The 56,467-nt window shown below is 72.1% G+C and carries 50 protein-coding genes and 3 pseudogenes (1 of these 53 cut by a window edge); 33 read left to right on the top strand and 20 right to left on the bottom strand.

Annotated features, from left to right (window positions below):
- Positions 1-360, top strand: a 360-nt coding sequence (locus tag AB0B33_RS44345; RefSeq protein WP_360783550.1) for a fasciclin domain-containing protein, incomplete at its 5' end; no start/stop codon positions are given.
- A 645-nt stretch (positions 361-1,005) separates the two neighbouring features.
- Here AB0B33_RS44345 and AB0B33_RS44350 read toward each other — a convergent pair.
- Positions 1,006-1,773 carry a DinB family protein gene (locus tag AB0B33_RS44350; protein WP_360783553.1) on the bottom strand — a complete coding sequence of 256 codons (768 nt, stop codon included), beginning with the start codon at positions 1,771-1,773 and terminating at the stop codon, positions 1,006-1,008.
- A gap of 698 nt (positions 1,774-2,471) precedes the next feature.
- Between AB0B33_RS44350 and AB0B33_RS44355 the strand changes: the two genes are divergently transcribed.
- Complete coding sequence (locus AB0B33_RS44355; protein WP_360783556.1) at positions 2,472-2,621, top strand: hypothetical protein; 150 nt, start codon at positions 2,472-2,474, stop codon at positions 2,619-2,621.
- 319 nt (positions 2,622-2,940) lie between these two features.
- On the opposite strand, the gene AB0B33_RS44360 is transcribed toward AB0B33_RS44355, so the two are convergent.
- Complete coding sequence (locus AB0B33_RS44360) at positions 2,941-3,891, bottom strand: LysR family transcriptional regulator (protein WP_360783559.1); 951 nt, start codon at positions 3,889-3,891, stop codon at positions 2,941-2,943.
- A 76-nt stretch (positions 3,892-3,967) separates the two neighbouring features.
- Here AB0B33_RS44360 and AB0B33_RS44365 point away from each other — a divergent pair, with 76 nt between their 5' ends.
- Positions 3,968-4,813: an alpha/beta fold hydrolase gene (locus AB0B33_RS44365; RefSeq protein ID WP_360783561.1), complete on the top strand. Its 846-nt coding sequence runs from the start codon at positions 3,968-3,970 to the stop codon at positions 4,811-4,813.
- The gene (locus tag AB0B33_RS44370; protein WP_360783564.1) at positions 4,810-6,186 is read left to right on the top strand and encodes an MFS transporter; all 1,377 of its coding nucleotides are present in this window, start codon (positions 4,810-4,812) and stop codon (positions 6,184-6,186) included. Before AB0B33_RS44365 ends, AB0B33_RS44370 begins: the two co-directional genes overlap by 4 nt.
- A gap of 77 nt (positions 6,187-6,263) precedes the next feature.
- On the opposite strand, the pseudogene AB0B33_RS44375 reads toward AB0B33_RS44370, so the two are convergent.
- Positions 6,264-6,542, bottom strand: a pseudogene (locus tag AB0B33_RS44375) (tannase/feruloyl esterase family alpha/beta hydrolase); the annotation flags it as partial.
- Positions 6,543-7,027: 485 nt separating this feature from the next.
- On the opposite strand from AB0B33_RS44375, the gene AB0B33_RS44380 reads away from it, so the two are divergent.
- The 3 genes from AB0B33_RS44380 (at position 7,028) to AB0B33_RS44390 (ending at position 9,813) form a co-directional block, all read left to right on the top strand.
- Positions 7,028-8,152, top strand: a complete 1,125-nt coding sequence (locus tag AB0B33_RS44380) for a hypothetical protein (protein WP_360783566.1) — start codon at positions 7,028-7,030, stop codon at positions 8,150-8,152.
- 120 nt (positions 8,153-8,272) lie between these two features.
- Positions 8,273-8,605, top strand: coding sequence for a metalloregulator ArsR/SmtB family transcription factor (locus AB0B33_RS44385; protein ID WP_360783569.1), 333 nt, complete (start codon positions 8,273-8,275; stop codon positions 8,603-8,605).
- Complete coding sequence (locus AB0B33_RS44390; RefSeq protein WP_360783572.1) at positions 8,602-9,813, top strand: GNAT family N-acetyltransferase; 1,212 nt, start codon at positions 8,602-8,604, stop codon at positions 9,811-9,813. The genes AB0B33_RS44385 and AB0B33_RS44390 overlap by 4 nt, the downstream gene beginning before the upstream one ends.
- 43 nt (positions 9,814-9,856) lie before the next feature.
- Here AB0B33_RS44390 and AB0B33_RS44395 read toward each other — a convergent pair whose 3' ends face one another.
- The 3 genes and pseudogenes from AB0B33_RS44395 to AB0B33_RS44405 all read right to left on the bottom strand — a co-directional run bounded on the left by AB0B33_RS44395 (position 9,857) and on the right by AB0B33_RS44405 (position 11,298).
- Positions 9,857-10,024 carry a hypothetical protein gene (locus tag AB0B33_RS44395; RefSeq protein ID WP_360783694.1) on the bottom strand — a complete coding sequence of 56 codons (168 nt, stop codon included), beginning with the start codon at positions 10,022-10,024 and terminating at the stop codon, positions 9,857-9,859.
- A gap of 307 nt (positions 10,025-10,331) precedes the next feature.
- Positions 10,332-10,439 (bottom strand): annotated as a pseudogene (locus AB0B33_RS44400) (ABC transporter ATP-binding protein); the annotation flags it as partial.
- Between the two features lie 244 nt (positions 10,440-10,683).
- A complete protein-coding gene (locus AB0B33_RS44405; RefSeq protein WP_360783575.1) occupies positions 10,684-11,298 on the bottom strand; it encodes a TetR family transcriptional regulator in 615 nt (204 codons plus the stop codon).
- Between the two features lie 21 nt (positions 11,299-11,319).
- On the opposite strand from AB0B33_RS44405, the gene AB0B33_RS44410 reads away from it, so the two are divergent.
- From AB0B33_RS44410 to AB0B33_RS44430, 5 genes are all read left to right on the top strand, one after another.
- Positions 11,320-11,691 (top strand): muconolactone Delta-isomerase family protein, encoded by a 372-nt coding sequence (locus tag AB0B33_RS44410; RefSeq protein WP_360783578.1) that lies wholly within the window; start codon positions 11,320-11,322, stop codon positions 11,689-11,691.
- A gap of 12 nt (positions 11,692-11,703) precedes the next feature.
- The gene (locus tag AB0B33_RS44415; protein WP_360783581.1) at positions 11,704-12,219 is read left to right on the top strand and encodes a cupin domain-containing protein; all 516 of its coding nucleotides are present in this window, start codon (positions 11,704-11,706) and stop codon (positions 12,217-12,219) included.
- 148 nt (positions 12,220-12,367) lie between these two features.
- Positions 12,368-12,727 carry a hypothetical protein gene (locus AB0B33_RS44420; protein ID WP_360783583.1) on the top strand — a complete coding sequence of 120 codons (360 nt, stop codon included), beginning with the start codon at positions 12,368-12,370 and terminating at the stop codon, positions 12,725-12,727.
- 106 nt (positions 12,728-12,833) lie between these two features.
- Complete coding sequence (locus AB0B33_RS44425) at positions 12,834-13,058, top strand: DUF6480 family protein (protein ID WP_247022402.1); 225 nt, start codon at positions 12,834-12,836, stop codon at positions 13,056-13,058.
- Positions 13,059-13,208: 150 nt separating this feature from the next.
- A complete protein-coding gene (locus AB0B33_RS44430; protein WP_360783586.1) occupies positions 13,209-13,511 on the top strand; it encodes a hypothetical protein in 303 nt (100 codons plus the stop codon).
- A 57-nt stretch (positions 13,512-13,568) separates the two neighbouring features.
- Here AB0B33_RS44430 and guaB read toward each other — a convergent pair whose 3' ends face one another.
- Complete coding sequence (guaB, locus tag AB0B33_RS44435) at positions 13,569-15,080, bottom strand: IMP dehydrogenase (RefSeq protein WP_360783691.1); 1,512 nt, start codon at positions 15,078-15,080, stop codon at positions 13,569-13,571.
- A 304-nt stretch (positions 15,081-15,384) separates the two neighbouring features.
- Here guaB and AB0B33_RS44440 point away from each other — a divergent pair, with 304 nt between their 5' ends.
- The 7 genes from AB0B33_RS44440 to AB0B33_RS44470 all read left to right on the top strand — a co-directional run bounded on the left by AB0B33_RS44440 (position 15,385) and on the right by AB0B33_RS44470 (position 29,141).
- Entirely contained in the window at positions 15,385-16,332 is a 948-nt protein-coding gene (locus AB0B33_RS44440) for a hypothetical protein (protein WP_360783588.1), read from the top strand.
- 73 nt (positions 16,333-16,405) lie between these two features.
- Positions 16,406-17,116 (top strand): DUF6875 domain-containing protein, encoded by a 711-nt coding sequence (locus AB0B33_RS44445; protein WP_360783591.1) that lies wholly within the window; start codon positions 16,406-16,408, stop codon positions 17,114-17,116.
- Positions 17,113-24,039, top strand: coding sequence for an amino acid adenylation domain-containing protein (locus tag AB0B33_RS44450; RefSeq protein WP_360783594.1), 6,927 nt, complete (start codon positions 17,113-17,115; stop codon positions 24,037-24,039). The genes AB0B33_RS44445 and AB0B33_RS44450 overlap by 4 nt, the downstream gene beginning before the upstream one ends.
- A complete protein-coding gene (locus AB0B33_RS44455; RefSeq protein WP_360783597.1) occupies positions 24,036-24,857 on the top strand; it encodes a hypothetical protein in 822 nt (273 codons plus the stop codon). Before AB0B33_RS44450 ends, AB0B33_RS44455 begins: the two co-directional genes overlap by 4 nt.
- Positions 24,854-26,092 carry an MFS transporter gene (locus AB0B33_RS44460; RefSeq protein ID WP_360783600.1) on the top strand — a complete coding sequence of 413 codons (1,239 nt, stop codon included), beginning with the start codon at positions 24,854-24,856 and terminating at the stop codon, positions 26,090-26,092. Before AB0B33_RS44455 ends, AB0B33_RS44460 begins: the two co-directional genes overlap by 4 nt.
- The gene (asnB, locus tag AB0B33_RS44465) at positions 26,089-27,921 is read left to right on the top strand and encodes an asparagine synthase (glutamine-hydrolyzing) (RefSeq protein WP_360783603.1); all 1,833 of its coding nucleotides are present in this window, start codon (positions 26,089-26,091) and stop codon (positions 27,919-27,921) included. Before AB0B33_RS44460 ends, asnB begins: the two co-directional genes overlap by 4 nt.
- A gap of 26 nt (positions 27,922-27,947) precedes the next feature.
- Entirely contained in the window at positions 27,948-29,141 is a 1,194-nt protein-coding gene (locus AB0B33_RS44470; protein ID WP_360783605.1) for a tryptophan 2,3-dioxygenase family protein, read from the top strand.
- 328 nt (positions 29,142-29,469) lie between these two features.
- On the opposite strand, the gene AB0B33_RS44475 is transcribed toward AB0B33_RS44470, so the two are convergent.
- The 4 genes from AB0B33_RS44475 to AB0B33_RS44490 all read right to left on the bottom strand — a co-directional run bounded on the left by AB0B33_RS44475 (position 29,470) and on the right by AB0B33_RS44490 (position 34,337).
- Positions 29,470-29,763 carry a DUF1330 domain-containing protein gene (locus AB0B33_RS44475; RefSeq protein WP_360783608.1) on the bottom strand — a complete coding sequence of 98 codons (294 nt, stop codon included), beginning with the start codon at positions 29,761-29,763 and terminating at the stop codon, positions 29,470-29,472.
- 24 nt (positions 29,764-29,787) lie between these two features.
- Positions 29,788-31,173, bottom strand: coding sequence for an MFS transporter (locus tag AB0B33_RS44480; RefSeq protein WP_360783611.1), 1,386 nt, complete (start codon positions 31,171-31,173; stop codon positions 29,788-29,790).
- A gap of 41 nt (positions 31,174-31,214) precedes the next feature.
- Positions 31,215-31,598, bottom strand: a complete 384-nt coding sequence (locus tag AB0B33_RS44485) for a MarR family transcriptional regulator (protein ID WP_360783614.1) — start codon at positions 31,596-31,598, stop codon at positions 31,215-31,217.
- Positions 31,599-31,730: 132 nt separating this feature from the next.
- Positions 31,731-34,337 (bottom strand): fibronectin type III domain-containing protein, encoded by a 2,607-nt coding sequence (locus tag AB0B33_RS44490; protein ID WP_360783617.1) that lies wholly within the window; start codon positions 34,335-34,337, stop codon positions 31,731-31,733.
- Between the two features lie 196 nt (positions 34,338-34,533).
- Between AB0B33_RS44490 and AB0B33_RS44495 the strand changes: the two genes are divergently transcribed.
- Positions 34,534-36,459: a hypothetical protein gene (locus AB0B33_RS44495; RefSeq protein ID WP_360783620.1), complete on the top strand. Its 1,926-nt coding sequence runs from the start codon at positions 34,534-34,536 to the stop codon at positions 36,457-36,459.
- A complete protein-coding gene (locus AB0B33_RS44500; RefSeq protein WP_360783622.1) occupies positions 36,456-38,117 on the top strand; it encodes a hypothetical protein in 1,662 nt (553 codons plus the stop codon). The genes AB0B33_RS44495 and AB0B33_RS44500 overlap by 4 nt, the downstream gene beginning before the upstream one ends.
- A gap of 91 nt (positions 38,118-38,208) precedes the next feature.
- Here the strand turns inward: AB0B33_RS44500 and AB0B33_RS44505 are convergent, their stop codons facing one another.
- Positions 38,209-38,640, bottom strand: coding sequence for a MarR family transcriptional regulator (locus AB0B33_RS44505; RefSeq protein WP_360783625.1), 432 nt, complete (start codon positions 38,638-38,640; stop codon positions 38,209-38,211).
- Between the two features lie 45 nt (positions 38,641-38,685).
- Here AB0B33_RS44505 and AB0B33_RS44510 point away from each other — a divergent pair, with 45 nt between their 5' ends.
- Positions 38,686-39,372: a class I SAM-dependent methyltransferase gene (locus AB0B33_RS44510; protein WP_247022420.1), complete on the top strand. Its 687-nt coding sequence runs from the start codon at positions 38,686-38,688 to the stop codon at positions 39,370-39,372.
- A gap of 280 nt (positions 39,373-39,652) precedes the next feature.
- Here the strand turns inward: AB0B33_RS44510 and AB0B33_RS44515 are convergent, their stop codons facing one another.
- Positions 39,653-40,195, bottom strand: coding sequence for a GNAT family N-acetyltransferase (locus AB0B33_RS44515; RefSeq protein WP_360783628.1), 543 nt, complete (start codon positions 40,193-40,195; stop codon positions 39,653-39,655).
- A gap of 106 nt (positions 40,196-40,301) precedes the next feature.
- On the opposite strand from AB0B33_RS44515, the gene AB0B33_RS44520 reads away from it, so the two are divergent.
- A complete protein-coding gene (locus AB0B33_RS44520) occupies positions 40,302-40,511 on the top strand; it encodes a hypothetical protein (RefSeq protein ID WP_360783631.1) in 210 nt (69 codons plus the stop codon).
- Positions 40,512-40,535: 24 nt separating this feature from the next.
- Here the strand turns inward: AB0B33_RS44520 and AB0B33_RS44525 are convergent, their stop codons facing one another.
- Entirely contained in the window at positions 40,536-41,432 is an 897-nt protein-coding gene (locus tag AB0B33_RS44525; protein ID WP_360783634.1) for an alpha/beta hydrolase, read from the bottom strand.
- 89 nt (positions 41,433-41,521) lie between these two features.
- On the opposite strand from AB0B33_RS44525, the gene AB0B33_RS44530 reads away from it, so the two are divergent.
- From AB0B33_RS44530 to AB0B33_RS44550, 5 genes are all read left to right on the top strand, one after another.
- Positions 41,522-42,112: a TetR/AcrR family transcriptional regulator gene (locus tag AB0B33_RS44530; RefSeq protein ID WP_360783637.1), complete on the top strand. Its 591-nt coding sequence runs from the start codon at positions 41,522-41,524 to the stop codon at positions 42,110-42,112.
- 237 nt (positions 42,113-42,349) lie between these two features.
- Positions 42,350-42,772 carry a hypothetical protein gene (locus AB0B33_RS44535; RefSeq protein WP_360783640.1) on the top strand — a complete coding sequence of 141 codons (423 nt, stop codon included), beginning with the start codon at positions 42,350-42,352 and terminating at the stop codon, positions 42,770-42,772.
- Between the two features lie 510 nt (positions 42,773-43,282).
- Entirely contained in the window at positions 43,283-43,858 is a 576-nt protein-coding gene (locus AB0B33_RS44540; RefSeq protein ID WP_360783643.1) for a TetR/AcrR family transcriptional regulator, read from the top strand.
- On the top strand, positions 43,855-44,286 hold the full coding sequence (locus AB0B33_RS44545; protein ID WP_360783646.1) for a DUF3237 family protein: 432 nt from the start codon (positions 43,855-43,857) through the stop codon (positions 44,284-44,286). Before AB0B33_RS44540 ends, AB0B33_RS44545 begins: the two co-directional genes overlap by 4 nt.
- Positions 44,283-45,191 carry an alpha/beta hydrolase gene (locus AB0B33_RS44550; protein ID WP_360783649.1) on the top strand — a complete coding sequence of 303 codons (909 nt, stop codon included), beginning with the start codon at positions 44,283-44,285 and terminating at the stop codon, positions 45,189-45,191. The genes AB0B33_RS44545 and AB0B33_RS44550 overlap by 4 nt, the downstream gene beginning before the upstream one ends.
- 13 nt (positions 45,192-45,204) lie before the next feature.
- Here AB0B33_RS44550 and AB0B33_RS44555 read toward each other — a convergent pair whose 3' ends face one another.
- From AB0B33_RS44555 to AB0B33_RS44570, 4 genes are read right to left on the bottom strand one after another with little or no spacing between them, the layout of a single operon-like run.
- Positions 45,205-46,326 (bottom strand): epoxide hydrolase family protein, encoded by a 1,122-nt coding sequence (locus tag AB0B33_RS44555; protein ID WP_360783652.1) that lies wholly within the window; start codon positions 46,324-46,326, stop codon positions 45,205-45,207.
- Positions 46,327-46,368: 42 nt separating this feature from the next.
- Entirely contained in the window at positions 46,369-47,187 is an 819-nt protein-coding gene (locus AB0B33_RS44560; RefSeq protein ID WP_360783655.1) for a family 1 encapsulin nanocompartment shell protein, read from the bottom strand.
- Between the two features lies 1 nt (position 47,188).
- Positions 47,189-47,740: a hemerythrin domain-containing protein gene (locus AB0B33_RS44565; RefSeq protein ID WP_360783658.1), complete on the bottom strand. Its 552-nt coding sequence runs from the start codon at positions 47,738-47,740 to the stop codon at positions 47,189-47,191.
- A 50-nt stretch (positions 47,741-47,790) separates the two neighbouring features.
- On the bottom strand, positions 47,791-48,582 hold the full coding sequence (locus tag AB0B33_RS44570; protein ID WP_360783661.1) for a DUF3253 domain-containing protein: 792 nt from the start codon (positions 48,580-48,582) through the stop codon (positions 47,791-47,793).
- 55 nt (positions 48,583-48,637) lie between these two features.
- On the opposite strand from AB0B33_RS44570, the gene AB0B33_RS44575 reads away from it, so the two are divergent.
- Both AB0B33_RS44575 and AB0B33_RS44580 read left to right on the top strand, forming a co-directional pair.
- Complete coding sequence (locus AB0B33_RS44575; protein WP_360783664.1) at positions 48,638-49,231, top strand: TetR/AcrR family transcriptional regulator; 594 nt, start codon at positions 48,638-48,640, stop codon at positions 49,229-49,231.
- A gap of 67 nt (positions 49,232-49,298) precedes the next feature.
- A complete protein-coding gene (locus tag AB0B33_RS44580) occupies positions 49,299-49,988 on the top strand; it encodes a type 1 glutamine amidotransferase domain-containing protein (protein ID WP_247022438.1) in 690 nt (229 codons plus the stop codon).
- A gap of 33 nt (positions 49,989-50,021) precedes the next feature.
- Here AB0B33_RS44580 and AB0B33_RS44585 read toward each other — a convergent pair whose 3' ends face one another.
- Positions 50,022-50,588 carry a sigma-70 family RNA polymerase sigma factor gene (locus AB0B33_RS44585; RefSeq protein ID WP_360783668.1) on the bottom strand — a complete coding sequence of 189 codons (567 nt, stop codon included), beginning with the start codon at positions 50,586-50,588 and terminating at the stop codon, positions 50,022-50,024.
- 62 nt (positions 50,589-50,650) lie between these two features.
- Here AB0B33_RS44585 and AB0B33_RS44590 point away from each other — a divergent pair, with 62 nt between their 5' ends.
- Complete coding sequence (locus AB0B33_RS44590; protein WP_360783671.1) at positions 50,651-51,382, top strand: zf-HC2 domain-containing protein; 732 nt, start codon at positions 50,651-50,653, stop codon at positions 51,380-51,382.
- A gap of 48 nt (positions 51,383-51,430) precedes the next feature.
- A pseudogene (locus AB0B33_RS44595) lies at positions 51,431-52,645 on the top strand (HAD-IC family P-type ATPase); the annotation flags it as partial.
- On the opposite strand, the gene AB0B33_RS44600 reads toward AB0B33_RS44595, so the two are convergent.
- The gene (locus AB0B33_RS44600; RefSeq protein ID WP_360783674.1) at positions 52,630-53,655 is read right to left on the bottom strand and encodes an MBL fold metallo-hydrolase; all 1,026 of its coding nucleotides are present in this window, start codon (positions 53,653-53,655) and stop codon (positions 52,630-52,632) included. The pseudogene AB0B33_RS44595 and the gene AB0B33_RS44600 sit on opposite strands and share 16 nt — an antisense overlap.
- A gap of 224 nt (positions 53,656-53,879) precedes the next feature.
- On the opposite strand from AB0B33_RS44600, the gene AB0B33_RS44605 reads away from it, so the two are divergent.
- Positions 53,880-56,467 carry the 5' portion of an RHS repeat-associated core domain-containing protein gene (locus AB0B33_RS44605; RefSeq protein ID WP_360783677.1) on the top strand. The gene runs 2,281 nt beyond the window's last position, so only the first 2,588 of its 4,869 coding nucleotides appear in the window; its start codon is at positions 53,880-53,882; the stop codon falls past the right edge of the window.

Here is a 56,467-nt window from a genome sequence, read left to right on the forward strand (position 1 = left end):
GTCAAGGCCACCAACCTGGTGGACACGCTCAACAGCGCGCCGGCGATCACGGTGTTCGCGCCGGCGGACCCGGCGTTCGCGGCGCTGGGCGACGCGAAGTTCGCCGAGCTGGCGGGCAAGCCGGCCGAGCTGTCGCCGATCCTGCAGTACCACGTCGTGGGCAAGCGCTACGACGCCAAGGGGCTCGCGTCGGCGGGTTCGCTGGACTCGCTCAACGCCGCCGGCGGCCCGCTGAAGATCGAGGGTTCGGGCGAGAACATGACCGTCAACGGCGCGAAGATCCTCTGCGGCAACATCCCCACGAAGAACGCCACGGTCTTCGTGATCGACAAGGTGCTGACCCCCGGCACCAACAAGTAACACCGGCTCGGCCGCCGAGGGGCGGCCGGCACCGGACGGCCGCCCCGGGCTCCCCGAACCTCCTGGAGCCCGGGGCGGTCGTCTTCCGCTGTCCCGGTCCGGACAGCGAGCACAGCTCGGCGGCGGTAAGCAGGGGATCCGCCGCCGGGGACGCCGAAGCTGCGGCGTCCGCCGATCGCCGCCACCGCCGGATCACTCCCAGGCCGTGGCGGCGATCGGCCCTCGGCAGGGCGGGATGAACCACCGTGACGATCATCCCTTCCGCACCGCGATCCGCTGCTGCGCCGGTGGACGCACGGGCCGCCGGCTGGGACTCCGCGACACGGTTCAGTTCCGCGGTGGTGGCCGATGCCGACGACTCCACACCCTGCGGCCCACGGTGGTGAAGGCCGAGACCGCCGGCGCGGCCGGGGCCGGCTACTGGACGGTCGCCCAGGCCCGGGGACGCGGTATCGCCGCCCGCGCCCTCGAGATCACGTCGCGGTGGGCACTGCATTCGCAGCACCGCACCCGGCTGACCCGCTTTGGCCCGCTGCACGCGGAGGGCGACCGGGTCTCGTGTCGCGTGGCGGAGAAGTGCGGCTACGCCCGCCACGACGTGTTTCCGCCCGCACCGCCGGCCTTCCCGGCCAGCGGGCACCGAAACTACCGCGGTTCGGGCACGCCCGCTTCGAGCACCGCGAGGTCGCGCACCGCGTAACGGTGGTGCTCGGCTTCTTCCTTCAGCACGACCTTGAGGCAGCGGCGCACGACGTACTCCTGCTCGGGGTACATGTCCGCTGGTTTGCGGCCGCACACCCGGTCGAGTTCGGCGGCGGTGAGCCCGTCGACGACCCGCCGCATCGCGGCCATGCGGGCGAGCCGCGGCGCGAGCACTTCGTCGAGCGTCGGGGTGGCTTCGAGGGTGAGGCCCAGCTTCGCCGCCTCCTCGGGGGGCGTCCCCCCGGCGGGGAAACCGAGCGGGTGGTAGGGCGCTGCCTCCTCGAGCACGGCGTTGCCGAACCAGGCATCGCAGGCGAACAGCAGGTGGCGGTGGGTTTCGACGAACGACCACTCGCCGTCGACCCGCTCGTGCAGTTTCGCTTCGGGCAACAGCTTCGCCCGGTCGAGCGTGGTGCGCCACAAGGCCTCGACGGCGTCCCAGGCAGCCCGGTAGTCCCCGGGGGAAACCGCTTCCCGTGCCAGCGCCCGGGCGGGGTGCCGGCGGTCGAGCTCTGCCTCGACGTAGGCGGTCACGTCGACGTCGTTGACGACGAGACGCTCGAAGTAGCCACCGAGGTAGACGTCGCTGCCGTAGCAGTCGACGATCTTCAGGCCGTTCACCGCGCAGTCGCGGATCTCGAGGCCGGCGAGGTCGCACAGGTGGATACGAGCACCGCGGAACCGGTCGCTCTGGGCGTATTCGGAAACCATCGGAACAGTCTCGTGCACCCTTTCCGCCCGCGCCACGGCCGGAAGCCGTTGGTGCCGGATGCACCGCGCGGCGTGAATCGAGGTGCAGGGTGTCGTACCCGAGGACGATCGCGGCGCAGGCGTGGCGAGTCGTTCGGTCTGCACGCTCCACCCCGCCGGGCGCGGGTCGCGCGCAGAGCCGCCACCCTGACGGCACAGCAGCAGGTGAAGAGCCGGTGGACGGTCTTCCTCGCCTACGGGCTGCTGGCGGCCGCGAGCCAGGCGCTCTTCGTGACCTATGCGCCCGTCACGGCGGACGCCGCGCGGCACTTCGGGGTTTCCGTCGGGGCGATCGGCTGGTTGTCGCAGGTCTTCCCGCTGGTCTACGTGCTGCTCGCGATCCCGGCCGGCCCTCGTCGCCGGCGCGGTCCTCACCGCCGCCGGGGCGTTCCTGAGGCTGGTTGCCGACGACTTCACCTGGCCCTCATCGGCCAGGTCGTCGCCGCGGCGGGACAGCCGTTCGTCCTCAACGCCATCCCGGCGCGGATCCGGCGGTTTACGAAGCGCTCGAGGAGACCTCGTCCGAGTTCGAAGCTCTCGTCGGCGGCGCGCTCGGTTCGGTTCCGGGCTGCGGCGGCTTCACCCGGGTCGGCTCGCTCCTCCAGTACGTCCCCGCCGGCGGGGCCACCGGCCTGCACGGCACCGGCGGTTTCTGGACGGTGCTCCTGGAAGGGATGCTGCGCCAGGGCTTCCTGTTCATGCCCTCCGGCAAGATCTTCCTCAGCACCGCGCACACCACTTCGGACATCGAGGCGACAGCCGAGGCGCTGGGCAAGCTGTTGCCGCCGGGAACCGGGTGCTCCCGCTAGCGCCGGAGCTGCGCCGCGACGTCCCGCAGGCACCGCAAGAGCAGGGTGCCGTACTTCGGGTCCGGTTCGCCCAGGCGGGCTGGGTGAGGTGCAGGCCGCCGCAGCGCGGGAGACCGAGCCGAACTCGGCCACCGCGCGAAAGTGGTCGAGCTGACGCAACTCGAGCATGAGGCGATGCCATGCCTCGGAGGCATGGCCTCGGCCGATGACGGGCATTTGTCGAATACCCGCGGGACCTGACTCCTCGGGCTCGGTGTCCACGGCCACACGGTTCGCGCCGATCGCCGTCAAGAGCCGGGAGAGCGTCCGCACCCGGTGACTACTGCTTGACCGACCGGGCTTCGCGGCGGGCGAGGACGTCGTCGAGCCGGGAGCCGACTTCGGCGCAGTTGGCGCGGACGACGTTCAGGAACGCCGCGAGCACCGGGGAGTCGTCGGCCGCGCGGAAGGACAGCTGCAGGTCCGGGAGGCGGACGTGCGGGGTGATGTCGCAGAACCAGACGTCCTTGCGGGCGATCAGCCGCATCCGGGCCGGGCCGAGGCCGATACCGACGTCGCACGCCGCCAGGCCGATGATCGTGTGGACGTCCCGGGACGTCGTCGCGGCGTCCAGCGCGGCCGCGCCGGTGCCGAACAGGTCGCGCAGGCGCGCAGCCACGGCGGGTTCCTGAGCGGGCGCCGACATGATCAGGCGCTCGGCCGCGAGCTGCTCGAGCCGGATCGCCGCGCGGCCGGCGAAGGGGTGGGCGGTGCCGACGACGGCGACCAGGTGGTCGGCGCCGATGGGGACGGTCACCAGGCCGTCCACGCGCGCGCCGCGCGGTGCGCCGCGGCCGACCGCGACGTCGAGTTCGCCGGCGACCAGGGCGGCCGTCCCCTCCGCGCTGTTCATCTCCCGCAGGTCGAGCCGGACGTCCGGCCGGGCCTTGCGGAACCGGCCCAGCACGCCGGGCAGCGGGTCGAGCAGGGCCGAGCCGATGAAGCCCATGCGCAGCTGTCCCGTCTCGCCGCGGGCCGCGCGGCCGGCTTCGACCGCTGCGGCGGTCATCTCGCCCAGTGCCCGCCGGGCGCGGGCCAGGAACGCGGTGCCGGCCGCGGTCGGGAACACCCCGCGGGGCGTGCGGTCGAAGAGCCGCTCGCCGACCTCGCGTTCGACGGCCGCGATCTGGGTGGACAGCGGCGGCTGGGCGATGCCGAGGGATGCGGCCGCGCGGCCGAAGTGCTGGTGCTCGGCCAGCGCGAGGGCGTAGCGGAGGTGACGGGACTCCATATTTTCAGGATATCGCGCGAGGGTGATTCAGCTATGAAACTGGATAGCGCACTCGTCGGACGGTGGGGTGGGTTCCATGACCGAAACCACCGCTTTCGTCCTCGTTCACGGTGCCTGGCACTCCTCACTGCACTGGGCCGCCACCCAGCGGGCACTGGCCGCGCAAGGCACCGTCGGCGTCGCCGTGGACCTCCCCGGGCACGGCGTGACCGCGCCGCTGCCGTCCGGGTACCTCCGGCCCGGGCAGCCCGGGCTGGCGACCGAGCCCTCCGCGCTCGCCGGGCTGACCACCGAGGTGCTCGTCGACGCCCTGATCGCCGACCTCGCCGAGGTGCGCCGCCGGTTCACCCGCGTGGTCCTCGTCGCGCACAGCGCGGGCGGCGGCCCGGTCTCGGCCGCGGTCGAGCGGCACGCCGACCTGGTCGACCACGTCGTCTACCTGTCGGCGTTCGTGCCCGCCGGACGGCCGCGCTTCGGCGACTACGTGACGGACCCGGTGAACGCCGGCGCGGCCCACGCACCCCGGACCGGCGACCCCGACGTCCTCGGCGCCTTCCGGATCAACCCGCTCTCGCCCGACCCCGCCGAGGTCGAGGCGATCCGGCGGGCGTTCCTGACCGACTGGCCCGCGGACAAGCCGGGCTGGCGCCTGACGCTGCACCCCGACGAACCGATGGCGTCGCTCGCCGGCGCGTACCCGGTGACCGCCGGACGGTGGGGCCGGGTGCCGCGCAGCTACATCCGGCTGACCGACGACCTGGCGCTGCCGCCGGCCACCCAGGACCTGATGATCGCCGAAGCGGACCGCCTGACCCCGGAGCACCCGTTCGCGGTGCACTCCCTGCCCGGCGGGCACTCGCCGTTCCTGACCCGCCCCGGCGAGCTCGCCGAGCTCCTCGGCCGGATCGCGAAGCAGGCATGAGGCCCGCCGCGCAGGCCGTGCTGTTGTCGGGGACGTTCGTCCAGCTGATGAGCGTCACCGTGATGCAGCTCGCCGTCCCGCGCATCCGCCACGACCTCGCGGCCGGTTCGGGCGCGGGCCAGCTCGCTCTGGTCGGCTACACGCTGACCTACGCCTGCGCGCTGATCACCGCGGCCCGGCTCGGCGACCGGTTCGGCTACCGGCGGGTGTTCGTCACCGGCACGGCCGTGTTCACGCTGGCGTCACTGGCCGCGGCCGCCGCGCCGGACGTCGGGTCCCTCGTGGCCGCCCGGCTGGTGCAGGGCGCCGGCAGCGGCCTGGTCGCGCCGCAGATCCTGTCGCTGATCCAGACCGCGGTGCCCGCGGACCGGCGGGCCGGGGTCCTGGGCCGGTACGGGGCGACGATGGCCGTGGCGTCGCTGGCCGGCCCGCTGTGCTGCGGCGTCCTGCTGCACTTCGACCCGTTCGGGCTGGGCTGGCGGCTGGCACTGGCCCTGCCGGTGCCGGTGGGGATCGTGTCGCTGGCCCTGGTCCGGATCGTGCCCGGCGGGCGCGGCCCGGCGGACGCGAGCCGGGTGGATCCGGTCGGCGCCGCGTTGTCGCTGACCGGGCTGGTCCTGCTCGTGCTGCCGTTGACGCTCGGCCAGGACGCGGGCTGGCCGGCCTGGACGTGGGTGAGCCTGGCCCTCGGGCTGGGCCTGCTCGCCGCCTTCGCCGCGGCACAACGCCGAGTGCGCGACCCCTTGGTGCGGCCGGAAGCGCTGAGCGCGTCGAGGACCCGGTGGGGCATCGGCGCGGTGTTCCTCTTCAACGCCGGGATCCCGTCGTTCAGCCTGCTGCTTTCCTTGCACCTGCAGGGCACGCTGCACCGCGACCCGCTGGTGACCGCGTTGACCGTCGCGCCGTACGCGGTCGGCGCCCTGCTCGGCAGCGCGGTCGCCGAAGCCGCGGCACGCCGGTTCGGCGCCGCGGCGCTCGCCGCCGCGTCCGCCGGCCTGGCCGTCGTGTCGCTGCTGGTCATTCCGGTGCTGGCCGGGCCGGCGCCGGTCCTGTGGGCGGTGCTCGGGGGCGGCGGCTTCGCGTTCGGCGTTTTCACGGCATCGGCGTTTTCCCTGGTCCTGAACCGGGTTCCGGTGTCCGTGGCCAGTTCCGTGTCGGGGTTGCTGCCCACCGCGCAGCAACTCGGCGGCACACTCGGCGTCGCCCTGGCGGGGGTCGCCTACACCGCCGGGGCCCTGGACGCGGCGATGGGCTACGAGGCTGTGGTGTTCCTGCTCGCGGCCGCGGCCACGGCCCGCTTGCGGAAGCCCGCCACGGAAAGTCCTGACGGTGTGTCGTGGCAAAGTTCGCTCTCCCGGCCGAAGAACTGCTGAGCACCACCCGCGAACTCGGGCACCGGCCGGGAAAGCAGTGCGGCCGGTGTGCGAGGAGCCGGCGGGTTGACGTGGTTGGCGCCGGGCACCACGTAGAAGCGGGCGAACCGGTCGGTGGCCTGGTGGCCGACGGTCTGCCGTACGCGGGCGAAGTACTCGGCGGTGGAGCGGGGGCCGACCGGCTCGTCGGCTGCTCCGTGCAGGATCAGCAGCTTCCCCCCGGCCCGGGCGAAGGGCCGCAGGTCGGGATCGTCGACGTCCTGCAGCGCCGAGAGCTCGCTGATCCGCGGCGTCCACGTACCCGGGCGGCGGGGGTCGAGGGTGAGGGAGTCCCGGGGGAATGGTGACCATCCGATTGAGGTGGCTCACAACGCCACCGACCCGCACGCCCGGGTGGCCACTGGCGAAGATTCGCCCACTTGCCGAGGTGCTCCGGCTCGAAAGCGCCGGCGTGCGGATCGCGGTGCGCCCGGGCAGGGTCAGGTCCTCGCCCACGCCGATCTCGTCCCCGTACCGCAGCACGGGGCTGCCCGGCACGGTGAGCAGCAAGCTGTAGGCCGGTTCCAGCCGCCGGTCGCTGTCCAGCACGCCGGCCGGCCCCTGGGCCGGCCTGGGCGTCGGGCCTGGTCGAGCCCGAAGTCGTAGAGCTTCGTCGCGCGGTACCACCGATCCACGGTGCGGCGGCTACCCGTGGGCCGCGCGGCGCGCCGGGGGACAGCGCCCGCACGCCCGGGCTTTCGGTGCCCGGCGGGTGGCAACGCCGAAAGAGGCGGTCGTTTGCCGGTGGCCGGGCCGGGAACCCGGAGAGCTCATTTCGGAGAAACCGAGGAAAGGCTCGAGGATGACCGCCCAGCGTGCGCCGGAGGCCCTCGTCGTGGGCCTGCTGACCGATGACGGGTTACCGGGGCAGCTCGCCGGGAGGATCGCGGACGGCCTGCCCGCCCGCCTGGCCCGTGACCTCGGCGAGGAGACGACCTGGCGTGTCGAGCACGAGACGCAGTCCCTTCCCTTGAACGACGAGGGCGACATCCCGATGCTGGATCTGGCGCAGGAGCGCCGAGCCGCGCACGGCTGGGACCTGCTGGTGCTCATCACCGACCTCCCCCGGCGAGCCGGGACAGTGCCGATCGCGTCGGATTACAACGCCGACCACGGCGTGGCGATGGTGTCGCTGCCCGCGCTCGGTGCTCTGCGGCTGCGTGGCCGGGTGTCCCGGCTGGTCGTCCACCTGGTCCGGCACTTGGTGGCGCACCGGTCGGCGAAGGAGGCCGATCCGCCGCGGGGGATGCTTGACCGGCTGCGGGAGCTGGTGGCGCCGACGCGGCACATGCGCGGCCGCGGTGCCGCTGACGAGCACTTGGCGCTGGTGGGTGTGCGTGGCCGGCTGCGGTTGCTGGCGGGGATGATCCGGGACAACCGCCCGTGGCGGCTGGTGCCCAATCTTGCCGGGGCCGCTGCGGCGGCGGCGGCGACGGCCGCGTACGGGATCATCACGACGTCGTTCTGGAAGCTGGCTGAGGCGTTGCCCGGGTTGCGGCTGGCTGGGATCACGGTGCTGGCGATCGTGGTGATGGCGGGTTGGCTGATGGTGCACAACCGGTTGTGGGATTCGCCGTCCGGGCACCTGGATCGGCGGAAAGCTTTGTTGTACAACGCTTCCACGGTGTTGACGTTGTCGATCGGGGTGGCGTGCATGTACGTCATCCTGTTCGTGCTGGCGTTGGTGGCGTCGGTCGTGCTGGTCGAGGGCACTTATTTCGGGGAGGTTCTCGGTCATCCGGCGGGGCCGGTGTCGTACTTGAAGTTGGTGTGGTTGGCGACGTCGGTGGGGATTGTTGCGGGGGCGGTGGGTTCGAGTGTCGAAGATGAGGAACGGGTCCGTCGGGCGACGTACAGCCGGCGTGAGCGGGAGCGGCAGCAGCGCAACCGCGAGCGCGCTGAGGAAGCCGAAACCGGCGGGGACTGAGCGCGCGCCGGTCAGGGTTTGAGGAGGACCTCCGGGTGCGGCCGCCGGCCGGCGCGGAGCGGCGGCTTCCGCTGAGCCCTTTCATCGCCTATCGTCGATCGACGATGGAAGGAGCCGGCTGTGCTGGACCGGGAGACCGCCAAGACCTACGCCGAGTGGTTCCGGACGCTCGCCGATCCGACCCGGGTGCAGATCCTCAACCTGCTCGCCGAGACCGGCGCGCCGATGGCGGTGGGGGAGGTCGTCGAGCAGGTCAGCGTCGGGCAGTCCACCGTCTCGGCGCACCTCAAGGTCCTGGCCGATACCGGGTTCGTGCTGGTCGAGCCGCGGGGGACCGCTCGGCTCTACCGGGTCAACGAGGAGTGCGTCTCCTGCTTCCCGAGTGCTGCGGACGTCGTCATGGGGCGCGGGGTCCGGTCGTTCGCCGGGACCGTCGACGAGGAGGCCCGATGAACCCCGATCGCGACGCCGTCCATGAGCGCTACGCCACCGCCGCCCGGCTGGCCTTGGCCGGGGAGGGGACCGGCCTGCTGGCCGGCGCGGGGGACACCGACCGGCTCGGCGCTGTTCATTACGCCGGTGCGGAGCTTCCGGCCGAGATGACCGCCACCAGCCTCGGCTGCGGCAACCCGCTCGCCGTCGCCGAGCTGAAGCCCGGGGAGACCGTGCTCGACCTCGGCTCCGGCGGCGGGCTGGACGTCCTGCTCTCCGCTCGCCGCGTCGGGCCGGAAGGCCGGGCGATCGGCTTGGACATGACCGACGAGATGCTCACTCTCGCCCGTCGGCACGCCGAGCAGGCCGGGGTGACCAACGCCGAGTTCCGCAAGGGCACCATCGAGCGGATCCCGCTGCCGGACGCCTCGGTCGACGTCGTCATCTCCAACTGCGTCATCGCCCTGTCGCCGGACAAGCCCGCGGTGTTCGGCGAGATCGCCCGCGTCCTGCGGCCCGGCGGCCGCCTCGGCATCACCGACATCCTGGCCGACGACAGCCTCACCGACGCCGAACGCGCGGCCCGCGCCGGCGCGGTCGAGTGCCTCGGCGGCGCGCTCACCGCCGACCGCTACCGGGAACTCCTGCGCGACGCCGGGCTCGGCGGTGTCGACGTCCGGCTCACCCACGAGACCGGCGACAAGCTCCACTCCGCGATCATCCGCGCCACCAGGCCGGTCGAGGTCGTCGCGATGACGGCCGAGCACGCGGACCGGGTGCTGGCGATCTACCAGGCCGGGCTGGACACCGGTCAGGCCGGCTTCGAGACCACCGCTCCCTCCTGGGAAGCATGGGACGCCGCCCACCTCCCGGAGCACCGGCTGGTCGCGCTCGACTCGGGCGGCCGAGTTGTCGGCTGGGCCGCGGTCTCGGCCGTGTCCTCGCGGTGCGTGTACGCCGGGGTCGTCGAGCACAGCGTCTACGTCGACCCGGAGGCGCGGGGCCGCGGTGTCGGGCAGGCACTGCTGGCCGCGCTGGTCACCTCGACCGAGAACGCCGGGGTCTGGACGATCCAGAGCGGCGTGTTCCCCGAGAACACCGCCAGCCGCGAACTGCACCGCCGGGCCGGGTTCCGGGAGATCGGGGTCCGCGAACGCGTCGGCCGGCAGCACGGCGTGTGGCGGGATGTGGTCATGATCGAGCGCCGCAGCTCGCGGGTCGGCGGCTGAGCGGAGCCGGTGCGCCCCTCGATCGCGCACCGGCTCCGGGCCTTCAGCTGCAGCAGCCCGCCGGCTTGGCGGTCGCGCCGGTCCCGGCGTCGGGCGTGCAGCACGTCGCCGGGGTGACCAGGGCGGCGCTGTCGGTGCCGAACGTCGTCGAGTCGCCCTTGACCGTGTAGACCTCCCACTGGGAGTTCACCCGCAAGGGCGCCCAGGTCACGCTGCTGACCGTGCTGATCGCCGCGCCCTACCTCTGGTTGCGCTACTTCGTGCTCGGCTGAGCGGCAATCGTCAGGTCCACCGCGCGGTTCGTGCGGGACAGTGAGGTCCGGCGCCGGCGGCCGAGGCGGCCGTCGTGAGCGAGGGACGTGTCCTGGTTTCGGGGCGCAAACTGTTGGCGTAGGCAGCGGTGATGCCGGGGAACGGCGGAGGGGGCATGGCCACTTGCGGTGCCGAACGGCACTTCTGGATCGGTCCGGGGAGGGTGCGCTGACGCCGAGCCTGCCCGGCTCGCCGGCCTTCGTGGCGCCGAGGATCCCGAAGATCTCGCCGCGTTCGACAATGAACGAGACGTCGTCGACCGCGGCTTCGTCCCCGTACCGCTTGCGGAGGTGCTCGACCTCGACGACCGGCATGGCGCCCCTTGGTGGTGGCGGTGCGAGGTTGAGCGCGATGTCCTTCGTGGACAGTGGGGTCGTACCCGGGCGCGACCAGCCCTCAGGTTCCGCGCAGGTGGTCTCGAGTGCGTACTGCGCGTCCTCGGCGGTGACGAGACCGGCGGTATCGGCTTCGAGAAGCTCGGCGGAGTCCTTGGACACTGGCCCGGCGGCGGCCTGGCGCCAGCCGTCGGTGATGGTCTTCTCGACCGTGTGCGGCGAGTTACTTCGCCGGCGAAGCGGCCGGCGCCCGGCGGCGTCCTCGTGGTGGCCGGGCCGCGGGCACGATGTCGGAGAGAAGGGACGTCACGGTGTCGGTGATGGTCGTCAGGTCGGTGCCGTCGTCGCTTTCGAGCCACTTGCGGTAGGCCGTACCGAAGATCTGGCTTCCCGTACTGGCTGCCAGCTCCGCGGTGTCGGGATCGACCCCGCGCTCGCCCAGTGCCCGGCGGAACCCCTCGGCCATCTGGTGCCGCTTGATCAGATCGCGTTCCAGCAACCCGGGGTTCGACGCGATCAGCCGGCTCCGCCGGCGCAGGAGGTCTCGTGAGCCGAGTTGTTCCCAGTCGTACCCGGCCAGGGTCCGGACCACGGTCCGGAGTGGCTGTTCGAGGTCGGGCGTCCGCAGGAGCTCCCGGACGAGCGCCGCGTTGAGCAGGTCCGCGTCGGCGAAGAGGATTTCTTCCTTGTCGGGGAAGTAGCGGAAGAACGTCCGGGTGGTGACGCGGGCGCGTTCGGCGATCTGGACCGCGGTGGTGGCCTCGAAGCCTTGTTCCTCGAACAGCTCCATGGCGGACTGCTTCATCCGCTCTTCGCTGCCTTCTTCCCACCGGGGCATGGCACCAGGATACCCGCGTCGATGACGCGGCGGGACATCAGTGCTACGGTGATGTCACGTCGAGACATCAGACCCGGCGAAGCACCCTCGAAAGGGAAAAACATGCCTCCGAACCCCGGCACGGCACAGACGTTCATGGTGGTCGGAACCCTCCGGGACGACACCGACCTCGCGGAATTCGCCGCGCTGAGAGAGGACGAGCACCGGCAGCTGGAAGTGTTGCGCTCGCAGGGAAAGGTCGGCGCCCACTACGTTTCCCCGGCGCGGCGGGCGACGTTCGTCGAGATCGTGGCCGCCGATCAGGAACAAGTGGCGGAGACCCTGGCCACCTTGCCCTTCGCCCGGTTCTTCGATGCCGACGTCTACCCGCTCGCGCCCGCGGACGCCCGCTGAAAGGACGCGATCGTGAAGGAAGAGAAGAACACCGTCTCCCCGCATGGCGTGCCGTTCGTGGCCGGGAGGGACACCGCGCCGGCGTACTGGGCGTTCGGCGTCCTCTGGGTCGTGCTGGCGGCCTCGGAACAGACCGGGGGAGCGTTCTCGGTGATGGAGCAGTGGATGCCGGCGGAGGGCGGGCCGCCGCCTCACGTGCACCCGATCGACGAGTGGTTCAACGTGCTCGAAGGCTCCATCGAATTCCGGGTCGGGGACCAGCCGCCGATGCGCGCGACGGCGGGTGACTCGGTGTGGATCCCGCGCGGAACGGTGCACGGTTTCACCACCCGGAGCGCCGCCCATGTGCTCAACGGCTACACGCCGGGCGGCTTCGAGCAGGTCATCATGGGGTTGGGCACTCCCGCGGAGCGGCGTGAACTGCCGCCGCCCGACCTCGGCTTCGACCCGCGCTCCGCGGCGCAGCTGATGGACAACTTCTGGTCGGCGAGCGCCGACACGGCCTGGGCCGCGAAGTGGACCCACTGAGCACGGCCGCACTTCCAGTCCCGCGGCGCCTCTCGATCGGGTGACTCTCCGACGGTAGCCGGTTTACGGCAAGTGCATCGGTTTGTTGTCGATTCGACCGGGTATGCGTCCGGTCTGGTGCTCGAGACCGATGCGAAGGATGTGACCGATGCCCGCGTTGACCCGCGTCCTCGGAACGGCCACCGCCGCTTACAGCGTGACGATCATCGCCGCGCCGAAGGTGCTGGCCAAACCGTGCGGCCTGACCACTCCCACCGGCGGGGTCACCGCGGGCGTGCGGACGCTGATCGGCGGCATCGGGGCCCGGGACGCCGTCATCGGGCTCGCGATGATGTTCGCCCCACCGGGTCGTCCGCTGCGTGTCGCCCTCGCCGCGCGCGTGGCCTCCGACGCCGCGGATGCGCTCATCTTCGGCGCCACCCTGCCCGACCGCTCCGCGCGCGGCAAGGTCGCGGCCTTCGCCGCCACGTGGGCGGCGTTGTGCGCCGCCTCCGCCTTCGTGGCCTGACCGGCCCCGCCGGCGAACGCATCCACGGCCGTTGGCCGCCCCCTCCCGGAGAACAGGTGATCACGATGTCGGCCCAGCCCTCGACGGACGTCCCGGCGGCGCGCTCATGACCGCGCCGGGACCCGAGCCCGACGAGGTGCCGGGCCTGGAACGGGGCGGTTCGGTCACCCCGGGCGACACCCCGCCCGACGCCGGGCAGACCTCCGGCCTGTCCCACCCGCAGCCGATGCCGTCGAAGACGGTTCCGGTGCTCGCGCTCGTCCTGATCGGGGTCATCGTGCTGGGGGTGGCCGCGTTCTTCCTGCTGCGCGCCTTCGACCTCTTCGGCTGACGACCGCTTCCCGGGACGAAGGCCGGCTCGCGTCGTGGGCCGTGCATCACTGTGCCGATCGGGTGATTGCCGGGGATCCGCGTCAACCGGCGGTCGCGGGTGGACGTGTCGGCTTCGCCATGGGACAGGTGCGAACCAGGGGAGCGGCGAATGAAGAAGGCAGCTGCGGTTTCGATGATTGCCGGCTTGGTGGTCTCGGGTGCGCTCGCGACAGCCGGTTCCGCTTCGGCGGAACCGTGGCCGTCCGGGTGCACCTGGGGAATTTCGGGGCTGTACACCACCTACGCGAAGTGCACCAAAGGTCCCGGCAGCTACCGCGCGGTCGCCAAGTGCACGAGCACCAGGTACGCCTACGGAAGCTGGCAACCGGCCGGCAGCTACCCGGGGCAGTCCACCGCCAGCTGCGTCAACGTCCGTCCGATCTCGGCGAGCATCGGCCTGAGCCAGTCGTGAGCGATGCGGCGAGACCGATTCGGCCCCCCGCGTTGTGCGGGGGGCGAATCGGCCGGTTCAGCGGCGGCCCGGTGAGTTGTAGTTGGGGGCGTCGGTCGTGATGGTGATGTCGTGCGGGTGGCTTTCGCGCAGACCGGCCGCGGTGATCCGGACCAGCTGGGCCTGCTGCAGGTCGGCGATCGTGCGGGCGCCGACGAAGCCCATTCCGGCGCGCAGCCCCCCGACGAGCTGGTACACGACGTCGGCTACCGGTCCACGGAACGACGTGCGTCCCTCGATGCCCTGCGGGACCAGGTTTTCCTCCGCCAGGACATCGCCCTGGAAGTAGCGGTCCTTCGAGAACGACTTGGTGCCGTTGCGGGACTGCATGGCTCCCAGGGAGCCCATGCCGCGGTAGGTCTTGTACTGCTCGCCGTCGATGTACACGAGTTCGCCGGGCGCTTCGCCGGTGCCGGCGAGGAGACTGCCGAGCATCACGGTGTCGGCTCCCGACGCGAGCGCTTTGGCGATGTCGCCGGAGTACTGGATCCCGCCGTCACCGATCACCGGCACGCCGGCGGCGGCGCAGGCGAGCGAAGCCTCGTAGATCGCGCTGATCTGCGGGACGCCGACTCCGGCGACCACCCGGGTGGTGCAGATCGAACCCGGGCCCACGCCCACCTTGACGGCATCGGCGCCCGCGTCGATCAGCGCTTGTGCTCCCGCGCGCGTGGCGACGTTCCCGCCGACGACGTCGACCCCGTCGGCGAAAAGGCGCTTCGCAGCGGCCACCGCGGTCAGGACGTCGCCCTGGTGACCGTGGGCCGTGTCGACCATGAGGACGTCGACGCCGGCGTCGACCAGCAGCTTCGCCCGGTTGAGGGCATCTTCGCCGACGCCGATCGCGGCGGCCACCAGCAGGCGCCCCGCCTTGTCCCGGGCGGCGTCCGGGAACTGCTCGTTCTTCGCGAAGTCCTTGACGGTGATCAGCCCGACGAGCCGGCCACCGTCTTCGACGATCGGCAGCTTCTCGACCTTGTTTTCGCGCAGGAGCCGCAAAGCCTCTTCGGGAGTCACGCCGACCGGAGCCGTGATGAGGGGGGACTTCGTCATCACCTCGGCGACCGGGCGCTGCGTGTCCATTTCGAACCGCATGTCGCGGTTGGTGATGATCCCCGCCAGCTTGCCGTCGTCGTCCACCACCGGCACACCGGAAATGCGGTACCGGGCGCAAAGCGCGTCGACTTCGGCGAGGGTCTGGGTCGGCCGGCAGGTGACCGGGTCGGTGACCATTCCCGCTTCGGAACGCTTCACGGTTTCGACCTGGCGTGCTTGGGCCTCGGCCGGCAGGTTGCGGTGCAGAACGCCGATGCCGCCCTGCCGGGCCATGGCGATCGCCATCTTGGCTTCGGTGACGGTGTCCATCGCCGCGGAGACGAGCGGCATCTTGAGGGTGACGTTCCGGGTCAGCCGCGTCGTGGTGTCGACCTGGCTGGGAATCACGTCGGATTCGGCGGGGAGCAGCAGCACGTCGTCGAAGGTGAGACCGAGGGAGTCGAACTTCGCCGGGAATACTTCTTCGCTGACCATGCGCTCGTGTACACCTTTCGCTTCCAACGTGGACCCCGCCCAGTGTAGGGCAGGGCCGATGACCTGGAACGACGTGCCGCACCGGGCGTCCCGTGCCCCCGGCTCCGCCAGTTCGGCCGACTCGACCGGACGTTGTCGGTGGTCGGGACGGGTGATCATGGTCACCTTGCCCCGCCGGTGTCCGCCTTGCTTCACTTCGGACCGGCGGCGGGAGGGCCGCTGTGGGTTCGTGCCGTCTCGGCGCGCATCAATTGTGGGGGGAATATTCGTGCTGCGCGGAAACGTGCGCCGGACGGTTTCGTTCGTGCACCATCCCGACGACTTCCCGGACGCGTGGCTGCGCGGCAAAGAACGGAAACTCCTCGACCTTTACCTGCCGGCCGCCGAAAAGTCCGGTTTGGGTTTCGAATTCGTCCCGGCGCGCGAACTCGTCCCGGCGGTCGGCCGCCGTCCGCACCTGTACCGCGCGGAACGCGATCTGCTCGAAGAGCGGGGCTGTTTCCTGCTCGAGCAGACCAGCGCCGATCCGCAGGCCGCCCAGTTCCTCGGAGCGATCTACGAGGTCGTCGCGGCCAGCGACAGCGTTCTGGTCAACCGCACCACCACGGACCTCGAGTTCCTGGAGCGCGACAAGCTGGCCATCGCCGACCGGGCGGGCGCGCTGGGCGTGCCGCACCTGCCGACGCTGGTCGTGCCACCCGGCAGGCACGCGCAGCGGGTGCTGCGGCACCTGCCCCTGCTCGGTGACGGGCCGTGGCTGCTCAAGCCCCGCGAGATGTCGATGGGCCGCGCGGTGCTCAGGTTCTCGAGCGAGGAAGAACTGCGTTCGGGACTGGATCTGGTCGCCCAGAGCGGCAGCAGCTACGTGCTCCAGCCGTACCTGGTCAACGAAGGTGACCTCCGGGTGTACCTGATCGACGGCGTCGTCTCCGGTGCGCAGCTGCGCCGGCCGGCCGCGGGCGGCCTGCTGGCGAACACGAGCAGGGGCGGTCACGTGAGCACGTTCGACGTGCCTGCGGAGCTGGGTGACTGGTGCCGCCGGATCACCGACAGCCTGGGCGCCCGCTACCTCTGCGTCGACTGGCTGGTCACCGGCACGGGCTTCGTGCTGAACGAGTGGTGCACCACCCTGGGTGGCTTCAGCTTCCTCCCCTCGCCGCAGCGGGAAGAGCGCGCGGACGCCTTGTTCGCGTTCATCGCGCGGGAGATCGAGCGAGCCGAAAGCCCGCAGCGCCAGACCGTCACCGCTTGAGGGCGAGCGCGTGTTCCACACCGGGCCCCGCGGTCACGCCGCGCCCGGGCACCATCGAACGGGGGAGTCGAGGATGAACAGCGAGCTCGCGGAACTCGCGGCCACCGAACCGGATGCCGCGGCACTGGTGGGCGTGGCGGAAGCGGCAGTGCTGGCGGAGAGCCACCCGTGGTACGTCGACGGTCTGCGCTGGCTCGACGAATTCATCATGCGGCCCGACCGGCGATTGGGGCGGCGCGGGGCGGTCTGCCCCTTCGTGGCGCCCGCGCTGGCTCAGGACATCGTCTGCTTCACGACCCTCCGGTCGCCGGGGCGGACCGCGAGCGACGCCTACGAACGCTGCCTGGTCCTGGCCGACCTGTTCCTGGAGCGGTTCGCCGGAAAGCCGGAGTTCCGCTCGGCGGCGCTGCTGGCCTTCTTCCCGGACGTCGAGCCCGAGGCCGCGGCGGACTTCATCGACGGCGGCCACCGGCTGCTGCGGATGCCGTTCGTCCGGCTGGGCCTGATGATCGGCGAGTTCCACCCGCGCAGCACCGTCGCCAGCGTGCACAACCCCGAGTTCACGGTCGGCCGGTCACCCGTCCCCATCTTCGCCGTGCGCGCGCTTTCCGGGCACGACCTCATGTTCCTCGACCGTGACGACTACCCACCCGCCGTGCGCTACGAGTTCGTCCGGCAGTTCGACCGGTACCTGGGCGCCCAGCTCGGGCCGGCGGCGCGCGCCCGGCTGGACCGGCGGCTCGAAGACCTGCGTGAAGCCGCGCTGGAGGGCGGAAACCGATGAAGCTCCAGGACTTCACGACACTGTCGGCGGCGGTTTCCGCGTCGATGGAGCGGTTCGCCGGCCGGGTCGCGGTCGAGCCCCACGACGGCGCGCCGATCACCTACGCGGAACTCCGGGACCTCGTGGACGGCGCGGCGTCGACGGTGCTGGGCGCCCTGCCCGAGGCAACCGCCGCGCAGCACCTCGTCGCCCTGGTCCTGGACCGGTCCGCGGACTACGTCGTCGCCCTGCTCGGCGCACTGCGGTCCGGCGGCGCCTACCTGCCGCTCGACCCCGCCCAGCCCGCCGGGTACCTCGGCCGGGTACTGCACGACGCGCGGCCTGCGGTCGTCGTCACCGACGCCGCCCACCGTGCACTGGTCGCGAGCGTCTTCGACGGACCCGTGGTGTGCCTGGACGACGACGTGACAGCGGCGGGCACGCCGTTCCCGGCGGAGGGCCACGACCCGGCCTACGCCATCTACACGTCCGGCTCGACGGGCACGCCGAACGCCGTGCTCGTCGGCAATTCCGCGATCCTGGCCTCCACCGGGGCCCGGCTGGAGGTCTACGGACCGGCGGAGCGCCTTCCCCTGATGCACTCGGTGGCGTTCGACGTCACGGTCGGGACCGTCTTCTGGGCGCTGCTCGGCGGCGGCACCCTCGTACTGCCCGGTCGCGGGTTGAGCGATGTCGGTGCCACGGTAGCGATGCTGACCGACCGGCGCGTCTCGCACCTGCTGTACCCCTCCTCCCTCTACGGCGTCCTGCTGGAGTACCTCGCCGAGGCCCCGCCGGCCACGCTGCGCAGCGTCAGCGTCGGCGGCGAACGCTGGAGCGACGCGCTCGTCGAGCGGCACGCCGCGGTCCTGCCCGGAGCCGCCCTGCACAACGAATACGGACCCTCGGAGGCGACGGTCTGGTGCAGCCAGGCCAAGGTGTACGACCCCGCCACGGGCAAGACCGGCCCGCTCACCATCGGCAAGCCCATCACCGGGACGAACTTCGTGCTCGACGCGCCGGACGGCGGCCCGGTGCCCGCCGGGACCCCGGCCGAGCTGCTGGTCACCGGAGCCAACCTGGCCCTCGGCTACCTGGGCCGGTCGGAGCTGACCGCACGGCGCTTCGTCACGCTGGCTTCGGGGGAGCGGGCCTACCGCACCGGCGACCTCGTGCGGCGCACCACCGACGGCGACCACGTGTTCCACGGCCGGGTGGATCGCCAGGTCAAGGTCAACGGCCACCGGGTCGAACCCGGGCAGGTCGAGGACGCGTTGCTCGACGTGCCGGGCGTCACGAGCGCGCACGTGACGACCCGCCACCAGGGCGGCACCCCGGTGCTGGTGGCCTACGCGGCCGCTCGGAGCGCCCCCGCGCCGACAGCGGAGTCGCTGCGCGCCGAACTGGCGCGACGGCTTCCCGCGTTCCTGGTGCCGTCGACCGTCGTCGTGCTGGCCGAGCTGCCCTTCACCGGCAACGGGAAGGTCGACGAGGCGCGGCTGCCCGAACCCGTCCGGCCCTCGGCGGTCGCCGACGAGCCGCTGCCGCCGCTGGAGGCCTCGGTGCGCGACGCCGTCTCGGCCGTCCTGGGCCGCACCGGCCTCGCCCCGGACGCGCTCCTCACCACGCTCGGGGCGAATTCGCTGTCCTTCGTCCGCCTCTCGTTGGCGTTGAAGCAGAGCCACGGCGTCGACGTGCCGATCAGCGACCTGTTCGGCAACCCGACGATCACCGGGATCGCCGGGCTCGTGCGGGCCGGCATCGCCACCGACCGTCCGCTCCCGCGTGTGGCGGAGCACGGCGACGTCACGCCGCTGAGCCCCCAGCAACAGCAGATCTGGTTCCTCCGCGAACTTTCGCCCGACGCTCGCGCCTACAACGCGCAGTTCTCCCTCCACCTCGAGGGCTCGGTCGACCTCCCCGCGCTCGAGCGGGCGCTCGCCGGGATCGTGGCGGACAACGAAATCCTGCGCACCGTGTTCACCGAGGTCGACGGTGAACCGGTGCAGCGCGTCGTGACGCCGTGGCAGCCGCGGGTCGAGGTCACCGACCTGCGGGAGGCAGGCGATCCGGAGGCGCGGGCCGCGGCGGCGATGCACGCGGCCATGCGGGTCCCGTTCGACGTCGAAGCGGTGCCACTCGTGCGCTGGCACCTCTACCGGCTCTCCGCGAGCCGATCGATCCTGCTGCAGGTCGAGCACCACTTCGTCCACGACGGCTGGACCGGGGCCCTGTTCCTCGGCGAGATCCGTGACCGCTACGCGGCCGCGCTGGCCGGAGATCGCCACGACGCGGCGTCCGGACTGCGGTACCGGGACTTCTGCCACTGGTACCGGCAGTGGACGGGCACCCGTGACTACGGGACGCAGCTGCGGTACTGGCGTGCGCAGCTGACGGGCTGCCGCGAAGGCGTCACCTTCCCGGCGGACCACGCGCGCGGCGCCGTCCAGGCCTTCGACGGCGACTGTCTCCGCGCCGACGTTCCGGCGGCGCTCGTCGACCGGATCGACGAGCTGTGCGCCGCCGCCGGCGTGAGCCGCTTCGCGGTGTTCCTGACTTCCTTCGCCCTGCTCGCGGCCCGTCATTCCGGCGAGACCGACATGGTCGTCGGTTCGGCGTTCGCCAACCGGCGGCTGCCCGGCACCGAATCGGTGTTCGGCATGTTCGTCAACGCCCTGCCGCTCCGGCTCCGCGTGGCCGAGGACGTGGCCGTCCGCGAGCTGGCCGGTTCGGTGATGCGGGTCCTCCTCGGCGCCCAGGACCACCAGGAGCTACCCCTCGTCGACGTCGTCAAGCACGTCGACCTGGCTCGTGATCCGCGCCGCAACCCGTTGTTCCAGCTGATGTTCGCCTTCCACGACAGCCCGATGCCGCGCTTCGACCTGCCGTCGCTGCGGGGCGAGTTCCGCATCGAGCACAACGGCTCGGCGAAGAACGACGTCAACGTCGTGTGCGTCCCGCGCGCGGCCGCCGCGGGCTCGGGGCGCCGGCACGACGGCGTGTCCGTGCTGTGGGAGTACGACAAGACGCTGTTCCGGGCGGAGACGGCGCACCGGCTCCTCGGCGGGTTCCTGCACACCCTGACGGCGCTCGTGGACGGCTGGGACGGGCCGGTCGCGGACGTCGACGTGCTCCCTCCCGCCGAGCTGACCGAGGTGCTGGCGCTCGGCACCGGCCCCGTCGTCGAGCCCGGCCACCGGACCCTGCCCGAAGGTGTGCTGGACCAGGTCGAGCGCAACCCCGGCGCGCCCGCCGTGGTGCAGGGCGACCGCACGGTGACCTACGCCGGGCTGCGCGAGCTCGCGGACCGCATCGGTCACGCGGTGGCCACGCTGGTTCCCGACCTCCGGGGATCCGTCGTCGCGGTCACCGCGGCGAAGTCCCCCGAGCAGACCGCGGCCTGGCTGGCCGTCACGCGGGCCGGCGGCACCTACCTGTGCCTCGACCACACGGCCCCGGCGGCGCGGCTCCAGCTGATCACCCGGGACGCGAAGCCCGTGCTCGTGCTCGCGTCCGCCGAGAGCGCGGTGTTCGACGACCTCGGCGTGCCGGTGGTGCGGATCGACGACCTGCCCGCCGCCGCCGCGCCCGCCCGGGTGCCGGCCGCGGCCGCCGAGCCGTCGTCACCCGCGTACCTCACCTACACCTCGGGGTCGACCGGCGAGCCGAAGGCCGTCGTGACCACCCACGCCAACGCGGTGACGGCTCTCACGGCACGGACCGCGCACTTCGGAGCCACCGCCCCGACGACGCTGGTGACGCTGCCGGCGGTGTTCGACGTCGCCGGCTCGATGACCTTCTGGACGCTCTGGCTCGGCGGCACCGTCGTCCTGCCCGAGGGCGACGACGCTCGTGACCCCGAAGCCGTCCGCGCACTGACCGACCGGCACCGGGTCACGCACGTCAACTTCGTGGCTTCGTTCTACGCCCAGCTCCTTCGCAGCACCCCGCCCGGTGGGTGGCGGCCCGGTCTGCGGGTGGTCGCCATCGGCGGCGAGCCCTGCACCACGGAACTGGTCGGTCTGCACACGCGGCACCTTCCCGGGGCGTCGCTGCACAACGAGTACGGCCCCACCGAAGCCACCGTGTGGTGCTCGGCGAAGACGGTCTACCGCCCCGGGCAGCCGGCGAGCACGGACATCAGCATCGGTACGCCGCTGGCCAACTACGCCATGGTCGTGCTCGACGGACGGGACCGCCCGGCCCCGGTCGGCGCACGGGGGCAGCTCCACATCGCCGGTCCGGGCGTCGCCGCCGGGTACCTCGGCCGCGACGCGCTGACCCGAGAGCGGTTCGCCGTCCCGGCGCGCGGGCCACTCGCCGGGTGGCGGCTGTACCGGACCGGGGACGAGGCACGGCTGCGTGCCGACGGGGAGTTCGATCTGGTCGGACGGCTGGACGACCAGGTGAAGGTCCGCGGCTACCGCATCGAACTCGACGAGGTGCGGCAGAACTGCGTCGCCCACGCCGACGTGGGCGACGCCTACGTCAGCGTCGACCGCACCGGCGGGACCGACCGCCTGGTCGCCCACGTCCTGCCGGAAAAGGACCGCGAAGTCACGCCGGCCGCGCTGCGGCGGTGGCTCGCGCAGCGGCTGCCCGGCTACATGGTGCCGAGTGCGATCGCGGTGCTGGCCGCCCTGCCGCTGACCGCCACCGGCAAAGTCGACCGCGCCGCGCTCCCGCCCGTCCGGGACGAGACGGACGCCGTCGATTCCGAGGCCGCCCGTCCGACCGGTCCGGTGGAAAGCGCGCTGGCGGACGTGTGGTGCGCGGTTCTCGGCCGCCGCAACGTCGGAGCCGAAGACGACTTCTTCGACCTCGGTGGTGATTCCCTGCTCGCCATCCGCATGGTGGCACGCGCCCAGGTGGCCGGCGTTCGCGTCACCGTCGCCGACCTCATGCGCGAACGCACCGTCCGCGCGCTCGCTGCCCTGGGGCCCGCCGACGTGGCGGTGGCCGTGCGACGGCCGGGCGGAACGGTCCTGCCGCCGACCGGGATCCAGTCCTGGTTCTTCGCACAGGACTTCGCCGACCCGGACCACTTCAACCAGGCGCGGATCGTCCGGGTGGCGCCGGAGGTCACCGACACCGCCCTCACCACGGGGCTCGTCCGCCTGACGCACCACCACGACGCCTTCCGCACCACATTCACCCGGAGTGGCGACGGCCCGCGGGTGGTGCTCGCGGACGCACCCGCACCCGTCGAGCTGAACTGGCACGACGTCGGCAACGCGGACGACCCCGCGCTCGCGGCCCACGCCGATCGCGTGCACGCGAGCCTGTCCATCGCCGACGGGCGGCTGTGGGCGTTCTCCGGGATCCGTGCCGCGAGCGGCGAGCGCTACCTGCTCCTGGTGCTGCACCACCTGATCGTGGACGCCGTTTCCTGGAACGTCCTGCTGGACGACCTCGGCCGCGCCGTCCACGGCGAACTGCCCGGAACCGCACACGGACTGCCCGCCGCACCGCCACCGGAACCGGACGCCGCCGAGCTCGCGCACTGGCGTGCACTCCTCACCCGCGCGGCGGCGGACGCCGGCGACCGGTGGCCCTCGGCCACCTTCGCGGATGCGACGGTCGTGACCCGCGTGCTGTCCGCCGCCGCGACCCGGTTCCTCGTCGACGATGCGGAGGGCTTCGACCTGGGTGGCCCCACCGCCCTGCTCCTCGCCGCCCTCGGCCGGGCGCTCGGGCGGACGTCGGACCTGTACGTCTTCCTCGAAGGCCACGGACGCAACGACGTCCCCCACGCCCACGAGATCGTCGGCTGGCTCACCGCGCTGTACCCGGTCCGGTTGCCCGCCCCGGCGGGGGACGGCCTCGCCGAAACGGCCCGGGCCTACCGGCGGCAGCTCGACGGCGTTCCCGGTGGTGGAGCGGGGTTCACCCGAGCTCGCTACCAGCACGGCTTGACCGGGCACCCCGCGGACGGGCTTCCGCAGATCACGGTGAACTACCTGGGCGAGCAACGCACCGGTGCCGAGGCCGGCCCGCTGGCCCCGGTGGCCCTGCCCACCGGCACGCCGATCGCCGGTGCGAACGTGCTGCCGACGCCGGTCGACGTGTCCGCTGCCGTCCGCGACGGCCGGCTGACGGTCCGGCTGGCCGCCGCGGATTCCGCGCTGACCCCGGCACGGGCGGCCGGCGTGCTCGACGACGTCATGGCGGCGCTGGAAGAACTCGCCGGGGTCGTGCCGCTGTCCACGGACGGCTCGGGCCCGGCTCGGTTCTTCGTCCACCCGGTGGGTGGCTCGGTGCACTGGTTCCGGCCACTCGCCGAACGGTTGCGGAGGACGGCGGCCCACGGGCTCACCCAGTTCCGGGGAGCCGGCCCGGCCGGTATCGGGGAACTCGCCGAGAACTACCTCGACCGGTTGGCGGCCCGGGGTGCGCGGTCGCCGCTGCGGCTGGCTGGCTGGTCGTTCGGCGCCGCGGTGGCGGCCGAGATGGCGGTGCGCGCGACGGCACGCGACGTCGTGGTCGGCGCGCTCACGCTGGTGGATCCGCCCCCGCTCGCGCCCGGCGAGCGCGCCGACCCGGCGGTGCCCGCCCACCTGCTCTCGGCCGTTCTGCCCGGGTGGAGCGCCGAACGCGTGCGCGCCGAACTGGACCGGCTCCCGGCGGGCGGACCCCGCGCCCAAGCGCAGGATCTGTCAGCGGCGTACCTGTCCGGCGCGGACGACCCGGTGCTGCTCGACCGCGTGACGACCTTGCTGCAGAACCAGGCGGCGCTCGAGGCCTGGATCCCTCGCGGCGGCCTCGGCCACGTGACCATCGTGCTCTCGGAGACGACGAGCGCGCGCTGGCGTGATCTCGCCGGGTGGCGCGGGCTGGCCGCGTCCGTGGACGTGCACACGGTGCCCGGAGACCACGTCTCGATGCTGCGCGACGCCGGTGCCGAGCGCATCGCGGCGCTACTCGACCAGGAGGAGCTCACGTGAGCCACCGGCCGGAAATCGTCCACGTCCACGACGCCGAACACGCCGCCCAGGTGGTTCCGGGTGAGCTCGACGGCATCCCGCTTCGTGCGGTGCCGCTGCACGAGCTGGTGCCGGTCGCCGGATCGCGGCCACGCCTGCTGCTCGGCGACGAAGACCTGCTGACCACGCCGAAGGCCTTCTGGATCGACAGGTATTCGCCCGACCCCGCGTCGGCCCGCTTCCTCCAGGCGATCCACGAGACGGTCCGGTTGCACGGCAGCCTGCTCGTCAACGCGCAGCTCGACCGCGCCGACCAGCTCGAGGCCGACCGGCTGGCGATCGCCTGCCGCGCGGCGGCGCTCGGGATCCCGGTCGCGCCCACGACCGCGGTGCCGTTCGGGCGGTACGCGCTGCACGCGCTGGAGCCCGCCACCCGCACGGGCGGCAGCTCGTGGGTGGTCCGCGGGCGAACGGACCCCACCGGCGCCGCGGCGCGGGCCGACGATCGCGGGCAGCTCACGACGTTGCTCGCCATGGCCGCCCGGACCGGCACCGGCCACGTCGTGCAGGAAGACGTCGAGCACAGCGACGTCCGCCGGGTGCATTTCCTCGCCGGCGAGCCGGTCGACACCGGCGACCTCCCGGCGGACCTGCGCGGCCACTGCGCGCGGCTGGCCGGGAGCCTGCGTCCCGGCTACCTGTGCACCCGGTGGCTGGTCACGCCCGGCGGTGCCGTCCTCGACGGCTGGAGCACGAGCCTTTCCACTCTCGACGCACCCCACCTGCGCAGCCGGTTCGGCACGTGGATCCGCGCCGCGCTGGCCCAGGCGGCCGCGTGAGCTCCGCGCGCGGGAACGTCCCGCTCTACCTGGTGCTGGCCATGGTCTGCGCCGACATGCTCGCCGCGGGTTCCGCGCTCCCCGTGCTGCCCGAGGTGATCCGGACCCTGACCGGGGGCGACAGCGGTGCGGCCGCCATCCACCTCGCCTTGATGATCGCCGTGATGAACGCGCTGCAGTTCGTGGCCGCGCCGGCACTCGGGGCGCTGAGCGATCGCCTCGGCCGCAGGCCGATGGTGCTGCTGGTTCTCGGCTGCAGCATGCTGAACAACGCACTGATCGCGTTCGTCCCGAGCCTGGGAGTCCTGTACCTGACCCAGGTCATCACCGGCCTCGCGGTCGCCAAGGTCGCCGTGATCAGCGCGTACATCGCGGACATCTCCGGCCCCGAACAGCGGATCCGCAACTTCGGGCTGCTCGGGCTCTGCATGAACGGCGGGTTCGTGCTCGGGTCGGCGACCGGTGGGCTGCTCGGCGCCGTCAGCCTGCACCTGCCCTACCTGGTCGCGGCCGCGCTGCAGGCGGTCAACCTGATCTTCGCGCTGACCTCGCTGCCGGAGTCGCACCCGCCGGAAAAGCGCCGGCCGGTCCGGTTGCCGCAGCTCTACCCGTGGCGCGCGCTGGCCGTGCTGCGCTCGACCCCCGCCATGAGCCGGGTGTCCGCGCTCGTCCTCTGCTACTGCTTCGCCACCTTGACCTTCCAGAGCATGTGGGTGTTCTACTCCGGCAAGCGGTTCGGCTGGGGCCCGCTGCAGAACGGCATCCTGCTCGCCGTTCTCAGCGCCTGCATGGGATTGGCGCAGAGCAAGCTGGTCCCGGTCATGGTCGCGCGGCTGGGGGAGCGGCGGGCGATGCTGGCCGGCCTGGCCAGCGCGGCGGTGGCCCTCGGCGGTCTGGCGTTCGTCGGGAGCCCGTGGATCGTCGTGCCGTTCGTCCTCTGCTACACGGTCGGCTGCGTCATCACTCCTGCCTCCCGCGCGGCGGCCGCACGAGAGGTGGCCGCGGAGGAACAAGGCCGGGTCCAGGGTGCGCTCGCCGGCCTCAACAGCCTGGACGCGCTCGTGGCGCCCCTGATCGGCAGTGCGCTGTTCGACTACTTCACGGGGCCGGAGGCGGTCGTCGCCTTCCCCGGGGCGCCGTTCTTGCTGTGTGGCCTGATCCTGCTGTTCGCGATGCGCATCGTCCGGCGGAAGCGGTGGCCCGCCGGAACGCGCGACGAGGTGGGCGTTCGATGACCTACTCCGGCTGCGGGATCTCGGGCGTCCGGCGGTTCGCCGACGCACGGGACCAGCGCGGGGACGCGGCGGCGGTGCGCCGGATGACCCGGGCGCTGGCCCACCGCGGCCCGAACGGGGAAGGCTTCGCGCAGAGCGAGGGCGTGACGCTCGGCCATCGGCGGCTCAGCGTGGTCGGGCTCGGCGAGCAAGGCGCGCAACCGATGAGCCGCGACGGGCTCACCATCGTCTACAACGGTGAGCTCTACAACCACCGCGCTCTGCGCGCGGAGCTGAGCCGCTCGGTCTCGTTCAGCTCGGGCACCGACACCGAAGTCGTCCTGCAGGCGTGGCGCCGGTGGGGGCTCGCCGCCGTGGACCGGTTCGACGGGATGTTCGCGTTCGCGGTGTGGGACGAGCGGGAACGCGCGGTGTGGCTGGTCCGCGACCGCCTCGGCGTCAAGCCGCTGTACTACCACCACGACGACCGGCGTCTCGTGTTCGCTTCCGAGGTCGAAGCCCTGCTCGAGTCGGGTCTGGTGACCGCCGAACCCGACCTGGAGGTGTTCCGGCGCCAGCTGCTCTGTTCGTCCACTTTGGACTGGGAGGTCGACCGCACGCTCGTGGCCGGGGTCCGCTCGGTCGCCCCGGGCGCCGCCGCGCGGTTCGACGGCGACGGGACGGTGTCGTGGCACACCTACTGGCGGCTCCCCGACACCCGGCCCGATGTCACCGACGAACGAGGCTCCGAGGTCGAGGAGTTCGGTCACCTGCTGCGCAGCAGCCTCGGCGGCATGCTGCAGGCGGACGTTCCGGTGAGCGCGTTCCTCAGCGGAGGTCTCGACTCCTCCGCGATCGCGGCGCTCGCCGCCGGATCCGGACCGGTGACCTGCGTGACCGTGGCGTTCGGCGACGCCGACGGGGCACCGCCGTCCCCGGCGGGCAACGAAGACCTGCGCTACAGCGAGGAGCTCGTCCGCTCCCTGGGCGCGGGGCGGGTCCGGCACCACGTGGACGTCCACGGCGGCCGGCTGACGCTCGATCAGGTGGACGAAGCGTGCGACCTGGCTGTCCTGGGCGACGACCCGCGGCACCCGACGATCGCGGCGAACTACCGGTCGGTGCGCGACCTCGGGCTCCGCGTGGTCCTCAACGGGCAGGGCGCCGACGAGATCATGGCCGGGTACGTCGGCTTGCCCGGCTTCACCCGCAACGTCCACGACGTCGATGAGCCGGCGAACCCGAAGTTCCTCGCGATGCCCGCTTCGAGGAGGGCACCCGGGCTCTCGCCGGCGGTCCTGGGGCACGCCGAAGTGGTCGAGAAGGGCTTCCGGGACTTCTGCGCGGGCCTGCCGGGCCCTCCGCTGGAGCGGGCACACCGGTTGCTGGTCGCCACGCAGCTGCACCGCGTGCTCCGGTTCGAGGACTTCCTGAGCATGCGCAGCGGCGTCGAAGCGCGGGTGCCGTTCCTGGATCACCACCTGGTCGAATGGTGCTTCGCCCGGCCTCTCGAACGGCACGTCGACCGGGCTCGCCGCCGGGGCAAGGACGTCATGCGGCGAGCGCTCGCGGGTGTGCTGCCCCCGACCCTGCTGGAACGCCCCAAGCAGGTGTTCCCGTTCCCGGGCAAGGCGGCACTGCAGGCGGCACTGGCGGCGCTCGTCCTCGAACACCACCCGGTGCTGGCCGCGGACGACCTGGTCCGGGAACTGCTATCGGTGCCTCCGGCGGACGAGGTCGAGCACACACCCATCCCGCACCTGTGGCTGCTGCTGAGCACGTGGCGCTGGCACGAGAAGGTGCGGCGGATCCGGGCGCGCACCGGGCCGGTCCGCGGGCAGTTCACGTGAGGACGGCAGAGAAACAGGGGGAGCACATGTCGGAGGAGCACCTGCGCCCGGAAGCCTTGATCGAGCTGCTGCGGGAAGCTCGCGCAGGACGGCGGTCGCACCCGGCGCTGGAAGTCGCCCACCACGTCCAGACCGTGGGCGTGGACTTCCTCGCGGCGGAGCTGAAGGCCGAACTCGATCTGGCGAGGCGGGCGCCGCACGTGAGCGCGCTGGCCCGGGAACAGCTGGATTGCCTGCTGGACAAGGAAGACGGCCGGTACTCCTACGACACCTACTTGGCGCTGCCCCTGCTGCGCGCGATGACACCGGAGGGCACGGCGCGCCGGACGTCGGCGGCGGCGCTGATCATCGACGTGGTTCAGTTCGAGCTCGCGGCGTTCCACGGCGACCACGGCCGCTTGCCGCTGTGCCGGCCGGCTGCGGGAACCGTGCGCAAACGCGTGAACCACGCACTGCGGCACCTCGGCCGCCACGGGTTCGCGGCGCTGCCCGCCGGCCTGGACGTCTTCGACCGCGAAGCGGTGCGGCGCTGCGCCGACGTGGTGAGGGCAGCCGTCGATCCTGAATTCCTCGAGCTGCTGCCGGCCACGGTCCAGCCGGTTTCCCCCGTCCACGACGAGTACATGTTCATCCGGGTGCTGCAGAGCTACGAGAGCGTCTTCGACGAACTCGTCGACCGGGCCGCGGAGACCATCACCGCGTTGCGAGCGGCCGATCTGGCGGCCGCCGTCACTCGGCTCTCCCACGCCGCGGAGGCGCTGGAGCGGGCGAGCCTGCTCTTCAGCCTGCTCGCCACGATGACCAGCGACACCTTCCACGCCTTCCGGGACCGCACCGAAGGCTCGAGCGCGATCCAGTCGGCCCAGTACAAGCGCTTCGAAGCCTTGTGCGACACGCCCTCCGCCGAGCGGCTGCGGTCGGACGCGTTCCGCAGCGTGCCGGCGGTGCGCGCCGAGGTGCTCGCCGGCCAGGACACCATCGCGGCCGCGTACCGGGCGCTTTGCCCGTCGCGGAAAGAAGAACCGGCCCACCGCGCGTTCGGCGCGGCACTGGCCCGGCTCGAAGCCGCGCACCAGCGCTGGAAGTCCACCCACCACAAGATCGCCGTCCGCATGATCGGTGACCGTCCCGGCTCCGGTTACACAGCGGGAACGCCCTACCTGAAGGACCGGATGGACGGCCGGCTCTTCTCGACGACTGACCGACGGCAGACGGCCTGACACCACGCTCAACCTCGGGCGGCAAGCAACGAGGGCAATCCAGGCATGGAAGTTGTTCCGGTGCGCGTCATCGGCGGCAACTGCTGCCCGGGTGCGGCGGCGGACTGCTCGGCCGGCGGCTGCGACTGTGACCCGGCCAGGCCGGTTGTCCGCGCTGTCACCCCGCGGCGCAAGATCATTCGAGTTCTTGACCGACTGGTACCAGCGTCGTCTGCGACGGCGAGTGGGAGCACGAGGATCTCGGCTCCGGCCGGGCAAGTTCGTGTCCTGAGAGGACCGTTGGTCCGGGTCGCTCGACCGCCCACCCGCCGCCGCGCCGGCTCGATCGTCAGTCGAGGCCTTCGATGATGCGGAAGTCGCGCTCGACGCCGTCGGCGAGTGCGGCCAGCGCCTCCTGGTAGGCCGCGCTCGCCCGTGCCGCGACCGCCTGCTCGAAGCTGTCGAACTCGATCAGGATGGTGCGCTCCGCGACTCCGGCCTCGTGGGCGACGACCCGGCCGTCGCGGGCGAGCACCCGGCCGCCCGCGGCCTTGACCGCCGGACCGGCCAGCTTGTTGTAGGCAGCCAGTTTCTCGCGGTCCGAAATGGACCGGTAAACGCTGACCCAGTAGCCCTTGGGCATGGAACCTCCAGTGTTGTGTCCGACTTACGGGGTGGTCTCGGGCGAGCCTCGCCGGGCGAGGGCGAGGCTCGTCAGCGTAGTGATCGCCATGGCGCCGATGCCGACCAGCGCCGCGGTCGTGTAGGCGCTGTCGTCGGGGAAGACGTGGCCGGGGCCGGTGCCCGCGGCGAGGATCAGGCCGCCGATGGCGCTGCCCAGCGAGTACCCGACGCTGCGGACGACGTAGTTGAAGCTCATCGCGCTCGACGTCTCGCTCTGGGGGGTGACGGCCAGGATGACGCCGGGCATGGCGGCCGAGAAGCTGCCGACGCCGAAGCCCAGCACGCCCATGGCCGTGAGCAGTTCGGCCAGACCGGACCGCGCGGTGGCGAACAGGACGAACCCGCCGCCGACGATGGCGGCGCTGCCGGCCAGGAGCAGGGGGCCGTCGATCCGCGCCCGGACCCGCGGCGTGAGCTTGCCGGCGACGAACCCCAGCACGGAGAACGGGATGAGGACCAGCCCCGCCACGAAGGTGTCCAGCCCGAAGCCGTAGCCGGCGCTGCGCGGCGTCTGCGCGTAGCGGGTGATGAGCGTGAGCAGCAGGTACATGCCGCTCCCGCCGGCGAACATGGCGATGTTCGCCCCGGCGACCGCCGGGTGCCGGACCGCCCGGACGTCGACCAAGGGCGTCCGGGTGCGCAGTTCCAGAACGGCCCAGACGCAGAGCAGGAGTACTGCGGCGACGGCTAGGGTCACCGCCACAGCGAGGTGCCTGCTCCACAGACTCCGCTCGCCGGCCAGGAACAGGACGAGGAGCAGGCCACCTGCCAGGACGAGCGCACTGGGCACGTTCACGTGCGCGGAGCGGCCTTCGGGAGCCGCGGGCACGGAGCGCCACGCGGTCACGAACGCGATGGCGGTGACGAGCAGGCCGAGGCCGTACGCGGCCCGCAGCCCGCCGAACTCGGCGAGCAGCGCCGCCAGCGGGTAGCCGACGCCGGCCCCGATGATGGAAACCACGGAGATCAGGGCGATCGTGGCCGCGCTGCGCTCCTCGGGGAGGTGGTCGCGGGCCACGCCCATCATCAGCGCGGTGAGACCGAGTCCGGCGCCTTGGGCCGCTCTGCCCGCGAGCAGCCAGGCGAACGGCAGCGGCAGCACGGTGAGCGCGCTGCCGACGACGACGATCGCCAGCGTGGCGAGGATCGTGGCCCGCCGGTGCGGGCCGGCTCCGAGCCGGCCGAGGACGGGTGTGGCGACGGCGCCGCTGAGCAGGGCGATGGTCAGCGTCCACTGCGCGCTGTCGAGGGAGACGGCGAAGGTGGTCGCCACGCTGGTGATGAGCGGCGTCCCGAGGCTGGCGACCGCCGCCACGACCAGGGCGACGAACAGCAGCGCGGGGACCAGCAGCCGGGCCTCGGAACGCATCGGGGCAGCGCTCGTGGGCCGGTCGTGCGGGCGGGCCGGGGTCACCGGTCCGGCTCCGCCCGGGCGTGGTTTTCGAGCTCCGCCAGGTGAAGCAGCGCCGGAAGGGCCGCGGTCAAGGCTTCGACCTCGTCGGCGGTGAGTTCGTCGATCAACCGCGCGTACGCGTCGACGCCCGCCTGGTGCCGCGTCCGGACGTACGACGTGCCGGCCTCGGTCAGGCTCACCAGCGTGACCCGCTTGTCGGACGGATCACCCTTCCGCTCGACCAGGCCGGATTCCTCCATCACCCGGACCAGGACGGTCATCGCCGGCTGGGTGACGCCCTCGGCCGCCGCCAGCTCGGTGATCCGTCGCGGGCCGGTCTTGGCCAGGGTGGCCAGGGTGGCGGCGGACGTCAGGCTCAGGTCGCGGGGGAGGCGTCTCACGGCCCTGGTGGCCAGACCGTAGAGGGCTGACCCGATGGCATCGGAAGCGCGGCGCGCGGCGTCTCGGCGACTCACGCCTGAAGCATAGCAGCTTTATATAAGTCCTTTATGCATCTCTCGTCTCCCCGTCTCTCAGGCGGCCGCGGTCGTCGCGGTGAAGGTCGCCGCCGGGCCGGTGCCCGTCGCCGTCACCGCGGCCACCGTGAACGTGTACGCCGTGGCCGGCTTCAGGTCGTCGACCACCCGGGTCATGCCCTTGACCGTCGGCTGGGTCACCAGTGCGTCCCGGCCGGTGACCGGGATGGTGCGGCCGTCGGACACGGTGATCAGGTAGCTCAGCACCGGCGTGTCGCCCGCGGCCGACGGCGGGTTCCATCGGATCGAGGCCGCGGTGGCGCTCGGCAGGGCCTTGCCGCCCGTCGGGACGCCTGGCAGCGCCCCGCCCTTCGCGCCCGGGGTCACCGGAGCCGCGGGCAGCGACGGCTCGCTCGTGCCGTAGGCGTTGCGCGCCGCGACCGTCACCGTGTAGGCCGTCCCGTCCGTCAGGCCCGGGACTTCCGCGTACGCGCGCTCCGAGAAGTCGGCTGCGGAGATCGTCGCCGACTTCGTCTCGCCGCCACCGGTCGCGGTCACGACGTAGTCGGTGACCGGCGCGTTGTTGAACGCGAACGTCGGGTTCCACGTCGCGTACAGCTTGCCCGGGACCGCGAAAGTGCCGACCCGCGACGGCGCTTCGGCCGGTGCGGAGCCACCGGCCCGGCGCGTCAGGAGGCCGCGGTAGGCCGGTTCGAGGCCCGCGTTCGCGACGACCGCCGCCGGGGCCGCGGCCGGGTCCGCCAGGAGCTGGTTGCCGCGCAGGACCACGCCCTTGTCGTCCTTGTCGCGGTCGCCCTGTTCCCAGTAGTTGCCCTCGATCAGCGTCGGGTCGTTGTTGCGGAGGTCGTCCCGGTAGTCGACGTGCGTCGAGCCGACGTTCGCGTACGCCGTCCGGTAGAGGACGTTGCCGCGGATCGTCTCGTAGGTGTTCCCGTTGTCGGTGTAGACGCCCTTGCCGAGCCCCCACTGGTCGTGGATGACGTTGCCGGTGACCTGCTCGCCGTCGGCCAGGGAACTGCCGGTGATGCCCTGGGTGTAGATGCCGCCGCCGTCGTCGAGCATCAGCATGTAGTCGAAGATCAGGTTGTCGGAGACGGTGTTGCCGTGCGACAGGTTCGGCGTCGCCGGGCGCTGGATCTTGTCGGGCCAGCCGCCCCAGCCGAGCGAGACCGCCGAGTAGCCGACGTGGTCGATCTGGTTGTGGGAGATGGTGTTCCGCACGGTGTAGCCGTCGACGATCGGCACGCCGCCGTGGAATTCGCGCGGCAGCCCGTAGAGGTGGTTGTCGGTGACCCGGACGTCCCGGACCACGTCGGCGTCGGTGTCGGTCACCGGCTTGTCGACGCCGCCGACCTGCACACCGTTGCCGGAGATGTCGGTGAAGACGTCGCCGCGGACCTCGGACTCCTTCGTGCCGTCGATCAGGTCGAGCCCGGCGCCGCCGAGGTGGGCGAAGACGCTGTCACTGAACTCGACGTGACGGCCTCGGGACACGGAGACGTTCGCGGGTTCGCGGGTCCACGACGCGTACGGGCAGGCGCCGCCGGGCACGAACTGGCAGAGGCCTTCGGTGGCCCAGCCGTTCGCGCCGGTGATCGTGTAGCCGGCCTGGATCTCGGAGAACCCTTCCGGTGACGACGGCGTCAGCCACGTCGCGTACGAGAACCGCAGCCCGCGGAAGGCGACGTCGTGGATCCCCCGCGCGTCGACGAGCTTCTCCAGCACCGGCACCTCGACGTCGGCGCGGCGCAGGTCCTGCCCCGGCTTCGGCAGGTAGTAGACGACGTGCGCGGACCGGTCGAGGTACCACTCGCCGGGGGTGTCCAGCAGCTCGAAGGCGTTCTCGGCGTAGGTCGGGTGGCGGCCGTTGGTGAGGTCCGCCGGGCCGACCATGTTGACGCTGCGGCCGGGGATGTCGGGGAACAGCACGCGTTTCGTCGAGTTCTCCCAGCACGGCTGGGCCATGGTGATCGTCGTGCCGTCGGCCGCGGCGAGCGGGCAGCGCGGCTCGGTCCACTGGCCCAGCCCGTCGCGCTGGACGTTCCAGAGCGCCTCGCCGGCGGTGTAGACGAACTCGATGTCCTTCGGGTTGCGCCAGTGCGCGAGAGTGTCGGCGCTCGCGGTGTACCCGGTGGCGGTGGCCTGGACGGTCACCGGCAGCGGGCCGCGGGCGCGCTGCTCGCGGACACCGTCGACGTAGAGCTGCCGCGTGTTGTCCAGCCCGGCGGGCGCGGGCGCGGCGAACAGCCCCGGCCGGCCCGGCACCGGCCGCCAGCCGCCGACGCGCACGCCGCCGTTCAGCTCGGTGTCGCCGCTGCCCTGCCAGATGACGCGGTGCCCGTTGCCGCCGGAGTCCCGGACGTCCAGCCGCAGCGGCTGGTCCAGCCGGAACACACCGGGCGCGAGGTGCACCGTGAGGTCCCGGGTGAGGTGCGGCGCCCGCTGCCGCACGAGGTCCCGGGCCTCGCCGAGGGTGCGCACGGGCCGGTGCGCGGTGCCCGGAGCGTGGTCGGAGCCGCCGGGCGAGACGTAGACATCGCGGCTCGCGGCGGCCGCGTCCGCGCCGGCCACCGAGCCGGCCGTGGCGAGCAGCGCGCCCGCCCCCAGGAGAACGGTCGCCGCGGCGCCCCACTTGATCAGCATGGGGGAAACATAGGATCTCTCGCGGTGGATGTCGACTGTTTCCCGCTCAACGGGGCAGGTGGATCAGCCATTCATCAGATGGGTGGGGTTGAGTGGTCGAATCAGGGCCTGGCCGCCTGCTCCTCGACGTAACGTTCTGCGATGAGGCACGACTGTCTCCGTGACGCGCCGAGCGGCGGTGCGCTCGGGAGGTGTCGTGTCCGGCCAGCTCTACAACCGTACGGTTGAGCCGAAAATCCTGCGGCAACTGCTGATCCGGCCCGAGGACGGCGACCCGCGCTACGCCCCGGCCGTGCTCTTCGAAGGTGACGCGCGCACCGGGAAGACCCAGCTGCTGCGCACTTTCGCGCGAGGGTGGGCCGGCAAGATCCCGTACTCGTTCCTCGACGTCGCCGCCGTCGAAGACCGGCTGGGTGAAGACGCGCTCCCCGAACTGCTCGCCGCGATCGCCGCGCAGCTGTCCCGGCGGTGCGCGCTCTACGGCTCGTTGCGCTTCGACCGCCTGGTCATCGGCCTGAAGGCCGCCCAGCTCGACCTGGACGACGATCCCGCGGGCGCCCGCAGGCAGGTCGAGACCATGCTGACCGAGCGGCTCGGCCTCTCCACCCTCAAGAAGGTGCTCACCGGCGTCGCCCAGCAGGCCCTGAAACAGGTTCCGAGCCCGGTGGAGGCGCCGGGAGGGCTGGTGCAGGTCGCGGTCGACGCCGTCGTCGACGGTGCTGCCGGGCGGCTGCTGACCCGCAACGCTCTCGGACGCGCCCGAAGCTGGTACGCCCACCGGGATCGCCACGAGGTCGGCGACGCGGTCGGCCAGCTGATCGACCTGAACACCGCCCTGCGCACCCCCGAGCTGGCCGATGCCGCGAGCCAGGCCGGTGAACTGCTGTGCGACGCTCTGCTGGCCGACCTCCGCGACAACTTCCGGACCGCGCGGCACGCCGACGAGTGGGCGGCCGGCTGCCTGGTGCTGCTCGACAACGTCGACTGCGCGCTGGGCACCCGGTTCCTCGGCACGGTGGCGGAGTTGCGAACGCTGGACGCCGCCGCCGGGGTGAGCCTGCCGGCGCCGTGGGTGCTCGCCGGGACCAGCCGTGGCGCGCTCCTGGGCGCCCTTCCGCCGGCGCAGCGCGCCGCGGTGCTCGATCTCGGCGCACTCACCGACCTGAACACCCCGGAGGGAACCGATCCGCCGTGGGCGCGGCGCCGGCTGCCGTTCCTCACGGCTGACGACGTCCGCAAGCTCGTCTCGATCGTCCCCGAAGCGCGGCGGCACCCCAACCTCGGCAGCTGCGTGCACCTCGTCACCGGCGGGCACCCCGGTGCGGCCGTGTTCCTCCTCGACGCCGTCGCCGCGACCGCCCCGGGGGATCCCGAGCACCTGCTCGACGCCGCCCACGGCGCGTCCACGGTGCGCGACGCCTTGACCCACCACCTCACGGCCGGCCTCGACGAGACGGTCGTCGAGGCGCTGATCACCTGCTCGGCCGCCCGTGACCGCCACGACGGCCAGCGGCTCGCCACCCGGCTCCCGGGCACTGCCGGCGCTGACCTGCCCCTCGCGATGTGGGACGACACGGGCACCCACCCGACGACCGTGGTGCGGGCACTGTTGCTGCGCAACCTCGCCGACCGCACCGAAGATCACCTCTGGAGCTGGCGCCGGACCCACGAGTTCCTCGGTGGGGCCGGTCCGGCCGACTCCGCCGCACCGGCGCGACTGCTGCACCACACGTTGGCCCTCGGCGAAACCACGGCGGTGCTGGACGAGCTCGCGCGGCGCCTCGGCACGATGCCGCTGCCCGAGTGGCTGACGCTGCTGCTGACCGTCACCTCCGCGCCGGCCCGCGGTGCGCGGACCGTGGCCACCGGTCCCTGGCCGGGATTCCTGCCCTCGCTGGTGAACAGGCTGTGGACCGCGGCCGATCCGTTGTCGTGCGCGAACCGCCGGACCCTGCACACGCGCATCGCCGGCGGCTTGGCGGAACTCGCGAACCACCTCGACGACACCTGCGACGAACTGACCGACCTGATCGCCGACCACCAGGCGCAGGCTCGGCGGTGGCGACCGGCCCTCACCCGATCCGCGGCCGCGCCGGGCAACCGATTCGAAGGAGTTTCGTGAGCGACGCCGTCTACGACTACCCCGTCCGGCCGGCGACGCGGACCCGCGCGCGCCGCCGCGTGCTGGTGCTGGCCGCCGCTGTCCTGCTCCTGCTCGGCGGCGGGGCCACGTGGATCGTCACCTACGTCAAGGACCGGTCGTCGCAGTGCGACGGGACCCCGGGGCGCACGGGCGAGGGCTACGACCTGACCCGGCAGGACGGCGACGGCCAGTGCACCGGCTGGCTCACCAGCTTGGACTACGCGTTCGGCTCGACCGATCCCGCCGCGGCCGGCGTGATACACAAGATCGTCGCCGAGAACCAGCGTGTCGCTCAGCAGAGCGTGCCCTACGTCCGGGTCGCCGTGATGATGCCGATGACGGCCCAGCCGGACAGCAAACTCAGCGCGGGCCCGATCGTGCACGCCCTCGAAGGCGCCTACACCGCCCAGACCTACACCAACAGCGAGACCACCCCCTACGGCGAAGCCAAACCGCAGATCCAGCTGGTGCTGGCCAACATCGGCCGCGACCAGAACCAGTGGCCCGAGGTCGTCGAAGGGCTCGGCTCCCTGACCACGGGGGAGCACCCCCTGGTCGCGGTCACCGGGATGGGTGTCAGTGTGCCGCAAACCCGCGATGCGGCGAAGCGGCTGAACTCCGCATGGCACCTGCCCAGCATCGGCAGCGTCCTCACCGCGGACGACATGACCACCCGCGAGATCGGTAGCGAAGACAAACCCGGTCTGTTCAAGGTTTCGCCGTCCAACCACGCCTACGTCACGGCGCTGCAGAAGGCCCTCGGCCCGGTCGGCAAGGGGTACCTGGTGCGGGACCGCAATCCGGACGACTACGTCGAAACCCTCGGCGACGACTTCGTCGACGTGTTCGCCCCGCTGAAGCTCAACGACCACCTGTCGTGGTTCAACGGCAGCACGGGTTCCAGCACGGGGTCCACCGGGCTCTTCGAGGACGCCGTCAACGCGATCGGCATCGGCGACCCCGACGTCGTGTTCTACGCCGGCCGCGACGCGGATCTCCCGGGGCTGGTCCGCAGTCTCAAGTTCCGCCAGGGCGACGGTGCGTCCCGGCAACTGGTCCTGGCCGTGGGCGTCACGGGTCTGGTCGTCGTGCCGACCGACCAGCCGGGCGCGGACGGGGCGCCGCTGACCACCCGCGACCTGCTCGATGCCCGGGTCACGGTGCTCGCCGCGTCGTCGACCGACCCCGACGGCTGGGCGCAGGGCGTGGCGACCCCGGAGCAGTACCCGGCCTTCCGCGCCCGGTTCACCACGGGCAGCGCGGCGTTCCCGAGCGCGGACCTGGCCGACGGCTACGCGATCATGCAGTTCGACGCGGTCGCCGCCGCGATCACCGCGATCCACTCCGTGTACGTCCGAAACTCCGCGCACGTCCAGAAACCGGCACTGCCGACCGCGGCCGACGTCCGCGACAAGCTCACCAGCTACCGCGACACCCCGATCCGAGGCGCGACCGGCACGTTCTACTGGACGGAGCAGCAGCCGCCCAACGACCTCTGGCCGATCGGCCACCCGGTGCCGGTGCTGAGGTTCCCCGCATCGGGATCGCGGGGAACCGTTTACACGACGGAGTGCCAACGACTCGACGACCCGCTGAACCGGGCCGCCTACAAGGTGAAACCCTGCGCGACCAACTAGGGTTTCCGGCCGGGACGGTGATCATCGTGCTCGAGCCGGAAGGTGTGGCCGGCGGGGCTCGCGTGACCGTGGTGGCGGTGTCCCGACGGAATCACCGCCGGGACACCACCGCGCCGGCCGCGACGAGGAGCCGCCGGAGCTCGCGCCGGTCGCGGTCGTCGAGCCCGGCCAGGACGCGGTTCTCGGCCTCGGCCACCTCGGGGTCGAGGCGCGCGAGCACGCTCACCCCTTGGCGGGTCAACGTGGCAGGCAACGATCTCCCGGCCGGCACCGTGGCGGGTCGCGCCACCAGGCCGCGATCCTGCAGCGCGAGAACCACCTTGTTCATCGCCTGCGGCGACACCTGCGCCTCGCGGGCCAACTCGGCGTTGGACTTCGGCGACTGCGACAGCATCCGCAGGCAGAGGTACTCGGGCGTCGCCAGCCCCGCCGGCTCGAGCACGGTGGCGGCCACCTCCGCGCGCAAGGCTGCGGTGACCCGGTGCAGCAGGTAGCCGAGTGGCTCGTCCCGGGAGTTTTCCATGTCAACCATGTTGACATATATCAACCTGGTTGACACCCTGGGTGCATGACGAGCTCATCCAGCGACGCGTTGTTCGAATCCGCCTACCGTGGTCAAGCTCCTGAGCTGGGCCAGGGCCTCCGGCCGCCGTGGAGCATCGGCGAACCGCAACCCGAGATCGCCGCGCTCATCGACACGGGCGCGTTCCACGGTGAGGTCCTCGACGCCGGCTGCGGCGAGGGCGCAACGTCGTTCTACCTGGCCGAGCGGGGTTTCACGACGGTCGGCCTGGACCAGTCGCCGACCGCGATCGAGCTCGCGCGTGCGGAAGCCGCTCAGCGCGGCTTGGACAACGCGGGCTTCGCGGTCGCCGACATCAGCGCGTTCACCGGCTACGACGGCCGGTTCGGCACCGTTCTCGACAGCACCTTGTTCCACTCGATGCCGGTCGAGCTGCGGCAGGGATACCAGGAATCGATCGTGCGCGCCGCAGCGCCCGGCGCATCGTATTTCGTGCTGGTGTTCGACAGCGCGACCGTGCCCACCGGCAGGGTCAACTCGGTCTCCGCGGAGGAACTGCGGGAGGTGGTGGGCGCGTACTGGACGATCGACGAGATCCGGCCGGCCCGCATCCACGCCAACGTTCCCGAGAACTTCCCGGACTTCGCGGACTTCGCCGGCAGCGACGTCCGAAACGAGGGCAACGGCCGCAAGTCGACACCTGCTTGGCTGCTGTCGGCACACTTGTCCTGACCGCTCCGCGACGGCACCGATGTGCTATCGCTCCTGGTGAACGCGCTGCTCCGAGTCATGACGCGGGGGCACCACGTCCCCGCACGAGACCGTCACCCGCTTCAGAACCCAGTTCTCGGCACCACACGACGGACAGTGCAGCCGGTACTCGCCACCGACGCCGCCGGGATTCGGAAACCATTCCACTTCCAGGAAGTCGTCATCATTTTTGGACAGCGCAGTTCTTCCCGGGCGCCCTCGCCGACGCGCTTGGCCGCCTCGATCCACGCCATGCGGGTCATCAGTGCCCTCCCCGGTCGCGCTCGTGCTGGTCGACATCGAGGTGGAGGAACTGGAAAGTGCGACCGGTGCTGGGCGCTTGACGGAGTTCCGAAGTCCAGCTGTCACCGACGACCTCGGTCGCCACTTGCCTCCAGAAGCATGCCGCCGGTTCGTTCTCCTCCACGAACGCGATTGCCCAGCGCCCGCGGCGTGACCGCAGCAGATCGGTGGCAGCCGCCAGTCCGACACCTTGCTGCCGCAGGGCGCGAACGACGAAGAAGGCGTGGATGAAGCTGCTTCCGCCGTCGAAGGGGCGGACCAGGCAGAAGCCTGCGAGCTGTTCGCCGGAGAGGATCAGGTAGGCGTGGTGGTCGGCGTCGGTGAAGAACCGCGACAGCCGCGGGAAGCCGAACTGCCCGTCCGGTCCGGGCAGGTCTCCCGTGAACTGCGACAGTTCGTGCCGTTCCAACTGGCCCAGCCGTTCGACCACCGAGCGGGTGCTGGTGTCAGCCGGCCGGAGGGTGACGCTGCCGGAGTGACCCCTGCTGTCCTTGTTCCGCATGGGTGCGACGTTGTCAGGTCGAAGCGATCACTGCCATCGATTTCCCGATCGCGGATCGCCCTGCCACCGCCGCCCCCGGACGTCCGCCGGGCTAGTCTCCGGTCCCATGGGTGCACCCGATCTCATCGCGATCGACCACGACTCCACTTTCACCCGGATCGAGGTCGCACCCTTCGCCGTCGAGCGGTTCGGCACCACCTTCGGCCTGATCCCCAGGCCGGGCGACGACGAGGACGATCCGTGGTGGGTGGAGCTGCGTCCAGGCAACTACATGGCGTTCACCGAGCCTTGGGACAGCGGCAAGTACGACACCTGAGCGGCGAGCCCTGGGGGCTGCGGGTCAACCGATGAACGCGGTCACCGCATCGACGACCGCGCCGGGTTGCTCGTCGGGGATGAAGTGCCCGGCATCGGAAATGACGGCGCCGCGTGTGTCGGCCGCCCAGTGACTCAAGGAAGCAGCCATGTCCGGGATCGAGCCGTGGGAACTGGAGATGCCCAGGACCGGAACGGTCAACGGGCCCCGGCTGAGCGCCTCGTGGTTCCTGCGTCCCGATTCCGCGGCATCGCGGTAGTAGGCGAGAAACGCTCGCAAGCCGTCCTCGGCGGCGATGGCGGCTGCGTAGTGGTCGATTTCGGTGCTGTCGAACGTGTTCGCGGACAGTGCCTTGGCCTTCAAGAACCAGTCCACGTAGGCGCGCTCGCGGCCCGTGAGGAGCAGTTCGGGAACGTCGGGCACCGCGTGGAACGCGAAGTGCCAGGTCTTCCAAGCTCGGCCGGGGTCGGTCGGCACTGACTCCGGAAGGGTGATTCCGGGGATGCCGGCGTCCAGCAGCGCGACACCGTGCAGCCGCTGTTCGCGGTTCAGGGCGAGCGAGAACGCCACCCAGGCCCCGATGTCGTGGGCGACGAGCCAGTACTCGTCCACGCCGAGCTCGCTCACGGCGGCCTGGATGCGCGCGGCGACGGTGTGCGTGTCGTAGCTGCCGTGCGGCCGGTCCGAGTGGCCCTGCCCGGGCAGGTCGAGCGCGATGACCCGGAACCGCCGAGCCAGGTCCGGCATCACCTTGCGCCACGCCCACCAGGTTTGCGGGAATCCGGCGAGCAGAACGACCACGGGACCGGTCGGTCGACCGCCTTCCACGGCGTGCAGCCGGACGCCGTCCACCTCGGGCCAGCGGTGGGTGAAGCCGTCGAGGTCTGGCAGGGGCAGCTCGGAGATCGCGGTGTCGGCCATGTCCCGAGGCTAGCTCATCTTGAACTGTTCGGTTCAAGATAAGATGGGGGAGATCACCTGTCCTGACGCGAGAACGAGGTAGCTGCCGGATGGCCGGACGAAAGCAGTTCGACGTGGAGGTCGTCCTCGACGCGGCGATGGTCCAGTTCTGGCGAGCCGGCTACGCCGACACCTCCGTGGACGACCTGTGCCGGGCGACCGGACTGAACCGCAGCTCCATCTACTCCTCGCTCGGCGACAAGGATTCGCTGTACCTGCGCTGCCTGGACCGCTACGCCACGCGGTACGGCGACCGGTACGACCAAGCCCTCTCGGGCGCATCCCACGATCCGCTGCGCGCGGTACGCGCCTTCTTCGACGTCACCCTGCAGCGCATCGCCGACCCGGACGTGCCCGACGGCTGCCTGATCGCCCAGACCGCGATGGCGATCCCGGCCCTGAGCCCCGCCATCGCCGCGCGCGCGATCCAGGCACTCGACACCCAGCAGGCGCGGCTGCGGACCGCTCTGACCGCCGCGAAGCTGCCCCGCGCCGACGCCGCCGACTTCGCTGTCCACCTCGCGGCGGTCAACCAGTCAGTGGCCGTGATGAGCCGGGCCGGCGCGAGCCGGCGGCAGCTCCGCACGATCGTCGAGGTCAGCCTGAGCGCGCTCGGGCAAGCCGTGCGTCCTCAGAGCTGACCGGTCTCGCTCGGCGATGGCCCGATCGACGCTGGCTCCCGCCGCCCGGCGGTGCCGGCCCAGCTCCCATCAGCAGCTTTCGACGCGGGCTGCACGGTCGGACACCGGCTGAGAGGTCGATGTGCACCACATGTGGGAGTCGTGGACGGGCGCTGAGCGAGTGGTTCGCCACCGGCTCGTCCACCGACGAGAGGTACAGGTGGTTTCGCGAGATCATCCGGCCCCTAAGGTGGTCCGGTGCGAACGAGGCTGCGGACGCTCCGCATCGGGGAGCGGACCTACACCTGGCGGGCCACGATCGGTCAGGTCGCCGGCGACCTAGTCGACCAGCACCGCTGTGTCCGGGTGCGCGCCTGGGGTGCCGGGAAGACCGGCCTCGCCCTGGAGGCCGACTTGCTTTCGAAGGCCACCGGGGTCGGCTGGACCCCGGCCGCGACTGACGGCTCCTATCCGGCGTCGGCCGACGTCCGGCGCCTCATCGAGCACGCGCTGGCCCTCGGCTGGGACCCCGGGGTGCTCGGCGGTACCTTTCGGCTCACCGAAGAGCTTGGGGTGGAGCTGCCGGGCTTCCTGCTCACCGATCGGGTGCGCGACCCGGGTGCACCGGACCCGACCGCGCGGGTGATCCGGGCGGCCGAAGCCCAGGACCGCCTCGGGTAGCAGTGCGAACCTCCCGGGGGTGATGCAGGATCGTCCAGGCGTTCCCGGTGCGGCCCACCCAGCGAGAGGTGATCTGGAAGTTATCGCGCCGGCGATGGGAGAACCGTGCGTTCCCGAGGGACCGACATGCGGCACGAGTGGGCTGTCCCGCGCGTACCGAAAGCGGGCGCTCTGGTGGAGCACATCCCCGGTGACGTGGAGTTCCTCGGCGTGGAGAGGGGGAGTCGCACTTCCCGCGCGGCCGAAGACTACCCACTCGCCCGGCGATCACCCCGATGACGGCGCGAGAAGGGGAACGCCGGCCCGGTGGATCGCCAGGTCGAACGACATCGGTTCGCGAAGGTGAAAGCTCGTCGGAGCGACAGCGACGTCTTGGCTGTCGCGGCGCAGAACTGCCACCGGAGACCGCGGGGTACGACCGCCGGGGCCGGCCGGATGCCCGGTGAGGGGAGCAGTGTCGAGCAGTCGTGAGCACTTGCCATTTTATTGACAGCTGTCCATTATCGGTGCATGACCGTCGAGTGGACGGCCGTCGAGCCGGCCAAGGACCGCCGGGTTCGCCGGTCGCGGGCGGCCTTGATGCGGGCCGCGATCGACCTCGTCGGCGCTCGGGAGTCGGCGAACGTCCCGGTCTCGGACATCGCGGCCGCGGCCGACGTCAGCCGGCAGGTGCTCTACCTGCAGTTCGGTGACCGCGACACGCTGCTGCTGGAAGCCGCGCTGGATCTGGTGCGGCGGGAGCTCCTCGAGCCGCTGACCCGCCGCCCCGGCGGTGGCCGCGCGTCGACGCTGGCGCTGGCGACGCACTTCGCCGCCCACCGCCGGTTCTACCGCGCCATGCTGACCAGCTCGTCCGCCTTCGCCCTGAACAAGGCGCTGACCAGCCTGTTCGTCCCGATCAACCGGCGCTACGCGAGCCGGGTGCGCACCGGCGAGCAAGCGGTCGACGACCTGGCCGCGTTCATCACCGGCGGGGCCGCCGCGCTGGTCAACACCTGGGTGGTGGAGGGCGCGGACCCGCTCGACCCCGAGGAGTTCACCGACCGGCTGATGCGGATCCACCCGGCCCTCGAGGAGCGCCCGTGACCCATCCCGAACTCGCGATGGAGCTGGTGGCGAAGCTGGAAGTGCTGATCGCCGAGCCGATCGACGCCGGCACCACCCCCGCCGGCCACCGGCGCGTCATCCCGATCACCGGCGGCACCGTCACCGGCCCGCGCGTCACCGGCGAGGTGCTCGGGGTGGGCGCGGACTGGAGCGTCGTGCGCGGCGACGGCGTCGCGGTCGTGACGGCGCAGTACCTGATCCGCACCGACGACGGTGTCGTGCTGACCGTGACCAACACCGGCGCCTTCACCCGGCAGGGGATCGTCACGAGCCCGCGCATCGAAGCCCCGGAAGGTCCGTATTCCTGGCTCAACGACGCCGTGCTCGTCGGCACGCTCGTCCCGCTGCTCGACGGCGCGCGCCCGCTCGGGGTTTCGCTGGAGTTCCACCAGATCCGCACGAAGTGAGGTCGCCTGTGTCGATCCTGTCCAAGCCGTTCGTCGCCGACACCGTCGCTCGCCTGATGGCGGCGGGTGCCGCGCGCGTGCAGAAGCCCCGCCCGCTGTTCCCCGAAATCCCGGGCCGCACCGGCGAACTCGCGATCCCGACGCGGCACGGCCCGATGCCCGCGACCCTCTACCGCCCGCCGGGCAAGGCGAAGGGCGTCTACCTCAACGCCCACGGCGGCGGCTTCGTGGTGGGCGGCGCGATCGCCGACGACCCGCTCTGCCGCTACCTGGCCGAGCACGCGGGGGTGTTCGTGGTCAACGTCGACTACGTACTGGCTCCGCACAAGCGTTTCCCGGCTCCGTGCGAGCAGGTCTACGACGCGCTCAGGTGGGCGGCGTCGCCCGATCGCGAATGGGCGGGCGCGCGGCTGTGCGTCGGCGGTCAGAGCGCGGGCGGCTCACTCGCGGCCGCGGCGTCCCGGCTCGCGCTGCGTGACGGCGGCCCGGAGATCGCGTTGCAGGTGCTGCACTACCCGCCCCTGGACCTGGTCACCCCGGCGGCCGACAAGCCCGCCCGCGACGACCGGGTGGTGATCCGGCCGTGGATGGGGGAGGTCTTCAACACGGCGTACATCCCCGACGTCGCCCGCCGGACGGACCCGTTGGCGTCCCCGGCCTGGGGCACCAACGCCGACGACCTGTCCGGCATCGCCCCGGCGCTGGTGATCACGTGCGAGCACGACCGGCTGCGCGCCGAGGCGGTGACGTACGCGGGCAAGCTCGAGAAGGCGGGAGCCTTGGTGGAGCACTACGACGTCCGCGGCGTGGACCACGGCTACGACCTGCTGGACGGCGAGCCGGAAGTGGTTCGCGGGGTGTACGAGTTCCTGGCCCGGCACGTCGAACGCGCGGTGACCGCCTGACCGGCGCTGCGGGTCAGCGGACCAGCCGGAAGAACCCGCGCACCTGCTCGACCAGCGATTCCGGCTGCTCAAGCGCGGCGAAGTGACCTCCTCGCGGCAGTTCTGCGAACCAGCGCAGGTCGGTGAACCGCCGCTCGGCCTCCCGGCGCGAGGGGCGCGTGATGTCGCGTGGGTAGACCGACAGCCCCGACGGTGCGGTGACCACGTCTCGGAAGCGCGCGAAGCTCTCCCAGTACAAGCGCGCCGACGACGTGGCCGACGCGGTGAACCAGTAGACCGAGATCTCGTCGAGGATCTGCTGCCGCGTAACCGCGTCCTCGGCGTGACCGTCGTTGTCCGTCCACGCCCGGAACTTCTCCGCGATCCAGGCGGCCTGGCCCGCCGGGGAGTCGGTCAGGCCGTAGCCGAGCGTCTGCGGCCGGGTCGCCTGGATCGCCGAATACCCCCGGCCGGTGCGCTGGAATTCCTGCTCGGCTTCGAGGTTCGCGAGCTCCGCGGGGGTCGGGTCGTCGAACACGCCCGCCGCCACCGATCCCAGGTTCACGTGCACGCCGGCGACGCGCTCGGGCGCGACCTCGCCCAGTGCGCCGGACACCGCCGAACCCCAGTCGCCGCCCTGCGCGCCGTACCGCTCGTAGCCCAGGGAGACCATCAACGCGTCCCAGGCGCGCGCGGTGCGCGTGACGCCCCACCCGGCCGTCGACGGCTTGTCGCTCCAGCCGTACCCGGGCAACGACGGCGCGACCACGTGGAACGCGTCCGCCGGGTCCCCGCCGTGCGCGCGCGGGTCGGTCAGCGGACCGAACACGGCCAGGAACTCGAGCACCGAACCCGGCCACCCGTGCGTGAGCACCAGCGGGAACGCGTCCGGCTCCGGCGAGCGGACGTGGACGAAGTGGATGCCCAGCCCGTCGATCGCGGAGCGGTACTGGGGGAAGGCGTTCAGCCGCGCGGTGAACCCGAAGTCGTAGTCCTCGGCCCAGCTGCGGCACAGCTCCCGCGCGTACGCCAGCGGCACACCCTGCGACCAGTCGTCCACCGGCTCGGGTTCGGGCCACCGCGTCCGGCGCAACCGGTCACGCAGATCCGCGATCTCGGCTTCGGTGATGCCGGCCTCGAACGGCTCGGCGGCCATGGGAAGACTCCTTCGCTGGGTCGAGGCGCCGTTCGTGGCCGGTCAGGGGGCCAGGGTGATGGCGGCGTCGGGTTCGACGACCCGGAAGCTGAAGCTCTCCTCCAGGTAGAGCGCCACCGTTTCGGCGTCGTGGTGGCTGTAGCCGACCGCGAGGTCCTGGCCGAGCTCGAGGGAGAAGCCGCCGCTGTCGAGGCTCACGATCAGCGCGCCTTCCAGGCCGGGGGCACGCACGACCTTGCCGCCGCCCAGGACGCGGCGGAGGTGGTCGAACAGCAGGTGGCCGCCGTGTTCGGTGCTCTCCACGATCCGCGTGTAGCCGTCGGGGGCGATCGCGAGACCGTACGGGCCCTTGATGCCGGCCTGGCGCAGGGTGTCCACCGCGCGGGCGACGACCCCGGGGTAGGCGTCCGGGTCGTCGCCGAGCGACGGGGTGTCGTACGGGGAGGTTTCGGTGATCCCGGTGATGCCGGCCGCGGCCCAGCCGTGGAAGACGGCGTGGTTCTCGATCATCGCGATCTGCTTCGCCGCGCGGTCGAGGTCGTCGAACTCGAGGTCGTCGGCGCCGCGCTCGGCGTCGTCCAGCTCTTCGCGCGACACCGTGAACGGCACCCGCACCTCGGTGAGCGGCAGCACCCGCCGTTGCCGGACCACCGCGCCTTCGCCCAGACCGGCCAGCGACCCGGCGGCGACGGTGGCGGTCCGCCCCAGGTCCGTGGCGGAGTGCCGCCAGCCGTGCGGCCCGGCCACGTCGACGAGGCGGCGGGCCGCCAGGTGGGTCTGCAGCCGCTCCTTGGCCTCGGCGTCGACCTCCTTCCAGCCCGCGTCGGTGATCGGGGCCAGGTCGCGCATCAGGTGGTTCATGTCAGTCCTGTTCCTTGAGGCTGCCGATGCCGAGCGAGGCGTCGGCCGGACGGTCTCCGAGCTCCTGTTCGACGTACTCCCGCGGGTCGAGGTCGCTGACGTCGAGGTCGCGAGCACCCTCGTGCTGCCGCTTGAACTCCACGAACCGCCGGCCGAGCTCCTCGCGCAGCCCCAGGTCGGCGTGGCGCCGGAAGTCGGAGAGGCCTTCGTCCTCCTCCTCGGCCATGTGCTCGCTGTTGGCGAACCGGGCCTTGTGCACCGCCGCGTGCCAGGCGGTGCTGCCGACCGGGTGCAGGGCGGCCTCGTGGACGCCGTCGCGGATGTCGTTGTGGTCGCCGATGGCGTCCAGCGTCTCCTCTTCGGCGTCTTCGCCGCGGCGCAGGAGGTGGGGGTAGAAGATCTCTTCCTCGGCCCGGGCGTGCACGTCGAGCAGGTCGGCCAGCGGCTGCCAGACCTCGGCCAGCTCGGCCGGGTCGGTGAGGTCGTCGAGCCGGGCGAACTGGCGCCGGAACCAGTCGTGGTCGTCGAGGATGAGGCTGGTGATGTCGGCCATTTCGCATTCCTACCCCACCAGGGGCCTGGCGCAAACCTGAGGACGGGTGATCAGGACCGTCGCTCGTCGTGGTCCGTTTTCCGGATCACGGATTCTTTTGCGGCCGACTTGGGTAAGTTGCTCCCGCGGGCCCGGTCATCACCTCCCCCCTCGGTGACCGGGCCCGTCTCCACGCCTGGCTGGGGGGTGGCCCGGATCCGGATCGGCCCGTGCCAGTCCTCGTCCGGGTCGAGCACGCGGTTCCCCTGGGTGATGCGCACCGCACCGGCCCGGGCCAGCTCCCGTGCGAGTTCGCGGGCCTGCGGCACCAGCGGCCGCCACTCGTCGGCGACCGCCCGCGCGGCGTCGGAAGGGCACGTGCTGCGGTCCGCTCCGCGCCCGATGGCCAGCGCGAGAATGGCGGCGCGCAGCTGGTCTCGCGGCGTCGTGGCGGTCAGGGCGAGCCGGGCTTGCGCGGCGCCGGGGCCGTCGCCGTCCTGGACTCGCCGGAGTTCCTGCCGCGGGCCGCTCACCGCACCACCGTACTCAGGGGAGTAGTGCTCCGGGTGTCCGGCGAGCGGGACGTCCTCCCGCCGCGAAGGCCCGTGGACGCCGCATCGGGGTGCCCAGGAGGTCGCGGAGCTGACGACGAAGCGCCGCTGTTCGCCGGCGCCGAAGGACGGCTTGATCGGGAGCGGGTCGATCTCGCCGGGGGAGAGGAACTCGGCCCGGGCGAAGCCGTGGGCCGGCACGTCCACTGTGGACAGCTGCTCGTCCAGGTGCCGGGCCGAGCCGCGCAGCCGCCCGTCCGAGCCTTCGGAGCGCAGGATCGACGCGCCGTGGTCGGTGAGGTCGTGGACCACCGCGGTGCGCGGTCGTTCTAGACGACCGGTCTAATCTGCTGCTAGGGTGGGTGCCATGCCGACCGCAGCAGGGAGCACCGACACTCGCCGGAGCATCCTCGATGCCGCCCAGCGGATCATGGGGCACAAGGGGTACGCCGCGGTCGGGATCAACGAGGTGCTCGCCGAGGCGAAGGTGCCGAAGGGGTCCTTCTACCACTACTTCGCCTCGAAGGACGCGTTCGGCGAGGCGATGATGAAGGCGTACTTCCAGGAGTACCTCGCCGACATGGACCGGATCCTGGAGCGGCGCGGCTCGCCGGCCGCCGAGCGTCTGATGGCCTACTGGCAGCAGTGGCACGAGACGCAGAGTCTCGACGAGTGCCACGGCCGGTGCCTCGCGGTGAAGCTGGGTGCCGAGGTGGCGGACCTGTCGGAGGCCATGCGTCTCGCCCTCAAGGAAGGCACCACCGCCATCGTCGATCGCCTCGAGCAGGTGATCGGCCAGGGTTCGCGTGACGGTTCCCTGACGATCGCCGGGGACGCCCGCTCGCTGGCGGAGGTCCTGTACGACATGTGGCTCGGGGCCAGCGTGCTGGCCAAGATCCACCGTGACCGCGGGCCGCTGGACACCACCATGGTGGCCACCCGGCGGTTGCTCGGCCTGTAATGCCCCCTTTTCCGACGCCGGATGCGTGTCCAGCCGGAGACGACCGGTCTAATAGCAGGAGGAAACCGTGAAGGTTCTCGTCGTTCTCACCTCGCACGACCAGCTCGGCGACACCGGGCGCAAGACGGGCTTCTGGCTCGAAGAGCTGGCCGCGCCCTACTACCGCTTCAAGAACGCCGGGTGGGACATCGTGCTCGCCTCGCCCCGGGGCGGGCAGCCGCCGCTGGACCCGGTCAGCAACGAGCCGGACGCCCAGACCGACGACACCCGCCGCTTCGAAGCCGACGCGGAGGCCACCACGGCGCTCGCGAACACGGTGCGTCTCGACTCCGTCGTCGCCGACGACTTCGACGCGGTCTTCTACCCCGGCGGGCACGGACCGCTGTGGGACCTGGCCGAGGACGAGAACTCCGCCCGGCTGATCGAGACCACCTTGCGTTCGGGCAAGCCGGTCACGCTCGTCTGCCACGCTCCCGGCGTGCTGCGCCACACCACCGCGGAAGACGGCACGCCCTTGGTGCGGGGCAAGAAGGTCACCGGCTTCGCCGACACCGAGGAAGCCGCGGTCCAGCTCACCGACATCGTCCCGTTCCTCGTCGAAGACGAGCTGAAGAAGCTCGGCGGGGTCTACTCCAAGACCGCCGACTGGGAGTCCTACGTGGTGCGTGACGGCCTGCTGATCACCGGCCAGAACCCGGCTTCTTCCGCGCCCGCCGCGGACGCGCTCATCGAGCTGCTCGGCCGGCGCGCCGGCTGACCCCGGACACGGCCGCCGTCCCGCCGGATCGGCTCAGACGACGTTGTCCCGCTCGTCCCGCGCGGCGAGGAGGTCTTCGCGGGCGCGGGCGACGCGGGAGCGGACTGTCCCGATCGGACAGTCGCAGATCTCGGCGGCTTCGGCGTAGGAGTACCCGAGGACCTGGGTGAGGACGATGGCCTCCCGGCGGTGCGGGTCGAGCTCGTCGAGCAGCAGGCCCAGCTCGACGACGTCCTCGAAACCGCGGCCGGTGCGGCGGGCGGACTCGGCTTCGGCCGCCGCCTCCCAGTCCTGGCCGAAGGATCGCGGGCGGACCGAGCGGGCGCGGAAGTGGTCGACCACGACGTGCCGGGCGATGGACAGCAACCAGGTGCGGGCGGAGGAACGTCCGGCGAACCGGGCCAGGGCGGTGACCGCCCGGACGTAGGTCTCCTGGGTGAGGTCGTCGGCGGCGGTCGTGTCGGTGAGGTGCGCCACGAACCGCCACACGTCGGCCTGCGTGGCGCGGACCCACGCTTCGAAGGCGCCCTCGTCGCCGCGGACGGCGGCCAGCGCGAGCGCGGTGATCCGCTCGTCGTCGCGGTCCCTGCGGGAGGTCACGAACGGACACGGTAGCCGACACCCGCGGGAACCGGGACCGCCCGGTGGGCGACTATTGGGGTGTGGACTGCTCCGAACTGCGCGAACCGATTTCGGCCCGGGTCGACGGCGAGCAGCCGGTCGTGCCGGACGAAGTGATCGACCGGCACCTGGCCGGGTGCCCGGCGTGCCGGGACTGGCAGGAGCGCGCGGTCGCGCTGCGCCGCCTGACCCTGGTCCGGGAGGCACCGCGGGTGCCCGACCTCACGGACCGGATCCTGGCCGAGGTGCCCGCGCCGCGGCCCCAGCGGTGGGGCCTGCGGGTGGCGCTCGGCCTGGTCGCGCTGGCGCAGAGCGGGCTCGGGCTGGCCGAGCTGCTGGGCGCGGACGTCGGGCACGCGGCCCACGGCGGCCTCGCCGTTGCGGTGCACCTCGGCAACGAGAGCGCGGCCTGGAACGTCGCGATCGGCATCGGGTTGCTGTGGGCCGCGCTGCGCCCGGCGACCGCCGCCGGGCTGCTGCCCGCGCTGAGCGGGTTCGTGGTGGTGCTCGGCTTCGTCTCCGGCGTCGACCTGACGACCGGGCAGGTCGCGTTCGACCGCGTCGCGTCGCACGGGCTCGTCGTCGCCGGGGTCGCCCTGCTGTTCGCGGTGCGCCGGCAGCACCGGCGGCAGACCGCACCCCCTGCGGCCGACCGGCTTCCGGCGCCGGACAGCGCGGAAACCGACGCTCCGGACGCGTCCGCGCCTCAGTCCGGTGACCGGTCGCAGCGGCGTCGCTTCCCACAACGGCCCACCGGCCGGCACGCGGCCTGAGACCCGCGGGAACCGAAGCGGCCCGCCGGCCGACCACCGGGTGAGGGGATCGCGGCGATGGTCGAGCGGGCGCAGAGCGGCAAGGCCGACGTGCAGCGGCCGGCCGACCGCGTGTCCGCGGTGTTCGTACCCGTGGTCATGGCGCTTCCCTTGCCCACCTTGGGGTTCTGGCTCGGGACCGGGGCGGACACCGCGGTCGCGTTCACCGCGGCCGTCGCCGTGCTGATCATCGCGTGCCCGTGCCCGTGCCCGTGCCCGTGCCCGTGCGCGCTCGGCCTGGCCAGGCCGACGGCGCTGCTCGTCGGCACCGGCCGCGGCGCCCAGCTCGGCGTCCTGGTCAAGGGCCCGGAGGTGCTGGAATCGACCCGCCGCGTCGACACCGTCGTGCTCGACAAGACCGGCACGGTCACCGCCGGCAAGATGAGCCTGGTCGCCGTGCGCACCGGATCGCCGACGCGGTGGTGCCGGCGGTTCGGCTCGGTGGGGGAGGTCCTGGAATTCCGCAACGTCGCCGGTTTCGGTGTCCTCGGCCGGGTCGACGGGCACCGCGTCGTCGTCGGCCGGCCCGAACTGATGCACCGGCTCTCGGTGCGGCTGCCGTCGTCGTTGCTGGCGGCGAAGCAGAAGGCGGAGCACGCCGGGCACACCGCAGTCATCCTGGCTTGGGACGGCTGCGCCCACGCCGTGCTGGTGGTGGCCGACACGGTGAAGCCGACGTCGGCGGCCGCGGTGTTCCAGCTGCGGCGGCTCGGCCTGACGCCGATCCTGCTGACCGGCGACAACGAGGCCGTGGCCCGCGCGATCGCCCGCGAGGCCGGCATCACCGACGTCATCGCCGGAGTCTCGCCCGAGCAGAAGGTCGACGTGATCGCCGGCCTCAAGGCCCAGGGCCACGTCGTGGCGATGATCGGCGACGGCGTCAACGACGCGGCCGCGCTCGCCTCGGCGGACCTCGGGCTGGCGATGGGCACCGGAACCGACGCGGCGATCGAGGCCGGCGACCTGACGCTCGTCCGCGGCGACCTGCTGGCCGCGGTCGACGCGATCCGGCTGTCGCGCCGGACGCTGGGAACGATCAAGGCGAACCTGTTCTGGGCCCTGGCCTACAACGTCGCGGCGCTGCCGCCGGCCGCGGCGGGCCTGCTCAACCCGATGATCGCGGGCGCGGCGATGGCGCTGTCGAGCTGCTTGGTGGTGTCGAACAGCCTGCGCCTGACCCGCTTCCGGCCCGCGGGCGACCGGCCGGGCTATGCCGCGTTGTAGCGGCGCGCCGCCGGTGTCTCGTCGAGGGTGACGCGGCCGAGGTGGGCGAGGACGTCGAGGTGGGCCTCGATCTCCATGACCGCGGACAGCTGGTGTTCGAGCTGGAGTGCGTCGAGCTGCCGGCGGTGCCGGGTCCACGGCAGCTGCCGGGCGACCTCGTAGGCGTTGGTGGCGCCCGCGACGAGCAGTTCGTTGACTTCGTCGAGGCGGTCGCGGTGGTGGTCGAGGATCTCGTGGACGCGGGTGTGGGTGCTGGCGCCGACGGGACCGTGCGCGGGCAGCAGCACCGTGTCGGGCCGCGCCAGCAGGAGCTTGAGGGAGGAGATGAACGAGCGCAGCGGCGTCGCTTCGGGAGCGACTTCGAAGCCCAGGGACGGGGTGATGGCCGGCAGCACGTGGTCGCCCGCGAACAGGACGCCGGCGGGGGAGTGGGCGTAGACGACGTGGCCGCGGGTGTGGCCCGGGGTCGCGATCACTTCCAGTTCGCCGTCCCGCACCGGGATCCGGTCGCCGTCGCGGAGCCAGCCGTCCGGGGGTCCGTAGGGGGTGCCGGCCCCGGAGACGTCGATCGCGAGCACCCGCTCGGCCAGCTCTTCGGCGCCGCAGCGGGCCAGGAGTTCCGGGTGGTTGGGGAACGGGCTGGCCGTGTCGAAGCCGTCGATGCTGAACCGCTCGTTCTCGCCGATCCGCAGCTGGATGCCGAGGGTTTCGCGCCACGCGAAGGCCTGGGTGTAGTGGTCCCAGTGGTGGTGCGTGGCGAGGCAGACGCGCACGTCGCCGAGCCGGTGGCCCAGCTCGGCCAGCGCGGTCGTGACGGCGCGTTCGTTGGCCGGGCCCGCCCAGCCGGGATCGATCAGCACGAGGCCGTCGGGGCCTTCGAGCACATAGGCGTTGACGATGGTCAGGCCGGTGATCGGCAGGGGCAGCGGGATGCGGTGGATGCCGGGCGCGACCGGGTGCGCGCCGGGGGTGGTCCAGTCGTCCGGCTGGTCGATCGCGTTCGCGGGCATGGGCCTGTCCTAGCTGGTTGCGTAGCGTACGCAACGACGTTACCGGGCCGGGTGTCCCGCTCGATCCTGCTTGTGACATATGTCGGTGCTCCGCCGAAGTCGCCTGACCCGTTCGGGAAGTCCGCAGGAGTCGAACGGGCAAGCCGCGGCGGTGTCGCGACCTGCCTCCTATCGGGTCACTAAGATCATCCGAATGCTGAACCTTGGCAGGGGAGTCGGTCGCCGTGGGTAACCCGTTGGTCGCGCAGACGCAGGATTCGACCAAGTCGTACTCCGGGGTGCCGCTCCTCGAAGACGCCATCGGCCTGAAGGACGCCATCGAGAGCGGTGACTGGGCCTCGGTGGCGATGGGCGCCGTCGGTACGGCCCTCGACGCGCTGACCGCGGTGATGGACCCCTTCGGCGCGATCTTCGCCGCCGGGGTCGGGTGGCTGATCGAGCACGTCGGCCCGCTCAAGGAGGCGCTCAACGCCCTCACCGGGAACGCCGACGAGATCGCCGCGCAGTCGCAGACCTGGAACAACATCGCCAAAGAGCTCGAAGACGTCTCGACCGAGCTGACGAACGCCGTCAAGGCCGACCTCGCCGGCTGGCAGGGCCCCGCCGCCGACAACTACCGCAAGCGGGCCGAAGACACGTCCGGGCTGCTGGCCGCCGCGCAGAAGGGCTGCGAAGGCGCCGGGAGCGGCGTCAAGACCGCCGGCGAGGTGGTGGGCGCCGTCCGCACGCTGGTGCGCGACATCATCGCCGAACTCGTCGGGCACCTGATTTCGTGGGCGCTGCAGGTGGTGTTCACCCTCGGCATCGGGCTGACCTGGGTGGTGCCGCAGGTCATCGCCGCTGTCGCGAAGACCGCGTCGAAGATCGCGAGCCTCACGACCAAGCTCGTCAAGGCGCTCAAGGCCCTGGTCCCGCTGCTGAAGAAGGCCGGCACCCTGTTCGAGGACGCCGCCAAGGGGCTGAAGAACATCAAGGGCGGGAAGGTCGGCCCGCCGGGCAAGCCGGGGAAGATCGACGGCAACCCGAAGTCCCCCGACGTCAAGGACGGCAAGGGCGGCAAGGACGGCGACTCCACCACCACCTCCGGTGACCACTCGGGCGGCACCGGGGACAAGACCCCCGGCGACCCCCCGGGTGGCGGCGGCAAGGACGGCGGTAAGGACGGCGGCGGGGGCAAGGACGGTTCCACCTCGACGTCGGGCGACCACTCGGGTGGCAACGGGAACAAGGCCCCGAGCGACCCGCCGCCCGCGAAGAAGGACCCCGGGAAGGACGGCGACACCGGCGGCGGCGGCAAGGACACCTGGGAGTGCAAGACCGACCCGGTGGACATCGCGCGCGGCAACGTCGTGATCGACCAGGTCGACCTGGAACTGCCGTCGCCGCTGGTGCTGGAGCGCCTGCACGTCTCGTCCTACCGCGCCGGCCGGTGGTTCGGCCCCAGCTGGGTGTCCACTGTGGACCAGCGGCTGGCGGTGGGCCGCGAACGCGTCCGGTGTTTCGCCGCGGACGGCACCACCCTCGTCTACCCGCTCGCCGAGCCGGGCGCGCCGGTGCTTCCCGTGGACGGGCCGCGGCGCCCGCTGACCCGGCACGCCGACGGCAGCTACACCCAGTCCGATCCCTTGCGCGGCCGGGAACTCCGGTTCGCCGCGTTGCCGGGCCGCGGATCCGCCGAGCTCGTCCTGCGGTCGGTCACCGACGCCGACGGCGCCCGGGTCGAGTTCGACTACGACGCCCTCGGCGCACCGCTGGCCCTGCGGCACTCCGCCGGCTACCGGGTGGAACTGGAGACCGAAGGCGGCCGGGTCACCGCCGTCCACGTGACCGACCCGGCCGGCCAGGCCCGGGTCCTGGTGCGGCGCTTCGGCTACGACGAGCTGGGCCGCCTGACGCAGGAGTTCAACGCCTCCGGCCGCCCGCAGGTCTACGACTACGACGCCGCGGGCCGCGTCACCGGCTGGCAGGACCGCAACGGCACCTGGTTCCGCTACGTCTACGACACGTCCGGCCGCTGCGTCCGCACCATCGGCGACCGCGGCTTCTACGACGCCGAGTTCGCCTACGACACGCAGCGGCGGGTCACGACCTTCACCGACTCCCTCGGCCACGCCGGGGAGTACCACTTCAACGAAGCCAACCAGCTCGTCCGCGAGGTCGGCCCGCTGGGCGGGGTCACCACGTCCGAATGGGACCGCGACGACCGCCTGCTGTCCCGCACCGACCCGCTGGGGCGCACGACGTCGTTCGCCTACGACGAGCGGGGCGCCCTCCGGTCGGTGACCCGGCCGGACGGCTCGCTCCTGCGGGTCACCCAGGACGCCGCCGGGCTGACGATCGAGACCACCGCGGACGACGGCGTCGTGCTCTCCCGCTTCTACCCGCGCGACGAGCTGCCGGACCCGTTCACCGAGACCCTCGGCATCGCGAAACCGCTGACGTCCGAGCAGGCCGCGTGGACGCGCGGGGACGAAGAGCCGCCACCGGTGGACCGGGACGTGTTCGGGCGGCCCCGGTCGGTGCTCAACCGGTCCGGGCAGCCCGTGGTCCTCGGCTGGACCCCCGACGGCGGCGAACGGCTGCGCGTGCGGCCCTCCGGGGTGCGCGAGAGCCGCGGTTACGACGCGGAGGGCAACGAGGTCGAGCACGTCAACGGCGCCGGGCTGGCCGAACGGACCGAGTACGGCCCGTTCGACCTGGTCACCGCAACGATCGACGCGTCGGGCGCCCGGACGACCTACAGCTACGACACCGAGCTGCGGCCCAGCACGGTCACCAACCCGCTCGGGCAGAGCTGGACCTACCGCTACGA

This window comes from Amycolatopsis sp. NPDC049159 (genome assembly GCF_040648295.1).
GTDB lineage: Bacteria > Actinomycetota > Actinomycetes > Mycobacteriales > Pseudonocardiaceae > Amycolatopsis > Amycolatopsis pretoriensis_A.

What these genes read in the sequence shown, in the direction of transcription:
- AB0B33_RS44350 (WP_360783553.1), bottom strand. Translation starts at nt 1,773, where the DNA reads ATGGTTTCCGAATACGCCCAGAGCGACCGGTTCCGCGGTGCTCGTATC.
- AB0B33_RS44360 (WP_360783559.1), bottom strand. Translation starts at nt 3,891, where the DNA reads ATGGAGTCCCGTCACCTCCGCTACGCCCTCGCGCTGGCCGAGCACCAG.
- AB0B33_RS44365 (WP_360783561.1), top strand. Translation starts at nt 3,968, where the DNA reads ATGACCGAAACCACCGCTTTCGTCCTCGTTCACGGTGCCTGGCACTCC.
- AB0B33_RS44370 (WP_360783564.1), top strand. Translation starts at nt 4,810, where the DNA reads ATGAGGCCCGCCGCGCAGGCCGTGCTGTTGTCGGGGACGTTCGTCCAG.
- AB0B33_RS44380 (WP_360783566.1), top strand. Translation starts at nt 7,028, where the DNA reads ATGACCGCCCAGCGTGCGCCGGAGGCCCTCGTCGTGGGCCTGCTGACC.
- AB0B33_RS44390 (WP_360783572.1), top strand. Translation starts at nt 8,602, where the DNA reads ATGAACCCCGATCGCGACGCCGTCCATGAGCGCTACGCCACCGCCGCC.
- AB0B33_RS44405 (WP_360783575.1), bottom strand. Translation starts at nt 11,298, where the DNA reads ATGCCCCGGTGGGAAGAAGGCAGCGAAGAGCGGATGAAGCAGTCCGCC.
- AB0B33_RS44410 (WP_360783578.1), top strand. Translation starts at nt 11,320, where the DNA reads ATGACGCGGCGGGACATCAGTGCTACGGTGATGTCACGTCGAGACATC.
- AB0B33_RS44420 (WP_360783583.1), top strand. Translation starts at nt 12,368, where the DNA reads ATGCCCGCGTTGACCCGCGTCCTCGGAACGGCCACCGCCGCTTACAGC.
- AB0B33_RS44425 (WP_247022402.1), top strand. Translation starts at nt 12,834, where the DNA reads ATGACCGCGCCGGGACCCGAGCCCGACGAGGTGCCGGGCCTGGAACGG.
- AB0B33_RS44430 (WP_360783586.1), top strand. Translation starts at nt 13,209, where the DNA reads ATGAAGAAGGCAGCTGCGGTTTCGATGATTGCCGGCTTGGTGGTCTCG.
- guaB (WP_360783691.1), bottom strand. Translation starts at nt 15,080, where the DNA reads ATGGTCAGCGAAGAAGTATTCCCGGCGAAGTTCGACTCCCTCGGTCTC.
- AB0B33_RS44445 (WP_360783591.1), top strand. Translation starts at nt 16,406, where the DNA reads ATGAACAGCGAGCTCGCGGAACTCGCGGCCACCGAACCGGATGCCGCG.
- AB0B33_RS44450 (WP_360783594.1), top strand. Translation starts at nt 17,113, where the DNA reads ATGAAGCTCCAGGACTTCACGACACTGTCGGCGGCGGTTTCCGCGTCG.
- asnB (WP_360783603.1), top strand. Translation starts at nt 26,089, where the DNA reads ATGACCTACTCCGGCTGCGGGATCTCGGGCGTCCGGCGGTTCGCCGAC.
- AB0B33_RS44470 (WP_360783605.1), top strand. Translation starts at nt 27,948, where the DNA reads ATGTCGGAGGAGCACCTGCGCCCGGAAGCCTTGATCGAGCTGCTGCGG.
- AB0B33_RS44475 (WP_360783608.1), bottom strand. Translation starts at nt 29,763, where the DNA reads ATGCCCAAGGGCTACTGGGTCAGCGTTTACCGGTCCATTTCGGACCGC.
- AB0B33_RS44480 (WP_360783611.1), bottom strand. Translation starts at nt 31,173, where the DNA reads ATGCGTTCCGAGGCCCGGCTGCTGGTCCCCGCGCTGCTGTTCGTCGCC.
- AB0B33_RS44490 (WP_360783617.1), bottom strand. Translation starts at nt 34,337, where the DNA reads ATGCTGATCAAGTGGGGCGCCGCGGCGACCGTTCTCCTGGGGGCGGGC.
- AB0B33_RS44505 (WP_360783625.1), bottom strand. Translation starts at nt 38,640, where the DNA reads ATGGAAAACTCCCGGGACGAGCCACTCGGCTACCTGCTGCACCGGGTC.
- AB0B33_RS44510 (WP_247022420.1), top strand. Translation starts at nt 38,686, where the DNA reads ATGACGAGCTCATCCAGCGACGCGTTGTTCGAATCCGCCTACCGTGGT.
- AB0B33_RS44515 (WP_360783628.1), bottom strand. Translation starts at nt 40,195, where the DNA reads ATGCGGAACAAGGACAGCAGGGGTCACTCCGGCAGCGTCACCCTCCGG.
- AB0B33_RS44520 (WP_360783631.1), top strand. Translation starts at nt 40,302, where the DNA reads ATGGGTGCACCCGATCTCATCGCGATCGACCACGACTCCACTTTCACC.
- AB0B33_RS44525 (WP_360783634.1), bottom strand. Translation starts at nt 41,432, where the DNA reads ATGGCCGACACCGCGATCTCCGAGCTGCCCCTGCCAGACCTCGACGGC.
- AB0B33_RS44530 (WP_360783637.1), top strand. Translation starts at nt 41,522, where the DNA reads ATGGCCGGACGAAAGCAGTTCGACGTGGAGGTCGTCCTCGACGCGGCG.
- AB0B33_RS44540 (WP_360783643.1), top strand. Translation starts at nt 43,283, where the DNA reads ATGACCGTCGAGTGGACGGCCGTCGAGCCGGCCAAGGACCGCCGGGTT.
- AB0B33_RS44555 (WP_360783652.1), bottom strand. Translation starts at nt 46,326, where the DNA reads ATGGCCGCCGAGCCGTTCGAGGCCGGCATCACCGAAGCCGAGATCGCG.
- AB0B33_RS44560 (WP_360783655.1), bottom strand. Translation starts at nt 47,187, where the DNA reads ATGAACCACCTGATGCGCGACCTGGCCCCGATCACCGACGCGGGCTGG.
- AB0B33_RS44565 (WP_360783658.1), bottom strand. Translation starts at nt 47,740, where the DNA reads ATGGCCGACATCACCAGCCTCATCCTCGACGACCACGACTGGTTCCGG.
- AB0B33_RS44575 (WP_360783664.1), top strand. Translation starts at nt 48,638, where the DNA reads ATGCCGACCGCAGCAGGGAGCACCGACACTCGCCGGAGCATCCTCGAT.
- AB0B33_RS44600 (WP_360783674.1), bottom strand. Translation starts at nt 53,655, where the DNA reads ATGCCCGCGAACGCGATCGACCAGCCGGACGACTGGACCACCCCCGGC.